Origin of the sequence: Natronospira bacteriovora (assembly GCF_030848495.1) — a bacterium.
Taxonomy (GTDB): Bacteria; Pseudomonadota; Gammaproteobacteria; order Natronospirales; family Natronospiraceae; genus Natronospira; species Natronospira bacteriovora.
This window is the reverse complement of sequence record NZ_JAVDDT010000009.1, coordinates 1-56,868: the sequence shown is the minus strand read 5'-3', so window position 1 is coordinate 56,868 and position 56,868 is coordinate 1. Positions and strand designations below refer to the sequence as shown.

50 protein-coding genes and 1 tRNA gene (1 of these 51 only partly in view) are annotated in these 56,868 nt (G+C 61.0%); 23 read left to right on the top strand and 28 right to left on the bottom strand.

Annotated elements, in window-relative coordinates; all coding sequences use genetic code 11:
* The 3 genes from serS to RBH19_RS12550 form a co-directional block, all read left to right on the top strand.
* Positions 1–939, top strand: the 3' portion of a protein-coding gene (gene serS / locus RBH19_RS12560) for a serine--tRNA ligase (RefSeq protein ID WP_306729202.1). 342 nt of this gene lie to the left of the window's left edge; only the last 939 of its 1,281 coding nucleotides appear in the window; its start codon lies beyond the left edge, outside the window; the stop codon is at positions 937–939.
* A gap of 96 nt (positions 940–1,035) precedes the next feature.
* Entirely contained in the window at positions 1,036–3,063 is a 2,028-nt protein-coding gene (locus tag RBH19_RS12555) for a S9 family peptidase (RefSeq protein WP_306729201.1), read from the top strand.
* Between the two features lie 197 nt (positions 3,064–3,260).
* Complete coding sequence (locus tag RBH19_RS12550) at positions 3,261–3,698, top strand: CBS domain-containing protein (RefSeq protein ID WP_306729200.1); 438 nt, start codon at positions 3,261–3,263, stop codon at positions 3,696–3,698.
* A gap of 80 nt (positions 3,699–3,778) precedes the next feature.
* On the opposite strand, the gene RBH19_RS12545 is transcribed toward RBH19_RS12550, so the two are convergent.
* The 3 genes from RBH19_RS12545 to RBH19_RS12535 form a co-directional block, all read right to left on the bottom strand.
* Positions 3,779–5,692: an ATP-binding cassette domain-containing protein gene (locus RBH19_RS12545; RefSeq protein ID WP_306729199.1), complete on the bottom strand. Its 1,914-nt coding sequence runs from the start codon at positions 5,690–5,692 to the stop codon at positions 3,779–3,781.
* 65 nt (positions 5,693–5,757) lie between these two features.
* The gene (locus tag RBH19_RS12540) at positions 5,758–6,645 is read right to left on the bottom strand and encodes a vitamin K epoxide reductase family protein (protein WP_306729198.1); all 888 of its coding nucleotides are present in this window, start codon (positions 6,643–6,645) and stop codon (positions 5,758–5,760) included.
* 129 nt (positions 6,646–6,774) lie between these two features.
* Positions 6,775–7,449, bottom strand: coding sequence for a Bax inhibitor-1/YccA family protein (locus RBH19_RS12535; RefSeq protein ID WP_306729197.1), 675 nt, complete (start codon positions 7,447–7,449; stop codon positions 6,775–6,777).
* Between the two features lie 282 nt (positions 7,450–7,731).
* On the opposite strand from RBH19_RS12535, the gene RBH19_RS12530 reads away from it, so the two are divergent.
* Positions 7,732–9,951, top strand: a complete 2,220-nt coding sequence (locus RBH19_RS12530) for a cyclic nucleotide-binding and patatin-like phospholipase domain-containing protein (protein ID WP_306729196.1) — start codon at positions 7,732–7,734, stop codon at positions 9,949–9,951.
* Positions 9,952–10,054: 103 nt separating this feature from the next.
* Positions 10,055–13,351, top strand: coding sequence for an EAL domain-containing protein (locus tag RBH19_RS12525; RefSeq protein ID WP_306729195.1), 3,297 nt, complete (start codon positions 10,055–10,057; stop codon positions 13,349–13,351).
* Between the two features lie 55 nt (positions 13,352–13,406).
* Here the strand turns inward: RBH19_RS12525 and RBH19_RS12520 are convergent, their stop codons facing one another.
* Together RBH19_RS12520 and RBH19_RS12515 are read right to left on the bottom strand one after the other, a co-directional pair.
* Positions 13,407–14,396, bottom strand: coding sequence for a sensor domain-containing diguanylate cyclase (locus RBH19_RS12520; RefSeq protein ID WP_306729194.1), 990 nt, complete (start codon positions 14,394–14,396; stop codon positions 13,407–13,409).
* Between the two features lie 549 nt (positions 14,397–14,945).
* Positions 14,946–15,035, bottom strand: a tRNA-Ser gene (locus tag RBH19_RS12515).
* A 116-nt stretch (positions 15,036–15,151) separates the two neighbouring features.
* Between RBH19_RS12515 and RBH19_RS12510 the strand changes: the two genes are divergently transcribed.
* Positions 15,152–16,705 carry an alpha/beta hydrolase-fold protein gene (locus RBH19_RS12510; protein WP_306729193.1) on the top strand — a complete coding sequence of 518 codons (1,554 nt, stop codon included), beginning with the start codon at positions 15,152–15,154 and terminating at the stop codon, positions 16,703–16,705.
* Positions 16,706–16,710: 5 nt separating this feature from the next.
* On the opposite strand, the gene RBH19_RS12505 is transcribed toward RBH19_RS12510, so the two are convergent.
* The 9 genes from RBH19_RS12505 to RBH19_RS12465 all read right to left on the bottom strand — a co-directional run bounded on the left by RBH19_RS12505 (position 16,711) and on the right by RBH19_RS12465 (position 25,800).
* Positions 16,711–18,402, bottom strand: coding sequence for a complex I subunit 5 family protein (locus RBH19_RS12505; protein ID WP_306729192.1), 1,692 nt, complete (start codon positions 18,400–18,402; stop codon positions 16,711–16,713).
* On the bottom strand, positions 18,399–19,880 hold the full coding sequence (locus RBH19_RS12500) for a proton-conducting transporter transmembrane domain-containing protein (protein WP_306729225.1): 1,482 nt from the start codon (positions 19,878–19,880) through the stop codon (positions 18,399–18,401). The genes RBH19_RS12505 and RBH19_RS12500 overlap by 4 nt, the downstream gene beginning before the upstream one ends.
* Positions 19,880–21,358 carry a complex I subunit 5 family protein gene (locus tag RBH19_RS12495; protein WP_306729191.1) on the bottom strand — a complete coding sequence of 493 codons (1,479 nt, stop codon included), beginning with the start codon at positions 21,356–21,358 and terminating at the stop codon, positions 19,880–19,882. Before RBH19_RS12495 ends, RBH19_RS12500 begins: the two co-directional genes overlap by 1 nt.
* Positions 21,358–21,645: a cation:proton antiporter subunit C gene (locus RBH19_RS12490; protein WP_306729190.1), complete on the bottom strand. Its 288-nt coding sequence runs from the start codon at positions 21,643–21,645 to the stop codon at positions 21,358–21,360. Before RBH19_RS12490 ends, RBH19_RS12495 begins: the two co-directional genes overlap by 1 nt.
* Entirely contained in the window at positions 21,642–22,604 is a 963-nt protein-coding gene (locus RBH19_RS12485) for an MnhB domain-containing protein (protein WP_306729189.1), read from the bottom strand. The genes RBH19_RS12490 and RBH19_RS12485 overlap by 4 nt, the downstream gene beginning before the upstream one ends.
* Positions 22,597–22,902, bottom strand: a complete 306-nt coding sequence (locus RBH19_RS12480; RefSeq protein WP_306729188.1) for a monovalent cation/H(+) antiporter subunit G — start codon at positions 22,900–22,902, stop codon at positions 22,597–22,599. The genes RBH19_RS12485 and RBH19_RS12480 overlap by 8 nt, the downstream gene beginning before the upstream one ends.
* Complete coding sequence (locus tag RBH19_RS12475) at positions 22,899–23,183, bottom strand: MrpF/PhaF family protein (RefSeq protein WP_306729187.1); 285 nt, start codon at positions 23,181–23,183, stop codon at positions 22,899–22,901. Before RBH19_RS12475 ends, RBH19_RS12480 begins: the two co-directional genes overlap by 4 nt.
* Positions 23,180–23,671, bottom strand: a complete 492-nt coding sequence (locus tag RBH19_RS12470) for a Na+/H+ antiporter subunit E (protein WP_306729186.1) — start codon at positions 23,669–23,671, stop codon at positions 23,180–23,182. The genes RBH19_RS12475 and RBH19_RS12470 overlap by 4 nt, the downstream gene beginning before the upstream one ends.
* A gap of 113 nt (positions 23,672–23,784) precedes the next feature.
* Complete coding sequence (locus RBH19_RS12465) at positions 23,785–25,800, bottom strand: AfsR/SARP family transcriptional regulator (RefSeq protein ID WP_306729185.1); 2,016 nt, start codon at positions 25,798–25,800, stop codon at positions 23,785–23,787.
* A 158-nt stretch (positions 25,801–25,958) separates the two neighbouring features.
* On the opposite strand from RBH19_RS12465, the gene RBH19_RS12460 reads away from it, so the two are divergent.
* Positions 25,959–26,252 carry a hypothetical protein gene (locus RBH19_RS12460; protein WP_306729184.1) on the top strand — a complete coding sequence of 98 codons (294 nt, stop codon included), beginning with the start codon at positions 25,959–25,961 and terminating at the stop codon, positions 26,250–26,252.
* A 43-nt stretch (positions 26,253–26,295) separates the two neighbouring features.
* The gene (locus tag RBH19_RS12455; protein WP_306729183.1) at positions 26,296–26,931 is read left to right on the top strand and encodes an inorganic pyrophosphatase; all 636 of its coding nucleotides are present in this window, start codon (positions 26,296–26,298) and stop codon (positions 26,929–26,931) included.
* Positions 26,932–27,054: 123 nt separating this feature from the next.
* On the opposite strand, the gene RBH19_RS12450 is transcribed toward RBH19_RS12455, so the two are convergent.
* From RBH19_RS12450 to RBH19_RS12415, 8 genes are read right to left on the bottom strand one after another with little or no spacing between them, the layout of a single operon-like run.
* Complete coding sequence (locus tag RBH19_RS12450) at positions 27,055–27,669, bottom strand: hypothetical protein (RefSeq protein ID WP_306729182.1); 615 nt, start codon at positions 27,667–27,669, stop codon at positions 27,055–27,057.
* Positions 27,670–28,218 carry a putative Fe-S cluster assembly protein SufT gene (gene sufT / locus RBH19_RS12445; protein ID WP_306729181.1) on the bottom strand — a complete coding sequence of 183 codons (549 nt, stop codon included), beginning with the start codon at positions 28,216–28,218 and terminating at the stop codon, positions 27,670–27,672.
* 30 nt (positions 28,219–28,248) lie between these two features.
* Positions 28,249–28,692: a Fe-S cluster assembly sulfur transfer protein SufU gene (sufU, locus tag RBH19_RS12440; protein ID WP_306729180.1), complete on the bottom strand. Its 444-nt coding sequence runs from the start codon at positions 28,690–28,692 to the stop codon at positions 28,249–28,251.
* 12 nt (positions 28,693–28,704) lie between these two features.
* The gene (locus RBH19_RS12435; RefSeq protein WP_306729179.1) at positions 28,705–29,955 is read right to left on the bottom strand and encodes an aminotransferase class V-fold PLP-dependent enzyme; all 1,251 of its coding nucleotides are present in this window, start codon (positions 29,953–29,955) and stop codon (positions 28,705–28,707) included.
* Entirely contained in the window at positions 29,952–31,304 is a 1,353-nt protein-coding gene (gene sufD, locus RBH19_RS12430) for a Fe-S cluster assembly protein SufD (protein WP_306729178.1), read from the bottom strand. Before sufD ends, RBH19_RS12435 begins: the two co-directional genes overlap by 4 nt.
* A complete protein-coding gene (sufC, locus tag RBH19_RS12425) occupies positions 31,301–32,056 on the bottom strand; it encodes a Fe-S cluster assembly ATPase SufC (protein ID WP_306729177.1) in 756 nt (251 codons plus the stop codon). Before sufC ends, sufD begins: the two co-directional genes overlap by 4 nt.
* 36 nt (positions 32,057–32,092) lie before the next feature.
* Positions 32,093–33,553, bottom strand: a complete 1,461-nt coding sequence (sufB, locus tag RBH19_RS12420) for a Fe-S cluster assembly protein SufB (protein ID WP_306729176.1) — start codon at positions 33,551–33,553, stop codon at positions 32,093–32,095.
* A gap of 44 nt (positions 33,554–33,597) precedes the next feature.
* Complete coding sequence (locus tag RBH19_RS12415) at positions 33,598–34,071, bottom strand: SUF system Fe-S cluster assembly regulator (protein ID WP_306729175.1); 474 nt, start codon at positions 34,069–34,071, stop codon at positions 33,598–33,600.
* Positions 34,072–34,217: 146 nt separating this feature from the next.
* On the opposite strand from RBH19_RS12415, the gene rarD reads away from it, so the two are divergent.
* Both rarD and RBH19_RS12405 read left to right on the top strand, forming a co-directional pair.
* Entirely contained in the window at positions 34,218–35,126 is a 909-nt protein-coding gene (gene rarD / locus RBH19_RS12410) for an EamA family transporter RarD (protein ID WP_306729174.1), read from the top strand.
* A 6-nt stretch (positions 35,127–35,132) separates the two neighbouring features.
* The gene (locus tag RBH19_RS12405) at positions 35,133–35,675 is read left to right on the top strand and encodes a nuclease-related domain-containing protein (protein ID WP_306729173.1); all 543 of its coding nucleotides are present in this window, start codon (positions 35,133–35,135) and stop codon (positions 35,673–35,675) included.
* A gap of 461 nt (positions 35,676–36,136) precedes the next feature.
* Here RBH19_RS12405 and RBH19_RS12400 read toward each other — a convergent pair whose 3' ends face one another.
* The 3 genes from RBH19_RS12400 to RBH19_RS12390 all read right to left on the bottom strand — a co-directional run bounded on the left by RBH19_RS12400 (position 36,137) and on the right by RBH19_RS12390 (position 39,534).
* Entirely contained in the window at positions 36,137–37,558 is a 1,422-nt protein-coding gene (locus RBH19_RS12400; protein WP_306729172.1) for a M20 family metallopeptidase, read from the bottom strand.
* Positions 37,559–37,832: 274 nt separating this feature from the next.
* On the bottom strand, positions 37,833–38,681 hold the full coding sequence (locus tag RBH19_RS12395) for a TatD family hydrolase (protein ID WP_306729171.1): 849 nt from the start codon (positions 38,679–38,681) through the stop codon (positions 37,833–37,835).
* 49 nt (positions 38,682–38,730) lie between these two features.
* Positions 38,731–39,534, bottom strand: a complete 804-nt coding sequence (locus RBH19_RS12390; RefSeq protein WP_306729170.1) for a M90 family metallopeptidase — start codon at positions 39,532–39,534, stop codon at positions 38,731–38,733.
* Positions 39,535–39,617: 83 nt separating this feature from the next.
* Here RBH19_RS12390 and RBH19_RS12385 point away from each other — a divergent pair, with 83 nt between their 5' ends.
* The gene (locus tag RBH19_RS12385; RefSeq protein ID WP_306729169.1) at positions 39,618–40,037 is read left to right on the top strand and encodes a DUF4389 domain-containing protein; all 420 of its coding nucleotides are present in this window, start codon (positions 39,618–39,620) and stop codon (positions 40,035–40,037) included.
* Positions 40,037–40,441, top strand: a complete 405-nt coding sequence (locus tag RBH19_RS12380; RefSeq protein ID WP_306729168.1) for an MAPEG family protein — start codon at positions 40,037–40,039, stop codon at positions 40,439–40,441. The genes RBH19_RS12385 and RBH19_RS12380 overlap by 1 nt, the downstream gene beginning before the upstream one ends.
* Positions 40,442–40,568: 127 nt before the next feature.
* Here the strand turns inward: RBH19_RS12380 and RBH19_RS12375 are convergent, their stop codons facing one another.
* On the bottom strand, positions 40,569–43,775 hold the full coding sequence (locus tag RBH19_RS12375; RefSeq protein WP_306729167.1) for an amidohydrolase family protein: 3,207 nt from the start codon (positions 43,773–43,775) through the stop codon (positions 40,569–40,571).
* A 160-nt stretch (positions 43,776–43,935) separates the two neighbouring features.
* Here RBH19_RS12375 and RBH19_RS12370 point away from each other — a divergent pair, with 160 nt between their 5' ends.
* From RBH19_RS12370 to RBH19_RS12360, 3 genes are read left to right on the top strand one after another with little or no spacing between them, the layout of a single operon-like run.
* Complete coding sequence (locus RBH19_RS12370) at positions 43,936–44,655, top strand: DUF4097 family beta strand repeat-containing protein (protein WP_306729166.1); 720 nt, start codon at positions 43,936–43,938, stop codon at positions 44,653–44,655.
* A 58-nt stretch (positions 44,656–44,713) separates the two neighbouring features.
* Positions 44,714–45,355: a M48 family metallopeptidase gene (locus RBH19_RS12365; RefSeq protein WP_306729165.1), complete on the top strand. Its 642-nt coding sequence runs from the start codon at positions 44,714–44,716 to the stop codon at positions 45,353–45,355.
* 9 nt (positions 45,356–45,364) lie between these two features.
* Positions 45,365–46,213: a sulfurtransferase gene (locus tag RBH19_RS12360; protein WP_306729164.1), complete on the top strand. Its 849-nt coding sequence runs from the start codon at positions 45,365–45,367 to the stop codon at positions 46,211–46,213.
* Between the two features lie 31 nt (positions 46,214–46,244).
* On the opposite strand, the gene RBH19_RS12355 is transcribed toward RBH19_RS12360, so the two are convergent.
* The gene (locus tag RBH19_RS12355; RefSeq protein WP_306729163.1) at positions 46,245–46,970 is read right to left on the bottom strand and encodes an SIR2 family NAD-dependent protein deacylase; all 726 of its coding nucleotides are present in this window, start codon (positions 46,968–46,970) and stop codon (positions 46,245–46,247) included.
* Between the two features lie 225 nt (positions 46,971–47,195).
* Positions 47,196–49,955 carry an aconitate hydratase AcnA gene (acnA, locus tag RBH19_RS12350; RefSeq protein WP_306729162.1) on the bottom strand — a complete coding sequence of 920 codons (2,760 nt, stop codon included), beginning with the start codon at positions 49,953–49,955 and terminating at the stop codon, positions 47,196–47,198.
* A 597-nt stretch (positions 49,956–50,552) separates the two neighbouring features.
* Between acnA and RBH19_RS12345 the strand changes: the two genes are divergently transcribed.
* The 8 genes from RBH19_RS12345 (at position 50,553) to blaOXA (ending at position 56,838) form a co-directional block, all read left to right on the top strand.
* On the top strand, positions 50,553–51,185 hold the full coding sequence (locus RBH19_RS12345) for a hypothetical protein (protein ID WP_306729161.1): 633 nt from the start codon (positions 50,553–50,555) through the stop codon (positions 51,183–51,185).
* The gene (locus RBH19_RS12340; protein ID WP_306729160.1) at positions 51,185–51,871 is read left to right on the top strand and encodes a hypothetical protein; all 687 of its coding nucleotides are present in this window, start codon (positions 51,185–51,187) and stop codon (positions 51,869–51,871) included. Before RBH19_RS12345 ends, RBH19_RS12340 begins: the two co-directional genes overlap by 1 nt.
* A 76-nt stretch (positions 51,872–51,947) precedes the next feature.
* Positions 51,948–52,343 (top strand): hypothetical protein, encoded by a 396-nt coding sequence (locus tag RBH19_RS12335; RefSeq protein WP_306729159.1) that lies wholly within the window; start codon positions 51,948–51,950, stop codon positions 52,341–52,343.
* A gap of 70 nt (positions 52,344–52,413) precedes the next feature.
* Positions 52,414–53,823, top strand: coding sequence for an amidohydrolase family protein (locus RBH19_RS12330; RefSeq protein WP_306729158.1), 1,410 nt, complete (start codon positions 52,414–52,416; stop codon positions 53,821–53,823).
* A 70-nt stretch (positions 53,824–53,893) separates the two neighbouring features.
* Positions 53,894–54,067, top strand: a complete 174-nt coding sequence (locus RBH19_RS12325) for a hypothetical protein (RefSeq protein ID WP_306729157.1) — start codon at positions 53,894–53,896, stop codon at positions 54,065–54,067.
* Positions 54,068–54,548: 481 nt separating this feature from the next.
* Positions 54,549–55,460, top strand: coding sequence for a restriction endonuclease (locus RBH19_RS12320; RefSeq protein WP_306729156.1), 912 nt, complete (start codon positions 54,549–54,551; stop codon positions 55,458–55,460).
* A 78-nt stretch (positions 55,461–55,538) separates the two neighbouring features.
* The gene (locus tag RBH19_RS12315) at positions 55,539–55,946 is read left to right on the top strand and encodes a hypothetical protein (RefSeq protein WP_306729155.1); all 408 of its coding nucleotides are present in this window, start codon (positions 55,539–55,541) and stop codon (positions 55,944–55,946) included.
* A 109-nt stretch (positions 55,947–56,055) separates the two neighbouring features.
* Positions 56,056–56,838 (top strand): class D beta-lactamase, encoded by a 783-nt coding sequence (gene blaOXA, locus RBH19_RS12310; protein ID WP_306729154.1) that lies wholly within the window; start codon positions 56,056–56,058, stop codon positions 56,836–56,838.
* Positions 56,839–56,868 lie beyond the last annotated feature (30 nt).

Genomic DNA, 56,868 nt, shown 5'->3' with positions numbered 1-56,868 from the left:
CGTGACGAAGACGATAACGAGGAAATCCGCCGCTGGGGGGAACCTCGGGTGCTGGATTTCGAGGCCAGGGATCATGTGGATCTTGGCGAAGGACTTGGCGGCCTGGATTTTGAAGCGGCGGCCCGCCTGACCGGTGCCCGCTTCGCCGTCATGACCGGCGGCGTCGCCCGTCTGCACCGGGCACTGACCCAGTTCATGCTGGATCTGCACGTCAACGAGCATGGCTATGAAGAGGCCTATGTCCCCTACATCGTCAACCGGGACAGCCTCACCGGCACCGGTCAGCTGCCCAAGTTCGGCGAAGACCTCTTTCATCTGGACGATGACCGTGACTGGCATCTGATCCCCACCGCCGAAGTGCCGCTTACCAATCTGGCCCGGGAGGGCATTCTCGAGGCCGATCAACTGCCCCGGCGATATGTTGCCCACACCCCCTGTTTCCGTTCGGAAGCCGGTTCCTATGGCAAGGACACCCGAGGCATGATTCGCCAGCACCAGTTCGACAAGGTGGAGCTGGTGCATATGGTTCGCCCGGAGGAGTCCTGGCAGGCTCTGGAAGACCTCACCAGCCATGCCGAGAAGGTGCTGCAGCGCCTTGAACTGCCGTATCGCGTGGTCAATCTATGCAGTGGTGACATCGGCTTCGGCGCCAGCAAGACGTACGATCTGGAAGTCTGGCTGCCTGGCCAGCAGCGCTACCGGGAGATCTCCTCCTGTTCCAATTGTCAGGCGTTCCAGGCCCGGCGCATGAAGGCCCGCTGGCGCAATCCGGAGACCGGCAAACCCGAACCCATCCACACCCTGAATGGCTCCGGCCTGGCCACCGGCCGCGCCCTGGTGGCGGTGCTGGAAAATTACCAGCAGGCGGATGGCTCTGTGGTGGTGCCGGAAGTGCTGCGGCCCTATATGGGCGGCATTGAGATGCTGCGGGCTGGCTGAAGCCGATAAAGTGTTATATTGTAACGACTCTTTGACCGCTCATCGAGCTGGTTTTCGGGGGAAGGGGAGGGGCTGAATCCCTTTACGGAGAGAGATATGAAGAGAGTGGCTTTGCTGTTTCTGCTGACCCTGCTGTTTGCCGGGTGCGCCACGGCAGGCGATTACCGCCCCCTGTCCAAGGAGGTGCTCTGGGATCTGGACCGTCTGGGCTCGCCCCTGATTTCACCCAATGGCGAGCATATCGTGGTGCCGCGCACCCGTTTTGATGTGGACACGGATGAATCCGAAACCCGTCTCTGGCTGCTGGACCGGGAAGAGGGCGTCAAGCGTCCCCTGACCAAGGCCGGCAATTCCGTCAGCCAGGCCGTGTTCAGCCCGGACAGTCGCAAGCTGGCCTTCATCAGCGCCCGTGACGACGACAAGGCCGGCCAGATCTATATCCTGCCCATGGACGGCCCCGGCGAGGCGACCCGCCTGACCGATATCCCCACCGGGGTTTCCGCCCCCAAGTGGGTCGGTGATCACCTCTACTTCATCACCCGCATCTGGCCGGGCAAGGGCTGGGACGAGATGAAGGAGAAGATCGAGGAAGAGCGCCAGTCCCATGTTTCCGCCCACGAGTGGACCGAGCTGCCCTACAGCCACTTCGATCACTGGCTGGATGAAAGCCGACAGGCCCATCTTTATCGCATTCCGGCCGAGGGTGGCGATGTCGAAGCCATCACCTACAAGGCCGGCATTGAACTGCCCCGGTCAACTCAGGGCACCGGCACCTACGATGTGGCGCCCGATGAAAGCCTGGTGGCCTTTGTCTCCGACAGTATTCAGGATGGTGTGGCGCCCAAGAACGACATCTTCCTGATCGAGCCCGGCTCCGACCGCGCCCGCAACATCACCGAGGGCAACCGCGCCCCGGATGGCAACCCCCTGTTCAGCCCGGATGGCCGCACTCTGGCCTTCACGCAGCAGCGTATCCTCGGTTTCTACGCCGACACCCGCCGTCTGGTTCTGCACGACCTGGAAAGCGGCGAGCAGACCGTGGTCACCGAGGACTGGGATCGCTCCGCCGATGGCCTGGTCTGGGCGCCCGATGCCAGCGGCCTCTATGGCGCCATCGACGATGCCGGCACCCGCCGCGTGTGGTTCATTCCCGTCAACGGTGACGCGCCGCGACCGATCACCGGCGAGACCAGCTTCAGTGGCTTGAGTATTGCCGAGGACGGCAGCCTGGTGGCCGCCAACGAGAGCTTCCTGCATCCGGCGCAGATCGTGCTGGTGGACACCGAGACGGGCGAGACCCGTCGCCTGGAAGACATCAACGACGATATCCTTGCCGAAGTGGATCTGGGCACCTATGAGTCGGTGACCTACGAAGGCTACGACGGCCAGGAAATCCAGATGTGGGTGCACTATCCGCCCGGCTTCGATCGCAGCAGGGAATACCCGCTCTTCCTGCTGATCCACGGCGGCCCCCACAGTGGCATCACCGACGGCTTCCACTTCCGCTGGAACGCCCAGACCTTTGCCTCCTGGGGCTATGTCACCGCCTGGCACAATTTCCATGGCTCCTCCGGCTTCGGGCAGGAATTCACCGATTCCATCAACCCGGACTGGATCACCCGGCCCTACACCGACACCATCAAGGCAGCCGAGTGGTTCAAGGAACAGCCCTGGATCGACAGTGATCGCATGGCCGCCGGTGGCGGCAGCTACGGTGGTTATCTGTCCAGCATCCTGCTGGGCCGTGATCACCCCTTCAACGCCCTGGTGATCCATGCGGCGGTGTACAACCTGTATTCCCAGATGTCGGCCGACTTCGCCGTGCATTCGGTCCGCTTCGGCGACTACTGGGATGACCCGAGCATCTATCGCGAGCTCTCGCCCCATTACTACGCCGAGAGCTTCGATACTCCCTCGCTGGTCATCCACGGCCAGCTCGACTACCGCGTGCCGGTGGGGCAGGGTTTCGAACTCTTCCGTACTCTGCAACACCGCGGTGTGGATTCGAAGATGGTCTATTACCCGGATGAGAACCACTGGATACTCAAGCCCAACAATTCCATCCACTGGTATGAATCGGTGCGTGACTGGATCAGCCGCTACGCCGAGCCTGGCGCCCGCTGATTGCGGTTTTCTGCCGCCGCCATCCAGCCTCGCCCCTTCCAGGGGCGGGGCTTTTTTGATTCATCGACGAAACCGCCGGGAGTGAGGGTTGTGATCACCGGGGAGGCATTTCAGCTGCTGATACTATGGGCTATGATTGGTGAAGGGGCATCGACAGACGGCGACATCCATTGAACCGCGGGGAGCTTGTTATGGACATGACATTGAGATCGGTTCTGTCGGGAAAAGCGGCCAAGCTGGTGGTGGTCGGCCCGAATGACACGGTTCGCGAGGCGGTTCGCACCATGGTGAGTGGCAACGTGGGTTGTGTGCTCGTGATGGATGAAGGCGGCCTGCGTGGTTTGTTCACCGAGCGTGATCTCATGCGAAAGGTGGTCGCCGAAAACCGTGATCCTGCCAGTTTGCCGGTCTCCCAGGTCATGACCACAGAAGTCATGGCTGTTGGTCCGGACGTGACCGTAGGTGAGGCCATGAGTCTGTGCACTGAGCGTCGGATTCGGCACTTGCCTATTTTCGATGGCGAGGAGCTGGTGGGTCTGGTGTCCGCGGGGGACTTGACGAAAGCGGTGGTACGCGACAAGCAGCACACCATCGATGATCTGATCAGCTATATCTACGGCGGGGAGACGATCTAGGCAAGCACTGAATGGTGCCGGCCGGGTATTCCGGAACCTCTGCTCAAATTGTTCTGTTGACGGCTGGCAGGGCCTTGAGGTCAGCGGCCTGCTTCCCTGCGCTCTTCCAGCTCCAGCCAGCGCTCGGTCTTTCGTTCCAGTTCCATCTCGGTGTCTTCCATGGCTTTCAGCTGTTCCCGCACCACAGGCTGTTCCTGCTGGTAGAAGGCCGGGTCGGAAACCGCTTTCTGCAGCTCCGCCAGGCGGCTTTCAAGCGCCTCGATTTCCGCCGGCAGGGCATCCAGCTCCCGTTGCAGCTTGTAGCTGAGTTTTCCGGGTTTCTTCTGCGAGGTCTGCTGCCGGGGCGGGGTCGTGTCATCAGCCACCGTTCGCGTGCCACCGGCCTGCTGCGCCTGCAACCATGTTTCCATTGAGCCACCCTGGTCACGCCAATCGCTGTAGCCACCCACGTACTCACGCACTTCGCCCGGCCCTTCGAAGGCCAGGACACTGGTGGCCACCTGGTCGATGAAATCACGGTCATGGCTCACCACCAGCAGGGTGCCCTGGTAGGAGACCAGTCGGTCTTCCAGCAATTCCAGGGTTTCAAGATCCAGATCATTGGTAGGTTCGTCCAGAACCAGCAGATTGGCAGGCTGGCTGAAAAGGCGTGCCAGCATCAAGCGGTTTGATTCGCCGCCAGAGAGTTTATCGATGGGGGCTCGCGCCTGATCCGGAGCGAAGAGGAAATCCTCCAGATAACTGATGACATGCCGTGACTGGCCATTGATGCTGATGAAATCCCGGCCTTCACCGACAAAATCGATGGGCGTCATGCCGGGCTTGAGTGCTGCCCGCTGCTGGTCGAAATAGGCGACTTCAAGGTTGGTGCCCAATCGGACAGCTCCCTGTTCGGGTGCGATGTCGCCGAGCAAGAGACGCAGCAGAGTGGTCTTGCCGCAACCATTGGGTCCGACCAGCGCAAGCTTGTCACCCCGCATGACCCGAAGATCGAGCGGTTTGAGCGCCCACTGCCCCTGGCGGTGAGCCAGTTCGCGAGCCTCAATCACCAGCTTGCCAGATCGTTCCGCATCCTGAACATCGAAACGTGCCTTGCCCTGAAGCTCCCGGCGCTGGCGGCGTTCTTCCCGCATGGCTTTCAGGGCGCGAACACGCCCTTCATTGCGAGTTCTTCTGGCCTTGATGCCCTGCCGAATCCAGGTCTCTTCCTGAGCCAGTTTGCGGTCGAACTCCGCTTGATGGCGTGCTTCAACTTCAAGGCGGTGTTCGCGCTCACGCTCATACTGCTCGTAATCACCCGGCCACAGGGTCAGGTGGCCCCTGTCGAGTTCCAGGATATCGGTGGCCAGATTCCTCAGAAACGCCCGATCGTGGGTTACGAACAACAGGGTTCCGGGAAATGCTTTCAGGAAGCCTTCAAGCCATTCAATGGAAAGAATGTCCAGATGGTTGGTGGGCTCGTCCAGCAGCAAGACATCTGGATCGCTGACCAGTGCACGGGCGAGGGAGGCACGCCGGCGCCAGCCACCGGAGAGGGATTGCATGGACGCCTCACCGTTCAGGTCGAGGCGGGTCAATGTCTGCTCGATACGCTGCTGGATCGCCCAGCCATTGCTGGCCTCCAGCTCCTGCTGGACATGCGCCAGTTCATTCAATGCCTGCTCGCTACCGTCCTGGGCCAACTGATGATAGCGCTTCAGCAGTTCGGCCTCCTTGCCCAGTCCGCCGGCAACATACTCCGTAACGGACAATGATTCGGCTTCCGGCAGGGGCTGTTCCAGATAGGCCAGACGCAGGCCCGGGCGGCACCAGAGGGAACCGTCGTCAGGATTGAGTTGCCCGGCAATCACTCGCATCAGGGTGGATTTGCCGGCACCATTGCGGCCCAGAAGCGCCACTCGACGTCCTTCCTGCAGCGTCAGGTCGGCGTGATCCAGGAGAATCTGAGGGCCATAGGCGAGAGACAGCTTGTCGAGCTGGAGCAGTGGTTGCATGAGCTGGGTATCAGTTTATCCCGGTGTGGCCGGGCAGGTAATTGCCTGCCCGGCCCAGGAAGTATTCAGTCCTGGGTTGTTGCCCAGCGAAAGCCAGAGAGACGGGCCAGGCGTTCCGGTTCCAGCACGCCCTCATGCCGCTGCCCGTTGATGACCCAGGTCGGGTAGGACTCGATGCCGGCTGTTACGCAAACGCTGGCCATCAGGCCGCCACGTCCCCGTGGTGAGCATTCCACATAGGGCAGTTCCTCGGAAGCCGCGCCAAAGAGATCCTTCTGCTGCTGGCAGGCCGGACACCAGGAGGCACCGAAGAAACGGGCATCCTGCTCGGCGAGGTGGGTGGCCAGGGCCTGCAGCTGGGGATCCGCCCGGCCGAACCCGGGGCTCAGCAGATTGCTGTAGTGCAGTTGCATCACGCCCACGACGACCAGGGCGGCGGCACCGGTATTGATCAGCCAGTCCTTCCAGGGGCGGCCGGGGGCGGCTTCGGGGCGCCGCACGGTGAGCCAGATGAAGATGGCGGTGATGACTGCCAGGGAGGCCAGACACCACAGGCAGACCGCCTGAAGATGATATAGCCCCAGGGCGGTGAGATAGAGGCTAACGGTCAGGCCAATCAGGCTCACCGCCCACTGCCAGCGCCAGCGGCGCAGGGTGGGTTTCATCTCGAAGCTGACAAAGGCAATCAGGCCGTAGGTGAGAAAGCCGAACAGCGCCACCGGAATACCGAACAGAGTGGACCAGCGGCTGCCCTGGATGATGTCACAGGCAGAGCCTTCGGCGCACAGGGGCAGACCGGCGCTGGTGGAGGCGGTTACTGTCAGGTAGAGGGTGATGAGCATGCCCAGCAGGGCAAGGCCCAGTACCGGCCGGTCGGGCTGGCGTTTTCTGCGCTGGGCGGATTTGGCGGTCGAGCCGCCGCGTTTGCCGTGTTGTCCTTTTCGCTTTGCCATGATGCCGCTTTATTTTTGGTGTCGAAATGAATGGGAATGAACCGAGTTTACCAGCTGATTTCCCGCCTGGGACAAAAAAGCCGGCCCTCGATAAGGGCCGGCCGGGTTTCGTGCGCCTGGCCTTGCGGCTCAGTCGTTGGCAAAGCCGAGCAGGTGAAGCAGACTCAGGAACAGGTTGTAGATGCTCACGAACAGCGTGACGGTGGCCCGAATGTAGTTGGTTTCACCGCCATGGATGATACGGCTGGTTTCGAAAAGGATCAGGCCGGACATCAACAGGACGAACATGGCCGAAACCGCTAGCGACAGGCCGGGCATGGAGAAAGCCCAAGCCGCAATACCCGCCAGGAAGGCGGTCAGGATGCCGACGAACAGGAATCCGCCCATGAAGCTGAAGTCCTTGCGGCTGCTCAGGGCATAGGCGGACAGGCCCAGGAAGATCGCACCGGTACCGCCCAGCGCCATGGCCACCACCTGACCCCCATTGGGCAGGAACTGCATGTAGGCGCTGACGATCGGGCCCAGGGTGTACCCCAGGAAGCCCGTGAACAGGAACACGGAGACCAGGCCAAAGGCGCTGTCCGCGGTCTTGTGGGTCAGGAACAGCAGGCCGAAGAAGCCGGCCAGGGTAATCAGCATGCCGGGGTGGGGCAGATTCAGCATCATGGCCACACCCGCCACCATGGCGGCCCAGAGCAGCGTCATGGAGAGCAGGGCATAGGTATTCCGGAGCACCTTGTTGCTTGCCAGGGCGGATTCCTGGCGACTGATGGCTTCGTACGGGTTCTCACGGGTCGTGCGCATGATTTTTGATCTCCGATCTTCGGATGATGGGTTGCTGGCAAACGGTCAGCCCAGCCGTGTGAGGCTGGTTTACCGTCAAATCCTACCACAGACACGGTAGCCGGCGGGGTCATTGGATGCCGAATCCGGGGGATGGTTCCGGAGTTGATTTGATATTAATCAAATCAAGCACTTGCCGAACATCTGATAACATTATGCGCGAAATGGGGGGCTCCACACGGGCCGTTGTGCCCCCCAGGGCTTGCCCGCTAGATTAAGCACAGATATCACGGAGTTCACTGGATGCACCGAAGCCCTGTCACTGACGCCTTTCTGAGATCCTCCCTGTTTGCCTCCGTGGATGGGCAGGATCTGGAACAATTGGCGGAACTGGCCACCACCAGGCAGCTTGCTGCCGGTGAAACCCTGTTTCGTCAGGGGGAGCCGGCCGACGCCGTCTACGTGGTCCTGGATGGGCAGCTACAGGCCGTGGCCGAGGACGGCGATCGAGGCGATGTCCTGCTTGGCATGATCGACCCGGGTGACCCGGTGGGGGAATTGGCCCTTTTGCTCGGTGGGCAGCGCAGCGCCACCATCCGTGCAACCTCGCCGGCAACCCTCGCAAAAATACCGGCACAGAGCCTGCGTCCATGGCTGGAGCGATCGCCGGCGCTCCAGGATGCCCTGGAAGGCCTGGCGAGGGAGCGCCTGCAACGCAATCAACTCGCGGCCATAGTGCTGCGTTATTTCGGGGTTCTGGACGATGGCGCTCAGCGCGATCTGGCCGAGAACCTGGAGTGGCTGACGGTGGCGCCCGGCGAAATCCTCTTTCGCAAGGGAGATCCGGGAGACAGCCTGTACATCGTGGTCAATGGCCAGTTGTGGGCGGTCGGGGAGGATGAAGCGGGCAACGAGGTGCCGATTGCCACCCTGCGGGAACAGGATGTGGTGGGCGAGATGGGCCTGCTGTCCAATGAAGATCGGAATGCCGCTGTGGTCGCCGCGCAGCAGAGTACTCTGGTGCGGCTCTCACGAACCACCTTTGAAGCATTGGCGGCGGATCACCCGGAACTGATGCTGACCATCACCCGGGAGTTGATCGGCAAGCTGCGAAAGACCCAGCGGAGCCGTCGCGCTTCCCGTGGTGGCTCCCGCGAGATCGCCGTGGTGGCGGCCGATCCTGGAATGGACACGGATTCACTGATTCGCCAGCTTGCCCTGAAACTGCAGGCATCAGCAGCCGTGATCGGTCGGCCGGATATCAAACGCCAGCTGGGGCGCGCCGACCTGGCCGATGCCCGTGCGGGGGAGCCAGGTCACGTGGGGCTGGGCGTATGGCTGGAAGAGCAAGCCTGCGTATTCGACATGATCTTCTACCTGACCGAGCCTCTCCAGGGCGATGGTCAGGCAACACAGTGGACACGACATTGCCTCAGCCGAGCTGACGAAGTGCTCATTGTGGCCGATGCCGGGGGGCATGACGAACCGGTCAATCTGGAGCGGGCGCTGTATCGTGAACGTCAGGCAGCCACGGGTTTGCGCAAGCTCCCGCACACCCGCCTCATTCTCCTGCATGAAGGGGAGGTGCCCCTGCCGGAGCGGACGGATCGCTGGCTGCGTCAACGCTCTCCCGAAGGGTATTACCACTTGCGTCGAAAGTCGCAGAGCGACCTGGAACGGATCGCACGGATTCTGGAAAACCGCGCCGTGGGCCTGTTGCTGGGCGGTCAGGGCCCGGGCAGCATCGCCCACCTGGGCGCATTGCAGGCACTCGAGGAACAGGGTGTGGTGATTGATTATCTGGCCGGTAGCGGCACAGCTACTCTGGTGGCCGCCCTGCGCGCCAGTGGCCGATCCGTGGATGAAATGAAAACCGCTCTCGATTGGCAGCGACTGGATGATCGGCAGAAAATCCCTGCGCTCTGCCGTGATCTGTTCGCTGACATGCGTATCGAGGATCTCTGGCAACCATTCAGTTGTGCCAGTACCAATCTCTCCCGCCAGGCAGTCCAGATTCATCGTCAGGGAATGCTTGAGCAGGCCGTCATGGCCGCCATGGCCGTTCCAGGGGTGCACAAGCCGGTTGCCATGGGCAATGAGCTGCACGTCAACAGCGGTAACCTGCTTTCAGGTCCGGATGAGTTCCTGAGACGCCATTCACGCCATTGCATTTCCATCGACAGCATCTCGTCAACCGGTGTAATGCCTGAGGACCTTGCCCGCCCCGACGGGTCGGGATCTGCGGAACAGTCACTGTGGTCCCGTTTCTTCGGTCGCCGTGATGAGGCCGGTCAGCGGAAGAAGGAGCATGCCAGGCTGATCGAAACCGTCATGGCCGGTGGAAGCCGGGCAATCCAACAGCTTCGCGGCAACATGGATCTGAGCATAGTGCTTTCGGTCGCGTCCGGAAAAGGGGAGGCCGTCGTGGACACCGATGCCCTGATCACACAGGGCTATCGACAGACCATGTCCCGCATTGGTGACCTGGATCTCCTCCCGGGTACCGGCCGTGCATTGAGCTGACACGGCCTGTCACATTCGTTGGCGATCGCTTCATGGGGCCCGGGCCACCCGCCATTCCATATTCCGGTCACGGGTGCATGCTGATAGAGTCTGGAGGTGCCTGATGGCAGGTTTCTGGCAGGGGGGCGGGGCATTGCCGGACAAGTGGACATTTTCTGTGGACCGAATTCTGCTGTTGCTGGTTGCACCTGCCTATGTCCTGTTGGCGTGGCTCTCCCTTCAGGTGCCAGGGCCGGTGGAGGGGCTTGCTCCAGCCTACCTTGCTTCTGGTCTCGCCCTGTGTGCGGTTCTCGTCCTCGGCGCCAGAGCGCTACCCGCGGTATTCGCCGGCGCGCTGCTGGTTGTCACTCTGATTCCCGAAGGCATTCAGGTGGTCGGTGCGGTACGGGTATTGCTGGTGACTGCCGGCATTACCATGCAGGCGTGGATGGGTGCCTGGCTTGCTCGCCGACTTCTGCGATTTCCGCATCCCCTGGACAGTGCCGGCAGCATCCTGGTTTTTCTGCTTTTGGTCATTCCATTATCCTCATTGGTGAGCGCCAGCATTGCCGTCACCGTTCTGAATGAATTCAATTCGATCCAGTCCTTCCCCGTCTGGGCGGTCTGGCTGCAATGGAGTCTTGGTGACGCCCTCGGAATGCTGATCATGAGTCCGATCCTGCTGGTACTGTTCGGGAAGCCCGGCCACGTCTGGCGACCAAGATGGCCAATGGTTGCCATACCGATGCTTGCCGCGGCAATACTTACTCTGTTGTTGTTCCGACAGATCGACGTGACGGAAAACAGTCGCCTGGCAACGAGCTTTGAGCGTGAAGTGGATACACTGACGTTTCAGCTCGAGCGTCGCCTGGAAGCGCAGGTCGAGATTCTTATGGCGCTGGAGCGCTTTGTCGCCCTTGATCCGGAATTGAGTGCGGACAGATTTCGACAGTTCAGCACGCTGTTTCTCGAGCGCCATCCTGGCTCACAGAACCTGACCTTCAATCCTCGTGTCCTTGCAGCGGAACGGGAAGCCTTTGAACACATGGCAAGCGCGATCCATGGAGATGACTTCACCATTCTTGCGCGGGATGAAACAAGTCCGGATCGGACTCGGTCGGCCGACACGGCCAGAGAGCATTTCCCGATTCTTTTCGTCGAACCGGTGCGCGACAACCGATCGGTGATCGGCCTTGATCCATTGACCATCCCGGCACCTCGGGCAGCGATCGAGGCAAGTCGTCGTCAACGGCTTCCCCAGGCAAGTGAAGCATTCACCCTTACCCAGGAGCCCGGTGAGCAGAGGGGCGTGGTTGTCTATTACGCGATTCATTCAAATGATCCGTCGCAGGCGGGGCAGGATGAATCCGTGCTGGGTCTGGTGACGGGCGCGTTTCGCATGGGCGATGTCATCAGTACAGTGCTTGATGACCTTGCTTCAGCCGGAATGGGCTTCTGTCTGCTTGATCGTGATGCGCTTCCCGGTAATCGTCGCCTTGTGGGGCCTGCTCAATGCGACCAGGCCAGTTGGAACAATGTCAATCGTCATGCCAGTCGCGAGCTGACGTTTGCCGGTCGCCGATGGCGAGCTGTTTTCATGGATCATGAAGGTTTCTACTCTCGCTCCAGCCAATGGCCGTTCTGGACTACCGGGTTGTTGAGCCTGCTGGTGATCAGCAGCCTGGGTGGTTTTCTCTTGATGGTGAGTGGACAGACCAGGCGAGTGGAAAACCTGGTTGGTCGGCGAACCCGGGAGTTGGCCTCGGTGACCCATGCCTTGTCGCAAGCGCAACGCATCGCACAAATGGGCAGCTGGGAACTGGATCTGTCCAGCAATGAACTTCAGTACTCAGACAGCCTCCCGGCCGTGTTGGCACTGGACACTTCGAGCAAGGCGACTCTCGAAGACCTTGTTCTGGCCTTGCACCCGGATGATCGGCCCCATCTGCGCGAAGTCCTGCACGAAGTCCAGCTATCACCGGCGTCAAGACAGCTGGAATGCCGTCTCTCCAGGGATCATTCACGTTATATCCGTTTGATCATGGAGTGCGACTGGTCCGGTGATCGGCCCTATCGACTTCGCGGAACAGCGCAGGATGTGAGTGAGTCACGGGAGCATGCAAGAGAAATCGAACGCCTGGCTCACTACGATTCACTCACGGAGCTTCCCAATCGCTTCCTGTGGATGGTTTGCGCCGAATCCGCACTCAAGTCGGCTTCCCGTTACGGGCATCAGATGGCGGTTTTGTTCATGGATCTGGATCAATTCAAGACCATCAATGACTCTCTCGGTCATGCGGTGGGCGACGAACTGCTGATAAAGCTGTCCACTCGGTTCACTGCCTGCCTCCGGGAGGAGGATGTGCTGGCCCGAATGGGTGGGGACGAATTCGTTGTCCTTCTTCCGCGAATCCGCAATGGCACGGATGCCGCCGTTGTGGCTGAGAAATTATTGAACTCTCTGGATCGGCCTGTTGATGTCAGCGGCCACGAGCTGAAGCTCTCTGTCAGTATTGGCATTGCCCGTTACCCCGACGATGGGAGTGACGTGGCGACGCTGATCCAGCATGCGGATACCGCCATGTATCAGGCCAAGGAGGCAGGCCGCGATAACCTGAAGTTCTTCGAATCGCGCATGAACGAGGAGGCGCGGGAACGTCTTTATCTGGAAAGCGGTATTCGGAGGGCTCTTGATAGGCGTGAATTCATTCTGCACTACCAGCCGCAGGTTGACGTACGGTCGGGGCGCGTTGTCGGTGCGGAAGCACTGGTGCGCTGGAATCATCCGGACAAGGGGTTGCTGATGCCGGGAACTTTCATTCCCGCCGCCGAGCGATCCGGACTTGTGGTGCCGTTGGGCAAACAGGTCTTTCGTTCGGCCTGCATTCAGCAGGTGCGCTGGCACGAGGCTGGGTGGCAGGATCTCGATGTTTCCATAAACATTTCAGCACTACAGTTCGAGCGGCCCGATTTTCTGGGTTTCATTCGTGAGATCCTGCTGGAAACAGGGACTGACCCCACCCATTTGAAGCTGGAGCTGACGGAAAGTGCGTTGATGGAGCTGTCCGAAGAGTTGGTGGATCGTCTCAGAACCATTCGTGATCTGGGCCTGACCCTGTCGCTGGATGATTTCGGCACCGGCTATTCCAGCCTCTCCTATCTGAAGCGCCTGCCAATCACGCAGATCAAGCTGGACCGCTCATTCGTGATGGATCTGCCGGACGATCCGGAAGACGCCGCCATCGCGGAGACGGCCATCAACATGGCCGGCAATCTTGGCCTGGATGTTATTGCCGAAGGCGTAGAAACCGAAGCGCAAAAAGAGTTCCTGCTCGAGCGAGGTTGCCATTACATGCAGGGCTTTCTGTTTCATCGACCAGCCCCTGCAGAGGCGCTGATGATACTGCAAGAACTGGACTGATGATTTCCCCGTTCAGGTCGTCGGGTTGGGAATATCCGACTACTCCAGCGCCATCTCAAGGTGATTTCTTTCTGCTCTCCTTGACAGACATCAGGTCCCGATCGGCCCGTTCGATGATCGACTCGAGCTTGCCATCACTGGGTTTCAATTGGGCGAGACCAATACTGATAGTCTGACCGCATTGTTTCCGAACAGTGTCCTGAAGACGGCCTGAAATCACCCTGGCGCCGGTGATGTCGGTCTCCGGCATGAGAACCAGGAATTCATCGCCACCATACCGCCCCAGTATGTCCGGACGTCTCATGGCCTTGCGAAGGCAGGTGGCCAGGGCTCTTAGGGTCCGGTCACCCTCATTGTGACCATGCTGATCATTGATCGCCTTGAACTTGTCAATATCAATGAGTGCGAGCGTGAAGGGCATGTCATAACGTCGGGCCCTTTCCATTTCCAGACGGGCAATCTCTGTAAGATGGCGTCGATTGTAGCAATCCGTGAGGAAGTCCCTGGTTGCTTGATGTTTGAGTTCGGCATTGGCCTTTTCCAGTTCCCGGGTTCGCTCGGCCACCCGTTCTTCCAGAATGCGATTTTGCGCTTCCACTTCCTGGCGGGCGCGAATCACTTCCGTAATATTTTTCGAGATGCCAAACAGATGGTGGACGCGGCCATTCATGTCGCTGATCGGAACCAGGAGAGTTAGCCAATGGCCCTCCTGTCTCATGCCTTGTTCATCCACGAAGTAGCCACATTCCTCATAGCGGTAAGGTTCGCCAGTGGCGACACAATGGCGGTAGCGCTGGATGACGGGTTCCGCCGCATCTCTGGGAAGAATGGCGTCGATTCTCTGGCCGGTGATATCGGTGGATTTTCCGAGCGTTTTCTCGTGGGCCGGGTTGATGGCTTCGACAATGAACTCATCCGGGCCGTCCACCCGGATGATGAACATGTGTTCGGGAAAGTTATCCCAGAGGCTGAGGAGCAGACGCAGTCCGTCGCGGCCTCGGAGCAGGCCGATGCCCTTGTCATCAGTGCGTTGCGACTGTTCCATCCGCGCATCGCCTGGCCATTGGCCTTGATTTCAATATCGTACAGTTTAACCCTGCTTTCCAGTTTCACACTGTGGATGGTGGCAGATTGGGGACGAGTGGTCGAACTGAGAGAACGCGGGTTCGAATGGGGCTTCGAAATGACGAAGGGGCCACCTGATGCCAGGCGGCCCCTTCGATATATGGCGGAGAGGGTGGGATTGTTCGGCGCATCCCTGCGCCTCATCCTCCACTGCGTTCCGGACTCGGGACTTTGTCCCTCGCGATGGATTGCTCCCGGCAATCCATTGTCCGGCGCATCCCTGCGCCTCATCCTCCACTGCGTTCCGGGCTCGGGACTTTGTCCCTCGCGATGGATTGCTCCCGGCAATCCATTGTCCGGCGCATCCCTGCGCCTCATCCTCCACTACGTTCCGGACTCGGAACTTTGTCCCTCGCGATGGATTGCTCCCGGCAATCCGTTCAAACCCGATTGTTGATGGACCGTGGGTTCGAATACGACTTCGAAGAAAAAACGGGGCCGTCTTTTTGTGACGGCCCCGATCCAGATATGGCGGAGAGGGTGGGATTCGAACCCACGGTCCCCGTGAAGGGACGCCGGTTTTCAAGACCGGTGCATTCAACCGCTCTGCCACCTCTCCAAATGGTGTGGTCTCGCCAAGTCGGATTTTCTGGCCGGCGTCTGGGCAGACGCGGGTTGAAAGGATAACATGATCCGCTGTCGATTTTGCAGCACTGACTTCAGGGAGATGTAGGCATGAAGGCAAGGCAGTTGTGGTGGTTGCTGGTGTTGGTCGCCCTTTTGGGCTTGACCGCTTGTGAACGGGAGGCGCCACCGGAGGCCTGGGCCACGGTTCACGGGCCGGATCGGCTGCCCGAGGATTTTGCCCGGGAAGGCCGGCTCTTCGTGGTTTTCGCGCCGGAGGGCGCGGAGGTGCCGCATGTCCACATGGGGTTCCCGCCGTGGTCCGATTCGGATCCCTTCTTTGCCATGGATGTGGATGGCTGGCGTGGTGAACAGCCCCTCCGGCTGATGCCCGGCATGACAGGCTTTCCGCGTGAAAGCCTGGACGGGGTGCCACCCGGCCGCTACCAGCTGCAGGCAATCTACAAGACCGACTTCTTCTTTCACCAGCCGGTTGCCGAGGGCAGCTGGGTGTCGGAACCGCTCGAGGTGGAGTGGCCGGAGGATCGCGGGAAAATTGAACTGCGACTGGGCGAGTTGCTTCCGGATGAATTGCCGGCCGATCGCCCGAATCTGCGTTTCGTTCGCATTCGAAGTGAATTGTTGAGTGAGTTCTGGGGTGAGGATATTCACCTCCGGGCTGCGGTAATCCTCCCGAGTGATTGGGAAGACAGCGATGCCCGCTACCCGGTTCGCTACAATATCGGCGGTTACGGCTCCCGCTATACCCGGGCACTGGGGCTGATGGAAGCGGGCAGCGATTTTCGCAATGACTGGTACGACCCCGCCAATCCGAAATTTCTGATGGTATTGCTGGATGGAACCGGCCCTTTCGGTGATCCCTACCAGATCAATTCCCGCAACAGCGGGCCCTGGGGTGACGCGGTGGTTGAGGAACTCATTCCCCACATCGAATCCAAGTTCCGTGCCATTGCCGAGCCCGAGGCGCGTTTCCTGGATGGTGGTTCCACCGGTGGCTGGGCATCGCTCGCCATGCAGATCTTCTACCCGGAAACCTTCAACGGTGCGTGGTCCTTCTGTGCCGATAGCCCGGATTTTCGCCGTTTCCAGCTCATTGATCTGTATGAAGACGACAATGCCTATTACAACCGCCACGGCTATCTGATTCCATCCAAGCGATCCATTGAAGGGGACCCGGAGTTCTCCATCAAGGCTGAAATTGCCATGGAGCGGGTCATGGGCCGGGGTGACACCTTCCTGACCGGTGGTGAGCAATGGGGAGCCTGGCATGCCCTGTACGGGCCCCGCGGTGACGATGGTCTGCCGGTTCCCGCCTGGGATGAGCACACCGGTGAGATTGACCCGGAGGTGGTGGCGTACTGGAAGGACTATGACCTCAGGCTGTACCTGAAGGAGAACTGGCCTGAGATCGGAGAGGATCTCGTTGGCAAGCTCAATATCTGGATGGGGGATATGGACGACTACTACCTGAACCCGGGTATGTATCGTTTCGCCGAATTGATGGCTGAATTATCCGACCCCGATCCGGAAGCCCGCTTTACCTGGGGGCGCTTGCAAGGCCACTGCTGGATTCCCCTTAGCCACGCGGAAATCTTCCGTCAGATGGCCGAGCGCCTGGAGGCTTCCGGGGCCGGCGGTGATTGATCGCCCTAAAGGGTGACCGCCAGAAGCAGAAGGCCAAGCCCGGACATCAGGACCAGGAGACTGGTGGCCATTCGGGACAGGGCCTGTTCCGAATGGCCCATCATCCGCTCCCACGTCTCCAGCAGTGGTGACAAGCCGTCTTTAAGGCTTCCGAAGCCGGGCAGCAAACCGGGTGCTCGCGACCATGACAGCCGTATGTTGATGAGATCCCCGGGCGGGATGTTCGGTCGCCAGCGTTCACCGTTCAGCCTCCAGGCCGCTGTCGCCAGCATCAGGCCGGCCACCACCGGCAGCAATGTCTCAAGCAGGTAGTCCGGACGAAACGGCGCGGTCGTGGAAAGAGGGGCAAGGCCAGCAAAGCCATGGGTGGCAACCCACGGCACTGTCAGACCAGCGAGCAGAAGGAGCAACCAGGGTATGGCCGCCGGCACGCCGTCCCTGTCACTGGCCGCTTCATTGCCTGATTGCCAGAGCAGCACAAGAAAACGGGTCAGCAGCAGTGTCGTGGCAACAGAGCTGATCAGCAGCAGAGGCTCCAGGCCGGTGAGGAAGTCCGGCCAGTGTGATTTCAGATTGACCTTGGCCAGTGCGCCACTGCTGAGCGGGGCGCCTGCCAGAGCGATGGCGGGCAGCCAGACCAGTCGTCGGGCGAGAACAGGCCTTTCAGTGGCCATGTCCACACTCAGAAAGAGCGCGGTCTTGGCCAGGCCGTGATGGAGGGCGAAAAGGGTCACGGCCGCCAGCAATGCCGGCGCAATCGCAGGATCCATCAGCGCTGCGCCGATACCTGCGGAAATCAGGCCCATCTGGCTGATGCTTGAGTAGGCCAGTACCGTCTTCATGCGGGTCTGGGTCAAGCCAATCACCACGCCGAAAAAGGCACTTACCAGGCCGATTGCCAGCAGGGATGCGCCCAGCAGGGCAAATCCATCGACCTCAAACGGCAGAAAGCGTATACAACCCATCAGCCCGGCCTTGAGAATGACACCGCTCAGCACTGCACTGGCCGGAACGGGGGCCTGCGGATGGGCCAGTGGCAGCCACATATGCAGTGGCACCATACCCATCTTCACGGCGAAACCGGCTGCAAACAGGCCGGCCACCAGCAAGGGCTGTTGCAGTTGTGCGATGGCATCGGGTTGCTGGTCGAAAGCGATGTTGCCCATGCTGCTGCCGAGCAGAAACAGGCCGGCAAGTATGAAGGCTTCACCCAGAAGTGCCATGGCCAGATAGATGCGGCCCGCTCGGTAGTCGTCGGGCCGACGGTAGAAGATGATCAGGCCGTAGGCGGAGACACTCATCATGGCGTAGGCGGCATAGAAACTGGCGGCGTCCAGGGTGATGAACACACAGAGATTGCCGGTCCACGTCAGGAGCCAGAACAGAAAGAAACGCGGCTGATCCTTGTCGGGGATGCGTGAACGGGCATGCAGGCCGGCCAGCGTCCAGGCAAGGCTAGCCAGAATCAGCAAGGGGGCGGCAAGGTCGTCAACACCCACCCTTGCGCCCAGCAGCAACCAGGGGAACTCTACAACCTCGCCGTAAAGGAAGAGCAGGGCCAGGCCGCTGAGAGGAATCCAGGCGGAAAGACGGCAAGCTCGAGCCTGAAGGGGCCGAACATACAATGCCGCCGCGACCGCCAATGGCAGGCACGGAAGCAGCAGGGCAAACAGTTGTGTGACTGACGGGAGCATCATCCGTAGAACCTGTCCACAATGAGTGTGGTCCACTGCAGTGGACTCAAGGGCATGCCGGCGAGTATCCCGGAACCAAGCGCGAGTGCCGCAGTGAACAGGGCAGGCCAAAGCAGGCCGGGACTGGCCTCGGCAATTCCCGTGCCCCGTTGCGCCGGATCCGGCTCGTCAAACCACGCCCGTTTGAGTACCGGCAGAAAGTAGGCGGCATTCAGCAAAGTGCTGGCGACCAATACCGGAATGACCCAGTACTGCCCGGCAGCAATGCCACCCAGACCCAGATACCATTTGCTGAGGAAACCGGCGATGGGCGGGATGCCGATCATCCCCAGGGCCGCCACGGTAAAGGCGAGCATGGTCCACGGCATTCGTCGGCCAATGCCGTTCATGTCCGCGACCGTCTTCACTCCGTGAGTCTCGGCCACGTTTCCGGCACAGAAGAACAGCGTGATCTTCATCAGGCCCTGATGAACAAGGTGCACCAGTCCGCCAATGGTTGCCAGCGGGCCACCGATACCGACGCCCAGGACGATGTAGGAAACCTGGCTCACCGTGGAATAGGCCAGTCGTCGCTTGAGGTCCTGCTGGCGCAGAGCCTGGATTGAGCCATAGAGAATGGTGAAGGCGGCGAGCCCGGCGATGAGATGATTCAGGCCGAGCAGGGCGGTGAGGTCCAGGCCGTACACGTCATAAACCAGCCGCACGATACCGAATGCACCCGCTTTCACGACCGCCACCGCATGCAACAGGGCACTGACCGGCGCCGGTGCAACCATGGCCCGCGGCAACCAGATATGCAGTGGCACAATGGCCGCCTTCACCGCGAAGCCGCTGAAAAGCAGGATGAATACACCCGTCAGTATTGCCGGAGGTGTGTCGAGGGTGTGGAGAAAGCCACCTGGCTGGAACACCGTGGTTCCAGCCAGGGACTGAACGGCGATGATGCCGAGCAGAAGAAGGCCGCCGCCACCCAGGGTGAACAGCAAATATAGGGCACCTGAGCGAAGCGCATCACGAGTGCCGCGGTGAACGACCAGTGGCCAGGTGGCGAGCGTCAGTAATTCGTAGAAAAGGAAGAAGGTGAACAGGTTGCCGGCAGTCGCCACGCCCATGGTGGCGGCGACACAGAGACTGAAGAAACCGAAAAAGCGGGCATGATTGGGAGAGCCCTTGAGATAGGCAATGGCATAGATTGTGGTCACCAGCCAGAGGATTGCCGACAATGTGCTCAGCAGCATGGTCAGGGCATCGGCATGCAGCTGTAACTCGACGCCGGGCAGCAACGTGAGATGAAAGGAAAACACATCCCCGCGCGCCACTCCCCAGAGCATGATCGACACCAGTACGATCTTGACCCCCGCTGCCAGCAGATTGATCACGATTCGGCTTCGGTACCATGGCTCACCAAGCACCAGGATGATAACGGCGGCAAGCAGGGAGCTCAGCACCACCCACAGGGGCATGGCGGCGTAGACATCCATCATGGCTGCCCTCCCAGTGGAGAACCGGCCTCGATGAACGGCGCCAGCAGGTTACCCGTCACGCCGAGGGCAATGGCGGCCAGGGCCAGCAGAACGGGTGGCCACACCAGCCATCGGGAAAGCGTTGTGCCGGCATGGTGACGCGGCGTATGGGAATAGGGATCTTGCGCGTGGAAGGCATGGGCCAGAATGCGGAAAATATAGAGTGCTGCCATGAGGCCGCCGGTGGAAATGACCGCCGCCCACCACCATTGACCGCTTTGCAGCGCACTCTGGATCATCCACCATTTGGCGATGAAACCACCGCTGGGCGGCAAGCCGGCAATGGCCACCCCGGCCAGTCCGATGGCCATGATGTTCTTGGACAATATGCGGTCACATCCGGCCAGGGATTCCAGGCGATCGTTTCCGATGGCCATGATCAGGTTGCCAGCTGCCAGAAACAGGGCAGCCTTGGCCAGGCCATGACTCAATGCATGATAGATCACGCCATTCCAGGCCATGAGTGTCGCCAGTGGAATCAGCAGGAGCAGATAGCCAAGCTGTGCCACGGTGGAATAGGCGATCACGAGCTTGAGACGGGTTTGCCGCAGGGCCTGGAAGGAAGCGAAGAAAATCCCGGCAGCCCCCACAGCACCCATGGCCTGAGCCATTGGCAGGTTCCACGCCTGCTCAAACGGGCCCATCCAGAGTCGAATGAGCAGATAGGCCCCGGCCTTGGCGACGATGGCGGAGAGCAGCGCGCTGGCCGGTGATGGGGCCGTGGAATGAGCCCTGGGCAGCCAGCCATGGACAGGGAAGAGCGCGGCCTTCATTGCCGTGCCGGCGGTCATCAACAAAAGAGCGGCGGTGGCGACCGATCCGTTGATGGATCGCGCGCTGATTTCAGGCAGGGACAGAAAGCCGCTGTATGCGTAAGTCAGCGCGACACCCAGGAGAAACAGGATCGAGCCGACCAGGGCATACAGGAGGTAGCGCATGGCCGCCTCCATGGCCTGCCGCCCTCGACTGAGTATGACCAGGGGTACGGCGGCCAGTGTGGTGATCTCGAGGGTGACATAGAGATTGAAGAGGTCACCGGACAGAAACAGGGCATTGAGCCCTGACCACAGAAAGAACCAGAGCCAGCGAAACTCGATGTCGGCGGACAGGCTGTTGCTTCGCAGCCAGCCGGCGGAATAGACCTGAATTGAAAGGGAGAGAATGGCCGTTAACCAGAGCATGGCCAGGGTGAGTCCGTCCACGTACAGTGGAATACCCAGTCCCCCGCCATGGCCCCCGAGATCAATGTGCAGATGCCCCTGTTCCAGCACGGTGCCGCTGAGCGGAACAAGCAGCAGGAGCAAGCCCAGACTGAGCGCGATCCCCAAGGCGTCCGCCAGCCCCCGAGCGCCTAGCGCGAAGGCCAGCATGCCTGTCAGCAGTGGCGCGAATACCAGCAACGTGAGAATCAGCGTCTGCAGGCCCTCACCGTCCATCAGTGATCCTCTCCATCATTGCTGGATGCATGAAAGTAGCGAATGAGAGCCAGGGCAAAGGCCGTCAGACTCACCGAGATCACGATTCCGGTCAGCACCATCGCTTGTGGAATCGGGTCAACCCCGCCGGGATTGCTCGCCGAGATCAGAATTAGAAACAGAAATACCGCTGTGGCCATGATGTTTGCCGACAGCAGCCGGTGAATCAGGCTCGTTCGTGTCAGCACGCCGTAGAAGCCAAGAGAAAAGAGTGATGCCGCAGTGAAGACAAATAGCGTGGTGTTCATTGGCGCCGCTCCAGTGTCATCCCCGGGCTGGCGGAAAACATCAGAATCAGTGTGGTGGCAATGGAAACGGTCAGCGCAAATTCGATGGCGAGAACGATTTCATAGGCCAGCACGTCCGGATACGTCAGCGGGGCATCCGACCAGAACAGCGCGAGTACGGCAAACAGGCTGAACAGACCCAGGCCGATGATGAGCATGAATCGCAGTATCGGAGCAGTGTCATTGCAGGGCTGCAGCCGCCCCGTGAGGCGGTACATGACACCCAGGGCTGCCAGCAGTGCACCGGCCTGGAAGGCACCACCGGGTGAGTGGCTGCCGGCCCAGAACAGGTACAGCCCGGTTGCCAGCATCAAGGGTGTGACGGCCCGAAGAAGTGGCGCCACCATGGGCGGATCCTGCTCTCTTGGTGGATGCAGGGGCGGGAGCGTCATCTGATGCAGCAGAATACGCGCACCAATGATTGCCAGAAGCAGGACCACCATCTCCAGCAGGGTGTCATAGGCACGGTAATCCAGTAGAACCGACGTCACTGGATTGCCAAGAAAATGATCCGGCTGAACCTGTGTCACGGTATCCGGAACCGGGCCGGCCCGCCCCGGCAAATCGTGCATCAGCCAGGTCAGGGTCAGGGCCAGCGTGCCGCAGAAGATCGCCGCCATGACGCGAAATAGCTTGCCGACCGGGCCTTCCTGGTCCAGCTCAATGCTTTGACGGCGCTGGGAGTAGGCGGCCTTGCAGGCATTGAGCAGCAGGGCACCGGTCAGGCCTGCGCCAATGGCGGCTTCCGCCAATGCCAGGTCCGGTGATTCCAGCCGTGCCCAGGCGGCCGCCATCAACAGGCCGAAGATCATGAACATGACGGTGGCGCGAAACTGGCCGCTTGAGGTGACGGCACTCCAGCCCAGACCAAGAAGGCCCAGGCAAAGCAGTGTATCGAAGAGAAGGCCGGCATCAATCATGCCCGGCCTCCGGATACTCCTTTCGGGCATGATGACGCCGGGCGATGAGGAAGGCCGACAGGGTCGAGGACAGCACGGCCATCATCCAGATGAAAAGCAGCAGAACAATGCCGGCCAGCGTGGCGTCATGAATGGCCAGACCCAGACAGATCAGCCCAAGACCCAGGTTGTCAGCCTTGGTGAGTGCGTGCAGACGGCTGAGTGTGTCGGGGAACCGCAGTAGCCCGACCGTGCCGGCCAGAAAGAAAAAGCAGCCCAGCAGCAGAATGGCGATTGCCAGTAGCTCGTCAAGATTCACGGTTTCTCGTTCCTGTTCGTGGGCTTGAGTCGCGGTGGGAGTTGTACGAATGCGATGCTGCCGATGGTGGCCAACATCACGAAGACCAGGGCCACGATCACCAGTGCCGGCATGGCCTGGGCATAGGCCAGCAGCAACATGGTGGCAACGGTGGTGGTGCCGAACAGCAGCATGGAAAGCATGCGATCAGCCGGTGTTGGCCCCAGATGGACGCGTAGCAGACCTACCACCAGGTTGGCCATCAGGAACACTGCCATGCCGGTGAGGAGGTTCTGCATCATCTGGCTTCACTGCCCTTGTGTACATGTTCCGGCCGAAAAATGTCGATCGCTAGCGCTTCCAGCGACTCCACCTGCCCGTGAACATCGCCAGCGATGCTGTGTACGGTCAGGTGATCATCTTCCACGGCGACGGAAAGCGTTCCGGGCATCAGGCTCAAGGCACCGATGACGACGGTTCTTGCCGAGGGGTTCGCGGTCTTGAAGCGGTGGGTAAAGAGGGCATTGTCGATGTTTTTGCCGGGTGACAGGGCGCGCCAGGCGACATCCAGTCCCCCAAGAAAGGATCGCGAGACAAACCAGGCCGAAAAGCGGAGCAGGCCGGCAAGGGAAAGCCGCTCCGGATCCTGATGCAATAGCCTGTTAGTGACGAGCAACGCGCACAGAACGGCCGCGGTGCCGAACAGCCAGCCCTGATTGCCACTCAGGCCGAACCAGAGCAGCATGAGCACGGCTGCGAGAGGGATGTTGGCCGCAATGCGATCGAACATCATCGGTCCCTGTCTCTGGAGAAAGGCTACCCGCCGGTCACCGGGTCGGATACTACATGGTAACCAGCCAGCTCGACCGATCCAAGCAGGCAGCGTTCAAGGTAATCGCTTTATCAATCGTAGCCGGGGGCCGGGACAACTTCGTGCCAGGGTTTCTCCGCTGCCCAGCTTTCACGTGCCAGGTTGACGATCTCCGCAATGTCTTCGGCGGGAATGGCATTGATGTCACCAATCTCACGCTCATTGAAATGGTAGACATACAATCGTGAGGCGAACTGTCGAAAGGGCAGTGAGGATTCACCCGGAATTTCACCATGCCCCTCGGTTGAGGTCACCACACCCATGCCCCAGTCCTGGCGACTCTCATTATTCGGGTTGAAGAAATAGACGCGCATTTCACCCTGCTGATCCATTGCCACGCGCTGGATGGCAATGGCGTGCCAGCCGATGAAGCTGCCAAAGGAATCCGTGGCAACGATTCCGGCGGGTTGCGGATAGATCAATTCCGCTCCGCCATTGAACAGGGGGTGATAGGTGGCGTGGAATTGCCGAATGAAGCCTTCAAAGTCGATCACTGCGCCAGTGCTGTACTGGATGCAGCTGGCAAAGCCGCGATGAACCCACCAGCCGTGGAACTCGGGATTGATCCAGCGGTGACCATCTTCACCCCGCCCCATGATGCGGCGCCCCATCTCCCAGTAAATCTTGTCCAGGTGGGGCACCAGCAGCAGGGAGACCATGTCCAGCTCGGTGTGCAAGTCCTCGATCAGGCCTTCGGTCAGTTCGCTGGATCGGATAAGCGCGCCTTCGAAATGCATGTCGATTTCCCCGTCACGGGCGGCCCACATGATGAGTTCCAGGAGATAACCGGGGTCACATTGGGCCCAGAGACTGATGGCGCGGGCGGACTGGCAGGTGGGGTTGTTGCCCTGTCCGAGGCCCAGTGGCTGCCCCAGCACGCTGATGACACCGGCCATCAGCAGGCTGTGGCCGGAGATGCTGCTGTCGGCACCGGATTCACGGTGCAGGGTGGCCGAGATCTCCTCGCTGGGATCCAGGCGAGTCAGACGCCACAGGGCCGGCGCGATGGGCGGGAAGAAGAGTATGCCCCGGTTAAGCAGGCAATGCAGGCCATACACCGCCTGACTGGTCTGGCCGCCAATGGCATCCGCGATCAGACGTCGGCAGAGATCTTCATAGGCATCCAGGCTGTCACGGCCCACATTGTCCAGCCAGAGCAGGGTAGCGAGCTCGTCCAGAGGCGCACCGGCCATCTGCCGAAGCAGTTCACCGTGCGCCGGGCACGCCAGACCACTGCTGGCAAGGCTGGTGCCCAGACGCTCCAGATTCGCCAGACGCTCGTCCGATGCCGCGGACAGGACGGATTCCGCCCAGGAAGCGGCATCGCGTCGCGCCAGCTCATCCGGCCCACGCCAGGCATCCACCATGCGCTGCGCACGCCGTCGCAGGCCTTCATCGCCAATTTCGCCGAGTCGTGCTTCGATCCGCTCGAGCATGTGGCGGACCGGGCCCACGTCGATGGGACGTTGCTTGAGAATCTTCTCGCATTCGTCCACCAGGGTGGCCATGACACCGGCATCACCCAGTCGTTGCATGAGAAAATTAATATGGGCGCTGGCGGCCTCCCTTTGACTGTCCTGCCGTTCCCTGGACGCCTCGGAAAAATCCGAAAGCGTCAACTGGATGTTCAAGGCGAGAACACGTTCGAGAAAGGCGCGTGCGGTGTCCGGCTCCAGTCCCGGCATGTCGTGGGTATGTTCTGCCACAGCGAGCAGTCTGAGTTCACTGAGGCATTCCAGGGCGATGGTGCGCATTGGCCCGGTGAGGGAGCCTCGCACCAGTTCGGCCTGCAGGCGCTCCGGATACTGCCAGTCGGTACCATAAAAGACCCCGGCCTCATGGAAGCGGGGTGCCAGCTCATGGAGGATATCCAGGCCACCGGGCTGTCTGATCAAGCGAGCGGCGGCATCCAGAACCTGAATCTGATGATTGGCCTTGGCAAAATCCCGGGCGGCGGCCAGGCGTTCCAGTGCCGATGTGAAGCGTTCCCGTGCCCGGTTCAGCAGCTCGGTATCGATGTCAGCGGGGCCCTTCTGCTGTCTGTGCATGGCCGCGCCCTCCTGTCGCCAGCTCGGCGGAATGCTGCGTGAGGCCTTACGATAACCCAGAGCGACCGCATCAGCCAGTCAGTGTCGCCGTGGTGAAAGACTCGCCCGCCCGGGCCCGCTCAGGTAGAATGGGCGTCCGACAAGAGCTGGGGGCCGCCATGCGGCAGCCGATGCATCAGAATCCGTTGCTCCGCGTCCTCGCTGCGGCGGGCGCCGTCCTGCTGGCGGTCCTGGCCGTTCTTGTGGGTGCAATCACCTTGATGGCCTTTCTCGGCCTGGCTGTGATGGCGTTTATCGTCTTCCAGCTCCGGCTGTGGTGGATTCGTCGCCGAATTGCCCGGACACAACGTCAAAGGCGCCGGGCGGGGCAGGCATCCGGCTCCCGGAAGCGGGCTTCAGGTTCTAACGGCCGCGTGATCGAAGGCGAATACCGCCACCACGACGACAAATAGCTCACAGCGTTTTCAGATCCATTCGTTTTCAGGGGTTTTTAAAATGTCTGCAAAGAAATTTTCGCAGTTCCGCGCCCATCCCTGGCACGGAATCGAAGCCGGGCCGGATCTTCCGGGCACGGTCAATGTGTTCATCGAAATTACGCCCAACGATCCCATCAAGTATGAGATCGACAAGGACACGGGATACCTGGTGGTTGACCGTGTTCAGAGAACGTCCTCCCTGCCGCCGGCGGTCTACGGCCTGGTGCCCCGTACCTATTGCGGCAGTCGTGTGGCGGCCCTGACCGGTGACGGCCTGGAAGGGGACGGTGATCCGCTGGATGTGGTGATCTTCAGCGAGCGCCCCATCGGCCAGGCGGATGTACTGGCGGAAGCCAAGGTGGTCGGCGGCCTCTGCACCGTGGACAAGGGCGAAGCCGACGACAAGATCGTGGCCGTGCTGCCCAGTGACCGGGTATATGGCGGGATTGCCGATATTTCCGAATTGCCGGAAGTGTTCGTCGAGCGTCTGCGCCATTATTTCGAGACCTACAAGTGGCTGCCCGGCATGGACAAGTCGCCCTGCGTGGTGAACAGTGTCTATGGCCGTGAACAGGCGCTCAAGGTCGTGGAAGCGGCGATTGCCGATTACGAAGAGCTGGTGGGCGGAAGCGAAGTGAAAGCCGCTAATCAGTAGATCGACGCCGGCTCGACGAAGCATTGAAAAAGCCCGGGGATTACCCGGGCTTTTTTGGTTGTTCGCGGAAAAACGGGGGGCGGCAAGCGGTTTGGGGGTGCCCGCTTGGTGGGCCCTTTACCTTCAGCCTTCGCAGAGCAGGCGTGAGGACTCGTAGGCCCTGGAGATCTTTGCGGTGTCGAAGATGACGTAGTCACGGGAGTCACGGTCCTGGAGGCGCAGTGAATCACCTTCCCGCAAGACCTTGTCCAGTGTGGGCTTGACCAGTGGAGAAGTGGTCAGGTCACTGGCCGGGCGGAGGAAAAAACCGTCCGCGAAGAGACCCAGGAATTCACCTTCCAGTGTCCGGCCGCTGAGCCGATCCCATTTCAGCTGGCCGTCGTTGCCGGGTCTGAAGGCCATCTCGATTTCAACGCCATTCTTCCGGAACGAGGCGCGCCCATGCAGGGTGCCGCCACTTTCCTCAATGACGATGAAACCATGAGGGGAGGGGATGGAGCGAAAGGCAGGATTTCGAAAGGCTCGGGGATCCAGCTCACGGACGGCTGCCGGCAGAGCCATGGACTCGTCAGCCATGGTCGTTTCATTGAAGAGCATGCCATCCACATAGGTCTTGTCCGAACAGACCGTAATGACGTGCAGGGGCTGCTTCAGCTCCAGCGCGATCGCCGAATCGAGAAAAAACAGTGGCGATAGCAGGGCCGTCAGCCACAATCGGATGGGTCGTTTCGCCTTCATTCAGAGCATGCCGGTCTGGAGTTTCGCCTCATCGGTCATCATGTCCCGATGCCACGGCGGGTCAAATGTCAGGTCCACACGCGCCTGATCCACCTGGGGGATGCGTTCAAGCTTGATCTTCACGTCCTGTGCAATGACGTCGCCCATCCCGCAACCCGGTGCGGTCAGCGTCATCAGAACGTCCACATGATAACGCTTGTTGCCGATGGGCGTCAGATTGCATTCATAGACCAGGCCGAGATCAACGATATTGATCGGGATCTCCGGGTCGAAACAGCTCTTCATCCGCTCCCAGCAATAAGCCTCCACTTCCTCTTCGGAGGCATCATCGTCCATGTCCGGCTCCGGCTCGGGTTCAATGCCGAGTGCATCGGCGTCAAACCCCTCGATGCGAGCCATGTTGCCGGAGACATAGACCGTATAACTGCCGCCCAGCGCCTGAGCGATCACCACTTCCGTGTGCTCGGGAATGACCACCCGGCTTCCCGAGGGAATGAGCGTTGCCTCGCAGTCGCGTGTCAGCGCTATCGGGTCTCCGCGTGTATACATAAGCCGCCTCTCCGTCCTGTCCGCGCTTGTCTATTCCGTGGTGGCGATATCTTCGCCATGCAGGGCTGCGTGAAGTGTATGCCAGCTCAATGTGGCGCATTTCACCCGGGAGGGGTACTCCTTCACACCTTCCAGGGCCGCCAGCTTCCCGAGTTTTTCGGTATCGGCACCCTCACCCTTGCCAGTGAGCAGATCGTGCATCTGCCCGAAGAGATCTTCCGCTTCGGCCGCCGGCTTGCCCTTGAGGCGTTCGGTCAGGAGTGATGCCGAAGCCATGGAGATGGCGCAGCCGGAACCTTCGAAAGCCACATCCTGGATGATGCCATCCTCGATCACCACGTACAGTTTCAGTTTGTCGCCGCACAGCGGGTTATAGCCCTCGCTGACCCGGGTCGGGTTCTCGATGCGCCGAAAGTTCCGGGGCCGTCGATTATGGTCAACGATGATTTCGTGATACAGGTCTTTGAGATCCATTGATTGACTGCCTCAACCCAGAATATTCTTTGCCTTCTGCAGCGCAGTGGCCAGAGTGTCGATTTCTTCCTTTGTGTTGTAGAAGGCCATGGAGGCTCGGGCCGTTGCCACCAGGCCCAGCTTTTCCATCAGTGGCATGGCGCAGTGATGCCCGGCACGGATAGCCACGCCTTCACTGTCCAGGATCGTACCCAGATCGTGAGGGTGCACACCCTCGACCACGAAGGACACAACGGCCGCCTTTTTCTCCGACGTGCCGATGATGCGGATGCCGCCAAGGTCATTCAGTGCCTCTGTGGCGTGTGAAAGAAGTTCATCCTCACGGGCGGCAATGGCCTCGATGCCGACCGATTCGATGTAATCGGCCGCCGCCGCGAGGCCGATCGCGCCGGCAATGTTGGGAGTGCCGGCCTCGAACTTGTGGGGCACGTCGTTCCAGATGCTGCGATCAATGCTCACCATTTTGATCATCTCGCCACCGCCCTGCCACGGCGGCATTTCCTCCAGCAGCTCACGGCGTGCCCAGAGGGCACCGATGCCGGTGGGGCCGTACATCTTGTGGCCGGAGAAGGCGTAGAAATCACAGCCCAGGGCCTGCACATCCACGGCCAGATGGGGAGTGGCCTGGGCACCGTCCACCAGAACCGGCACGCCATGGGCGTGTGCCCGTTGAATCAGGTGAGACAAGGGGTTGATGGTGCCAAGGGCGTTGGAAACATGTCCCACGGCAAACAGTCGTGGCCGACGGGCAATGGCCGCCTCGAAGCTGTCCAGGTCCAGCTCACCGGCCTCGTTGACTTCGACAGCCCGCAGGGTGGCACCGGTTTGCTCGCAGACCAGCTGCCAGGGCACGATGTTTGAATGATGTTCAAGCTCGGTGATGAGCACTTCATCGCCAGGCTGCAGACGCGGCCGTGCCCAGCTCTGGGCCACCAGATTGATGGCCTCGGTCGTGCCCCGCAGGAAGACGACTTCCTCGTTGTGGGCCGCATTCAGGAAGCCGGCGATGCGCTCACGGGCCGATTCGTAGGCTGCGGTGGCCCGTTCTGCCAGGGTATGTACACCCCGGTGGATGTTGGCATTGTCCTGGCGATAGTAGCGCTCGACTGCCTCGATGACCGCACGGGGTTTCTGCGAGGTGGCGGCGTTGTCCAGATAGCACAGGGGCTTGTCGCCCACCGTCTGATGCAGGATCGGGAAATCCCGACGCAATGCCGCCACATCCAGCGACAATGCCTTCAGCTTGTTTGCGGCCGTGTTCATTCTTCCAGTGCCTCCAGATCCGCCAGACGACCTTCGCCGGAGACGCGATTGACGATCAGGCCACTCAGCCAGTCACGGATCTCGGCGATGTCCATGCGCTCCACCACCGACTCGGCAAAGGCATAGGTCAGCAGATCTCGCGCCTTGTCGGCATCGATGCCGCGGGAGCGCAGGTAGAAGAGGGCATGTTCATCAAGTTGCCCGATGGTGGCACCGTGACTGCAGGCCACGTCATCCGCGTAGATCTCCAGTTCCGGCTTGGTATCCACTTCCGCCAGCTTGCTCAGCAGCAGATTGTCGTTCTTCTGGCCGGCATCGATCTTCTGGGCATGCTTGTGCACGACGACACGGCCGTTGAAAACGGCCCGGCCACGACCATCGAGAACGCCCTTGTAGGTTTCGTCGCTGTTGGTGTGGGGTGCGGCGTGATCCACGCAGGTGTGATTGTCCACATGCTGCCGATCGGAAACCAGATAAAGGCCATTCAGAATGGCCTCCGCGCCCTGTTCGGCCAGGCGGGCATTGATGTCATGCCGCACCAGCGCGCCACCCAGGTTGACGTTGTGGCTGACATAGCGGCTGTCCCGCGCCTGATGGACGTGAATGCCGCCGATATGAAAGCCGGCGCTGGATTCCCGTTGCAGCAGGTAGTGATCCAGGCGTGCCTGGGCAGAAAGGGCGACTTCACTGACCACGTTGTTGAAGTTGGCCGCACCGTCCAGACCCACATGGTGTTCCAGTACGGTGGCTTCGCTGCCCTGGGCCATCTGGATCAGGATCCGGGGATGGAAGACGAAGGCCTCGTCGCCGGGAACGGACAGAAACAGCAGTTCAATGGGCGTCTTGCACTGCACGTTCGCGGCAATCTCCAGAACCGCACCGTCGGCCACGAAGGCATTGTTCAGCGCGGTAAACGGGGTGTAGTCCAGGCCCGATTGCCGGCTCAGGCGGGTCGCCAGCGCTTCACTGTCGTTCTCCATGACTTCCGCCAGGGAACGCAGGCTCACCCCATCAGGCAAGCCGTCGAGATCGGACAGTTCACTCTGGTAGCGACCGTTGACGAAGACCAGGCGAGCGGCATCCAGGCCCGGGACCCGGGACTGTTCCATCACCTCCCGGCTCACGGCGGGGGCCGGGTGGGTGGTCCCCAGGGCAAATTGACCCTCGGTGATCGGTCTTACACTGGTGTACTTCCAGTCCTCATCCTTCTGGGTGGGCAGGCCCTGTTCACGGAAACGCTCGAGGGCATCCCGACGCAGGGTCGACAGCCAGCCCTGACCGGGCAGGGTGCCCACCGCCCGGTCGAACTGGGTCAGGAAGTTATAGCGTGCGGTGTCCTCGCCACTCATGCCGATGCCGCCTCCTTCTGGATGCCTTCGTAACCGTCCCGCTCCAGTTCCAGCGCCAGGTTCTTGTCGCCGGTCTTGATGATGCGTCCACCGGAAAGCACGTGCACCTTGTCGGGTTCCACATAGTTCAGCAGGCGCTGATAGTGGGTCACCATCACGAAAGCCCGCTTGGGATCCCGCATCTGGTTGATGCCTTCGGCCACCACCTTGAGGGCATCGATGTCCAGGCCGGAATCGGTTTCATCCAGAATGGCCAGGGTGGGTTCGAGTACCTGCATCTGGAAGATCTCATTGCGCTTCTTTTCACCGCCGGAGAAGCCTTCATTGACGCTGCGGCGAATGAAGCTTTCGTCCATGCCCATGCGCTTCATCTTTTCCTTCACTAGCATCAGGAAATCCGCCGAATCGATCGGCTCTTCCCCGCGATGCTCGCGAATGGCATTGAGAGCGGCCTTGAGCAGATAGACGTTGTTCACGCCCGGGATTTCCACCGGGTACTGAAAGGCCAGGAACACCCCCTCATGGGCCCGTTCCTCCGGCTCCATCTCCAGCAGGTCCTTGCCGTTCCAGGTAGCGCTGCCTTCGATGACTTCATAATCACCCCGGCCGGCGAGAATGTGGGCCAGGGTGCTCTTGCCCGAGCCGTTGGGCCCCATGATGGCGTGCACTTCCCCCGGCTTCACTTCCAGGTTCAGCCCGCGCAGGATTTCCTTGCCTTCCACATTGACCTTGAGGTTTTCAATCTTGAGCATGATTCGTTACCTGTCTTTGAATTCGTAGTCCGTTGATCAGCCGACGGCGCCTTCCAGCGTGATGCCCAGCAGGGCCTCCGCTTCCACGGCAAACTCCATGGGCAGTTCCTTGAAGACTTCCTTGCAGAAGCCGTTGACGATCATGTTGACCGCATCTTCCTCGGAAATGCCGCGCTGCCGGCAGTAGAAAAGCTGATCCTCGCTCACCCGCGAAGTGGTGGCTTCGTGTTCCACCTGGGCACTGGGGTTGCGTGCTTCGATATAGGGAAAGGTGTGTGCGCCACAGCGATCACCGATCAGCAGGGAGTCACACTGGGTGTAGTTGCGCGCACCATCGGCCTTGGGCGTAATGCGCACCAGACCGCGATAACTCTGGTCACCCTGCATGGCGGAAATGCCCTTGGAGATGATGGTGCTGCGGGTGTTCTTGCCGATGTGAATCATCTTGGTGCCGGTGTCGGCCTGTTGATGATTGCTGGTCACCGCAACCGAGTAGAACTCGCCCACGGAGTCATCACCGCGCAGAATGCAGCTGGGGTACTTCCAGGTGATGGCCGAGCCAGTCTCCACCTGGGTCCAGGTGATCTTGGAGCGGTCACCCCGGCAGTCACCGCGCTTGGTGACGAAGTTGTAGATGCCGCCCACGCCATTCTCGTCGCCCGGGTACCAGTTCTGCACCGTGGAGTATTTGATGGTGGCATCGTCCAGGGCCACCAGTTCCACCACGGCGGCATGCAGCTGGTTTTCGTCGCGCTGCGGCGCTGTGCAGCCTTCCAGGTAGGACACGCTGGCGCCTTCCTCGGCCACGATCAGGGTGCGCTCGAACTGGCCCGTGTTGGAGGCATTGATGCGGAAGTAGGTGGACAGCTCCATGGGACACTTCACGCCCTTGGGCACGAAGACAAAGGAACCGTCGGTAAATACCGCCGAATTCAGCGCCGCAAAGAAGTTGTCCCGGTGCGGCACCACGGTGCCCAGATACTTCTGTACCAGCTCCGGATAGTCTTTCACCGCTTCCGAAAAGGAACAGAAAATGACGCCGGCTTCCTTGAGCTTGCTTTTGAAGGTGGTCGCCACGGAGACACTGTCAAAGACCGCATCCACGGCCACGCCGGCCAGCTTCTCCTGCTCGTGCAGGGGAATGCCGAGCTTCTCGTAGGTTTCCAGCAGCTTGGGGTCCACCTCGTCCAGGCTCTTGGGGGCCTCGGCCTCGATCTGCTCCTTGCTCTTGGGCGCGGAGTAGTAGGAGATGGACTGGTAATCGATGGGCGGATGCTTGACCTTGGCCCAGCTCGGGTGCTTCATCTCCAGCCAGGCACGATAGGCCTTGAGTCGCCATTCCAGCAGCCATTCCGGCTCGCCTTTCTTGGCGGAGATGTGGCGAATCACGTCCTCGTCCAGCCCCGGGGGCAGGGTGTCCTGTTCGATATCCGTCACCCAGCCGTGCTTGTATTCACGGCTGACGAGTTCGTCCATTTCCTTCTGATTGGTGGCCATGGGTCTTCTCCCGTCGCGATCCACGTCGCTTCGTTGATTCCGGATCAGGCCTTGCGTTCCGGACCTGCATCGGCCGCCGGATTGAACGAGCCCTTTGGGAACCACTGCAGCGGCGTGGCCGGTCGCAGCAATTCGTCAAGGGTGATCTGTTCCAGCGTGCCTCGAATGAGTCGATTGATTCTCTGCCAGCCCTGACCGACACCGCATACGGCTTCCAGGCTGCAATCGCCGTCTTCATGGCTGCATTCAGTCACCGCCACCGGGCCTTCAATGGCGTCGATGATGTCGGCCGCGGTGATTTCCCGCGCCGTGCGGGAAAGGGCGTATCCGCCGGTGGCGCCGCGTGTGCTGCTGACCAGACCGTCCCGCGCCAGGGCCTTGAGCACCTTGCTCACGGTGGGCCCGGCCAGGCCCGTCCGTTCCGCGACTTCCGCGGCCGAATGGCGGCGCTGGGGCTGGCTGGCCAGGTGGGCCAGGACCAGGGTCGCGTAGTCTGTCAGTCGGCTCAGTTTCAGCATTCTGGACGGTCTCCGAAGAATCGGGACTATTTTAGTCCGAATTGAGTTCGCGGGCAAGACGGGCCGGTCCCGCGACTGGCCGAAACCGCCGCCAGGCGTTAGTATCCCCGGCCCGACGACCGTCCCAGCCCGGGGAAACCGTTTCCATGTTTCGAGACCAGCAAGAGCGCAGCGGGGTCATCTACGCCACCGCGACTTTCTGCTTCTATGGCCTGACGCCCCTGTATTTCAAGGCGGTTCAGCACGTGAGTGCGCTGGAGGTGCTGGGGCACCGAATCGTCTGGTCCGTGCTCTTCCTGATCCTGCTCATGGCCTGGTGGGGCGGGCTCGGGCGCGGTCTGAGCGGGCTGTGGCGGCGTGACGTGTTGCCCTGGTTGCTGCTCAGCGGCGCCATCATCGGCTTCAATTGGGGCGTGTTCATCTGGACGGTGCATGCGGATCGGGTCCTTGAGGCCAGCCTGGGCTATTACATCAACCCGCTGGTCAACATTCTTCTGGGGCTCATCTTTCTGGGTGAGCGACTGCGTCCGGTTCAGTGGGTCGCCGTGGGTCTGGCGGCCACCGGCACCCTGACACTGGTGCTTGCCCAGGGGATCGTCCCCTGGGCCGGCCTGGCCCTGGCATTCAGCTTCGGTTTCTATGGCCTGGTTCGTAAACGCGTGGCCGTGCGCGCCGCCAGTGGTCTGCTGGTGGAGACGGCGCTTCTGTTGCCAGCCGTCATCCTGGCCGGGCTGTGGGCCTGGCAAGCCGGGCAACTGGTCTTTCTCAATCTGAACCTGCGGACGGATCTGTTGCTGCTGGCAGCCGGGGTGATCACCACCTTGCCCCTGATCTGGTTTGCCAACGCCGCACGACGCCTGCCCCTGTCCGTGATCGGCTTCTTCCAGTACATCGCACCGACCGTGACCCTGTGCCTTGCCGTCTTCCTCTTCGGTGAGACCTTTACCACCGCCCACGGCGTCACCTTTGGCCTGATCTGGCTGGCCCTTGCGCTATTGATGGCTGATACAATCCGCAATCGCCGTCGCCCCAGGATTCATCCTCAGAGAGACTGACACCGCATGGAATCGGAAGAAATCGCCCTGTTGCTGGTCATCGCTTTGCCCATCGCCCTGGTTCTGCTGGCTGCCCTGGTCTGGTACCTGCGCCGCCGGCGAGCCACGCTCAAGCATGCGCTCAAGGGGCGGACGTGGGGGCAGGCAAAAGATGTGGTCATCCCGGACGGCATGGACGCCCATGTGCACCTGGATTGCGTGATCCTGACCCGCCGCGGCCTGGTGGTTCTGGATATCAAGCGCCTCAACGGGGCGGTGTTCGGCAGCGAACGCATGGAAGAATGGGTGATGCTCGACCGGGGCAAGCGCTTCGGCTTTCGCAACCCTCTGGGCGCGCTGGATGAGCGGGTCAGCGCCCTGGCCAATTTTGTTGGCGGTATTCGCGTGGAGGGCTACATTCTCGTCAGCGGCAATGTTGAGTTCCCCAAGGGCCGCCCGGCCCGCACCCTGGTCGCTGATGATCTCATCGACAAACTCGAGCCCGTGGAAGGCGGCATCCCGGATGGCTGGAAGGCGATGTGGGGCAAGGTGGCAGGGCATGCGGAGTGATTAGTGCTGAGTTCTGAGTTCTGAGTGCTGAGCGGGCAGTGCCCTCGTTGTCGTAATCGTAGTCGTAGTCGTAATCGGCATTTCGAGTGAATAGTGAAACGTGAAACGGAAGGGGGCCTCAGAATTGCCGGGGCGCTCATTGTTGAACGGCCTCGAATGTGAGGCGTAAGGCGTGAGGCGTGAGGTGAAAGGCGGGGCGCCTGCGGCGCCCGACGGCCGGCCTATGGCCGGCCTGATTCGCGCGAAGCGCGGAAGCCGAAGGCTTCGGGTCGTCCCCTCACACCTCACGCCTCACCCCTCACTTTCGAGGCCGCAACACTCCCAGTGCCCCGGCAACTTCTAACGCCGCCTTCCGATTCACGATTCACGAGGTGCCAACCGAAAGCCCCGGCCCTCCGATCCACCCCGGCCCCTCCGACCGGCACCCACTCAGCACTCAGAACTCAGCACTTTCCATTAAATCACTCAGCACTTCGAACCTCGGCATGCCTTGCCAGTACTTCCGCCACACAGGCCGTCAGCTTCTTGCCCTTTTCGATATGCAGAAACTCGTTGGGGCCGTGGGCGTTGGACTTGGGGCCGAGTACGCCGGTGACCAGGAACTGGGATTCGGGGAATTTCTCCGCCAGCAGGCCCATGAAGGGAATGCTGCCGCCCATGCCCATGCAGACCGCATCCTTGCCGAAGTATTTCTCCGAGGCCTTCTGCATGGCGTCGGTGAGCCAGTCGGCGAACTCGGGGGCGTTCCAGCCACCCTGGGGTGAATCCAGGCTGAACGTGACCTTCGCGCCATAGGGCGGGTCAGTCTCGACGATCTTCTTGACTGCTTCGCCGGCCTTTCTGGCATCACAGGTGGGGGGCAGGCGGAAACTCAGTTTCAGTGCCGTGTAGGGACGCAGCACATTGCCGGCATCGGAAAAGGCCGGGATGCCGTCAACGCCGGTGACCGAAAGGGTAGGGCGCCAGCTGTTATTGAGCAGCAGTTCCAGAGGGTCCTCGGAAACGGTGGTCATGTCCTCCGCGGCCAGGGGATACTTGTGGCGGATGCTGTCACCCAGCACATCGGCCGCCTGCTGCGCCTGTTCCAGTCGGTCACGGGGGATGTCCACATTCATTTCCGGCACCTTGATCTCGCCGGTGGCCGGATCCTCGATACGGGCCATCACTTCCCGCAGCACGCGGAAACTGGAGGGCACGATGCCGCTGGCACTGCCCGAGTGAACGCCTTCGGTCAGCACATCCACGCGCAGGGTGCCCACCAGGTTGCCCCGCAGGGAGGTGGTGGTCCAGAGCTGCTCGTAGTTGCCACATTCGGCATCCAGGCAGACCACCATGTCGGGGCTGCCGATGCGATCCTTGAGATGATCGATATAGGGCGGCAGGTCATAACTGCCAGATTCCTCGCAGGTCTCGATCAGTACCACGCAGCGGGCGTGGGGAATGCCCTGCTGCTGGAGGGCAGCAATGGCGGTGAGTGAGCCATACACCGCGTAACCATCGTCAGCGCCACCACGGCCGTAGAGCTTTCCGTCACGAATCACCGGCTTCCAGGGCCCCAGATCCTCTTCCCAGCCGGTGAACTCCGGCTGCTTGTCCAGGTGTCCATAGAGCACCACCGTGCCCGGCTTCTGGCCCTCGATTTCCACCAGCAGCAGTGGCGTCCGGCCTTCCAGCTTCACCACTTCCACCGACATGCCCTTGACGGGCTGCCGGCGGCACCAGGCTTCGGCCTGCTCAATGGCCTGATCGATGTAGCCGTGCTTCTCCCAGTCGGGATCGAAATGGGGTGACTTGGCCGGAATCCGGATGTACTCCACCAGCTCCGGAATGATTTCATCATCCCACTTCCCATCCACAAATTCCCTAAGCACCTTGCTGTCCATGACACAGACCTCTCTGGTTAAAACCTGTTAAAAGCGCCGCGAGATGGACGCAAAATAAACGCGAAATATTAATTAACCACAGATGAACACAGATGGACACAGATGTTTTGGCTGGATGCCAATCCGAGATGAGCGTGCCATTCGCAGAAAGGCCTTCCCAGCCAGCATGGCATGAGAAGCGGTATCAGTAGTTTGGGGTGTTCGCCCCGGTCTGCTTTTATCTGTGTGCATCTGTGTCCATCTGTGGCTGGTTTTCTTTTGCATTATTTAGCGTTCATTTTGCGTGCATTTCGCGGCGCATTTGATTTTCCTCACCAAGTCGAAAAAAGCGTTCGGCGTTGGCGGTTGTCTGGCGGGCCAGGGTCTCGTGGGAGACGCCACGGCATTCGGCCACCCGGAATAGCACATGGGGCAGCCACTTGGGTTCGTTGCGCCGGGTTGATGGTTTTGGTTTCAGGTCCCGGGGCAGGAGATAGGGCGCGTCCGTTTCCACCATGATGCGGTCGTCGGGTATGCGATCGACGATGTCCCGCAGGTGCGTGCCGCGGCGTTCATCGCAGATCCAGCCGGTGATCCCGACGTAGAGATCCCGCTCGATGTAGTGATCCAGCTCCTCGCCACTGCCGGTAAAGCAATGCACCACGGCATGGGGCAGCCTGGGCAGATACTCATCCAGTATCGCCAGGAAATCCTCGTGCGCGTCGCGTTGATGCAGAAAGACCGGGTAGTTGAGGTCGCAGGCGATCTCCAGCTGCGCCCGGAAGGCTCGCTGCTGATCGTCCGGTTCGGAGAAGTTGCGGAAGTAGTCCAGGCCGCATTCGCCCACGGCGACGCATTTCTCCGAGGCCAGAAAGCCCCGCAGGATGTCATTGGTCTCGTCCACATAGTGCCTGGCCATGTGGGGGTGCACGCCGGCCGTGCTCCAGAAGCGTTGCGGCCACTGCTCGGCGAGGGCCAGGGCCTGGCGGCTGCCCTTGACGCTGGCGCCGGTCAGGATCATCCGGCTCACACCGACGGCCTCGGCGTCCTGGATGACCTGTTCGCGGTCATGGTCGAAGCTGTCGTGGGTCAGGTTGGCGCCGATGTCGATCAGCGGATGGGGCGACGTTTCGAGTGCCGTCATGGTTGCTCGCTGTCAGGTGAAAGGCTGGAAACGAAAGGCCGGTATTCTATCAGGCCTCAAGGGCGCCATGAATGGCGTGGGATGCGGGGGCCTCGGCCAGTGGGTCCTGGCGGTAGAAGGCGCAGAGCTGCGCATAGACCGCTGGCCAGAGCTGCTTGAGATGGGCCGGTGTCTCGAAGAAGACCTCGCAGACCACCGAGAAGAATTCACCCGGGTTCTCCAGGGCATAGGGGTCAATGGGCCATTCTTCCTCGCCGGCCTCGTCCAGGGCTTCAAGCGCTTGCCAGGCCTCCGTGAAGGCACGACGCCAGGCTTCCGGATCCATGCCGCGATGCAGGGGCGGGGAGCCGTTGGGCCCATCGTGAAGCATGTCCAGCTTATGGGCCATTTCATGGATGACCACGTTGTACCCCGGTTCCCGGCCGCTCTTGAGAACATCCTCCCAGGACAGGATGACAGGCCCCTGTTGCCAGGCCTCACCGCTGAGTGGGTGACGATCACGATGTATCACCCCGAAATCGTCCTCGTATTCATGCTCGGGGATGAACTCGGCCGGGTAGAGAATCACGGAATAGAAGTTGTCGTACCAGTCCAGCCCGAGGTTGAGGATCGGCACCGCGGCCATGGTCGCGACCCGTAGCTGCATGTGATTGCTCAGTTCCAGCTGCCCGCCGGACTCGAAACGCTTTCGCACAAGAAAACGCAGGGCCAGCCTGCACAAACGCTCCCGATCCGCGCCCTGGTAGCGCCGGGCCACAGACCAGTCCGCCACGGCGTTCTCCCATTCGGCCCTGGTGACGGGCAGGCGGGCCAGGCGGCGGTTCTCGCGCCAGTGTCTGAATAGGCTGAACATGCGCGCTCACAGTGTCGAAAAAACTTGCTCATGTTAGGGCCTGTGTTAGTCTTTTGGCAAAAGACAACCACCCGGGAGGTTCCATGAAGGCTGACGAGTTCGACCCTGATGAAATCAGGGAGCATGTGAAGTCACGCGCCACCTGGTTGCGCCTGGTCTACATGATCATCTTCCTGTTCTTTGCCTGGGTTGCCACCTTTGTCTTCGGTGTGGTGATTCTCGTGTTGTTCCTGTGGCAGCTTTTTGCGGGCCAGCCCAACGCGCAATTGCGGGCATTCGGTGACAACCTCAGTACCTGGGGTTATCAGGTGCTGCGTTTCCTGAGTTTCAACTCGGAAGATCTGCCGTTTCCCTTTGATGCCTGGCCCAGTGGGTCGGTCAAAACGGGCGGTGGCACTTCGCGGTCCCGCAAAAAGGCGAGCAAGAAGAAAAAGACTGCTTCGTCCACTTCCGGGGCGGCCTCTGGCAGCCGCTCGACGCCGTCCGGCGGAGACGATCGCTGATGTGGGAAGCCTGGGGCCTGGTCGGGGCGAGCCTGCTGTTCGCCCTGGCCTGGTTCCCCGCCTCCGTTGCCAAGCAACAGACCTACGGCACCGGCTGGCTGGCCTCCAATCGCGATCAACAGGATCTGCCGCCAATGCCCCGGTGGGGCGAGCGTGCCATCCGAGCTCATGAGAACCTGAAGGAAAACTTTCCCGCCTGGGCGGCCCTTGTGCTGCTGGTGATTGCCCTGGACTGGCAGAACGCCGCCACCGCCTGGGCCGCCGTGCTGTTCCCCCTGGCACGGCTGGGGCATATGGCCAGCTACATTGGCGGCTGGTTCTGGCCGCGGTTCCTCTTTTACTGTGTTGGAATCGCCTGCACCCTGATTCTGGTCGTGGTTTGTCTGCTCCAATTGTTGAGTTAGTTGGGCGGTGAATTTGGGCCATTGCGCGGATGAATGCGCGCCTGCAGGGGGTGGTAGGAAACACGCAGTAAGATCAAATAAAAACGGCGGCCCGAGGGCCGCCGTTTTTCGTTTTGCCGGAAGGAGCTCAGTCGCGTTCCCACCAGAACAGCCCGCGCTCGCGGGGGTGATTGCCGATCTGGTTCATGGTGCGGGCATCGAAGAGACGGCCGTTGACCATTACGTAATCCACGAACTCCGTATTGCGGATGTTCTCCAGGGGATTGCGCTCAAGGACGATCACGTCAGCCAGCTTGCCTTCCTCCAGGCTGCCCAGATGCTCATCCATGCCCAGGTAGGCGGCCGGATTGACGGTGGCGGTCTTGAGGGCCTCCATGGGTGACATGCCACCCTGGGCGAACATCCAGATCTCCCAGTGGGCCGCCAGGCCTTCCCGCTGACCGTGAGCACCGATGTTCACCAGAACACCCCGGTCCATGAGCTGACGGGAGTGGTTGGCGATGTCGAAATGCACGTACTCCTCAGCTTCCACCTTGGCGCGGCGACGAGCCACCGGATCGATGATTTCCCGGGGCACGAAGCCAAGCAGGCGCTCATGTTCGAACACATTGGTGTGCTGATACCAGAAGTTTTCACCACGGAAACCGCCATAGCCGACACCCATGGTGGGGGTGTAGGCCACATCCGTCTGCCCCCAGAACTGCAGCACGTCCTCATAGGTATGGGGCAGACTGAGAGAATGCTCGATCCCGGTGTGTCCGTCCTGAATCATGTTCATGTTGTGCTGGAACAGGGCGCCACCTTCCGGGTGCACATGCATGCCCAGCTCACGGGCGGCCTCCATGACCTGCTGGCGCTGGTCACGTCGCGGCTGGTTGTAGCTCTTGACGCTGAAGGCACCGGCCTTCTGCAGACGTTCCAGGTGCATGCGGGCATCGTCCAGACTGTCCACTTCCACCGTGAAATCGGTGGTGGCGCCGTACAGGATGCGCCCGGTGGAGAAGATGCGCGGAGCGGTGATCTTGCCTGCCCGGCCCATTTCGTGCGCCGCGAACACCGTGTGGGTGTCATTGGAGGGGTCGTGGTAGGTGGTCACGCCAAAGGTGAGGCTGGCGTGGTTGACCCAGTTCTCCTGCGGGATGATCTGATTGCTGCCCTGGGAACCATGCCAGTGGGCATCGATCAGGCCGGGCATGACCGTCTTGCCGGAGACATCGCGCACATGGGCACCGGAGGGAATTGCCACCTCATCCCGCGGACCCACCGCCACGATGCGGTTGCGCTCGACGACCACGGTGCCGTCATCGATGACGTCCAGGTTCTCGTTCATGGTGATGATGCGGCCGCCCACCAGGGCCACGGCACCCTCGGGGATGTCCGCCGGGGTGCTGTAAGCGATGTGACGGCCATCGGCCACGGGCATCTCCGCCTGGTCACGGTCTCCATTGAGGAAATCGAAGACCTTGCCCATGCCCGCGGTGTAGAGTTCGGGGCCGGTGGACCAGTGCAGGGTCGATTCATCCGACCAGTGGATATAGTCCCCGGCCTCGCGGGAGACCCGCTGCAGGGGCAGGGCGCGGGTGTTGGGCCCAAGCTGGATGGTCCGACCACTCACCGCAAAGGGCGCCACGTAGGCGTTGTAACGCTCCTGGAAGGCCACCCATTTCTGGTCCGGTGACACCCGGAAGTTGGTCGCCCAGGTCGTGGTGAAGTGGGTGCGTTCCTCGGCACCGTCCAGGTTCACGCTGACCAGGTTGCGGGTGTCATAGCCCTGGTAGCGCAGCAGGAAGACCCGGTCGTTGTCCTTGCCGAAATGGGGGTTCTGGCCGGCGTCGGTGATCTTTTCCATGTCGCCGCCACGGGCGGAGGCACGGAAGACGCCGGTGGTCTCGCCCCACCAGGGCGAACGCTGCATGTTGCCGGACAGCTTGCGGAACACCACGGTGTCGCCATCGGGGGAGAATGTGGGCTCCACATAATGGCCCGGCTCCTCGGTGATGACGCGACCTTCCCGTCCTCCACGGGCGCGAATCACCCGCACGGCACCGTGATCGGAATCGCTCCAGCTCACATAGGCAATGTGCCGGCCGTCACGGGAAAAGGTCGGGTAGAACTCGAAATGGTCGTTCTGACGAGTCAGGCGGCTGGGCTCGCCGTTCGGCAGGCTGCGGGTGTAGAGATGCCCGCGCGATTCATACACCACCTGATCACCCGTGGGGGAGACAGTGACCCAGCGTAGCATGCGGGCCTCGACCTCATCCGGGGCCGGGTTGATGGGCGGGCGCTGGGCGGTTCGGATCTCCCGCTCGTCCTGTACCCGGAAGGCAATCTGATCCGTCTCGCCGCTGGCCACATCCACTTCGTGGATCTTGCCGCCGGCCCAGTAGATCAGGCGCTCGCTGTCCGGAGTCCAGGCCATGTTGGCGTAGACGCCATGGATGGCCCAGATTTCCTGCATGTCCCGTTCCAGGTTATCCACCACCATGCGTTCGCGGCCGGAACGGATGTCCTTGACGAAAATGGCCGTGTTGGCGCCCACGCGGCGAATGAAGGCAATGGATTCGCCATCCGGAGCAGGGCGCGGATGGATGGCCCCACCGGTGCCGCTGATGTAGGTGCTCAGTTCACCGGTTTCACGGTCCAGGCGACGGATGTCGTAAATACCGGGATGCGGATCCTTATCGTACTGGAACAGGTCACCGGCGGTGGCGTCCTGGCTGAAATAGAGGTAGCGGCCATCGGGCGAGAAGGCCGGTTCATTCAGATCCTGCTGGTCATTGGGGCGCTCGATCATCTGCATGCCGGCGCTGGTGCCGGAGCGATGGTAGAGCCAGATCTCGCCGGCCCCGAGGGAGCGGGTACCGGTGAAATGCTTGCGGGCGGCAATGTATTCGCCGTCCGGGGTCCAGGTGGGGTTGTTGAGCAGACGGAAGCTCTCGTCCGTGATCTGGCGTGCATCCGAGCCATCGGCGCGCATGATCCAGATATTGTCACCGCCGCTGCGGTCGCTGGTGAAGGCGATCCATTTCCCATCCGGGCTGAAGCGCGGCTGCATGTTCCAGGCCATGCCGGAGGTCAGGGCTTCGGCGTCCCCACCGGAATGCGACATGCGGTAGATGTCGCCCAGCAGATCGAAGACGATGGTTTCACCGTCCGGGCTGACGTCCAGGTTCATCCAGGTTCCCTCGGTGACATCCAGTCGGATGGTTTCCGAAGGGCCCGGCGGGTTGTTGACGTCCCAGCCCTCGTTCTCGTCGGCTGAAGCGCTTGCGGCACTCAGCGCCGTCGCCAGGCCAAAACCGGCGGCCAGCGTCAAAGCCTTGCAATATCGCATGGATCACTCCTTGGCGGGTTCAGAAGAAACAGGGGAGGGCGGCCACCGTGCCTGGCGGCGCTCAGCCCAGGCAGAGAGACTATCGCATCCGGACAAAGGATTCTAAACTGTGACCGAGTGGAGCCCGTCGGGTTCCGAATGACTCCAGGGGGAGCGACGCATGAACAACAGGACGTCTCGGATTATGCAGGGAACGGCCATCATGGCCGGCCTGATTCTGCTTGGCCTTCTCGCGGGTTGTGGTGGATCGGTCAATCAATCCCATGAAGTGGGTGCCGGTCAGCACCACGACGGGAATCTGTCGTCGGTGAACGGAACCATCACCCTGCGCGAGGGCGCCACGGTCAACGGCAACCTCTCCACCGTCAATGGTGGTATCCGCATTGAATCCGGCGCCAGCGCCGGTACGGCGGACACCGTCAACGGCAGCATTCGTGTGGGTGACAACGCCGAACTGGGTGCGCTGACCACGGTGAACGGAAGCGTGCGTGTGGGCAGCGATGTGCTGGTGAGCGGCAAGGTCACCGCGGTCAACGGTGCCATCGGTTTCGGCAACGGCACAGTGGTTGCCGGCACGGTGAGCAACATCAATGGCGCCATTACCGTGGATGCCGCGCGCATCGAAGGCGATCTGCTCACCACCACGGGCGATGTTCGCCTGATCAACGCCGCCCATCTTGCCGGCGACCTGCAGGTGGGGCCGGTTCGCCGGGGTGGCCATGACCGCATTCCGCGTATCGTGATCGGCCGTGATGCCGTGGTGGAAGGGGAGGTTCGCATGGAACGGGAGGTCGATCTCTACGTGCATGAATCGGCCACGGTCGGCGAGATCAAGGGAGCGGAGCCTCGGCGCTTCACCGGGGACGAGCCCGATTCCTGATCGCAGCCACAAACCCCTGCCCGAAGTCCGCTGGCGTCGCAGCCCCCGGGCCCGGCGCATGAAGATTGCGCTATGCCCGTGGCGCGGGGTGGAGCTGGTACTGCCCCGCGGCGTCAGCGATGCGGCCGGACGGGCGTTTCTGGACAGCCGGCGTGAGTGGATGGAGCAGGCCTGGGCCCGTCTGCGCCAGCGTGTGCCCGAGGCCTTCGAATGCACCGCACCACGGACGCTGTCACTGCCAGCGCTGGGTTGTTCCTGGCAACTGCACTATGAGCCCGGGCGTCAGCGCCTGCGCGAGCAGGATGCGGCGCTTTTCCTGCCCGGCCCGGCGGAAGCCGGAGTGGCGCGGCGCATCCTCAAGCCCTGGCTCATGGACCGGGCCCGGCACCATCTGCCGGAGCAGCTTGCCCGGCTTTCCGAGGTGACCGGGCTGGCGTACGCCCGCTTGCAAGTGCGGGATCAGCGCAGCCGATGGGGCAGTTGTTCGCAGCGTGGCACCATCAGTCTCAATTTTCGCATCCTGTTTCATCGTCCGGCGGTTCGTGATTATCTGATCCTGCATGAGCTTGCCCATACACGTCACATGAATCACGGCCCAGGCTTTCGCGCATTGATGAGCCGGCTCGAACCACAGTGGCAGGCATTGGATCGTGAACTCAGTCAGCCAGCGGGTGGCATCCCGGGCTGGCTGGGCTGGTAGGGAGCAAAAATGAGCGTGAGCCCACTGGTCAGCGTCGAAGCGCTTCAGCAAAACTCCGGTGACGGTGAAGACATCCGCTTCATTGATTGTCAGGCCAGTCTGGCCGATCACCTTCAGGGCCGGCGCGACTGGCTCAGCGGCCATTTGCCGGGCGCGGTTCACCTGGATCTGGAGCAGGACCTCAGCGGCACGATCACGGCCGAGACCGGCCGTCACCCGCTGCCACGCCCGGAGGACCTGGAAATGGCCCTGGGCCGGAGTGGCATTCATCCCGCTCAGCCCCTGGTCGCCTATGACAACGATGGCGGTATCTTTGCGGTGCGCTGCTGGTGGTTGCTGCGATGGCTGGGCCACCAGAATGTCCGGGTTCTGGATGGAGGCCTTGAGGCCTGGCGTGTCGCCGGCGGCGTGGTCGAGACGGGTCCTGTCCGTACCGAGCCCACCACCTATCGCGGCCAGCGTGAGGCCATGCCCTCGCTGAGCACGGAATCACTGCAGCGAGGCCTGGGGCAACAGGCGCTATTGCTGCTGGATGCCCGTTCCGGTGAGCGCTTCCGGGGTGAGAAGGAAGCGATCGACCCGGTTGCCGGACACATCCCGGGCGCCATCAATCATCCCTTTGCACACAATCTTGATGAACAGGGCCGCTGGCGAACACCCGCCGAGCTCAAGACCCTCTACCAGACATTGATCGGTGACTGGCCGGTCAACACCGTGGTTCACATGTGCGGCTCGGGCGTGACCGCCTGCCATAATCTGTTCGCCATGGAATATGCCGGCCTCGGTGGTTCTGCCCTGTACGCCGGTTCCTGGAGCGAATGGATCCGTGATCCCGCGCGTCCGGTGGCCAGGGATTGAGCCTCGGATCCCGTGGCAGAAATCCCGGGGTTCAACCTTCCTCCAGCAGGGCCGGCAGCACCTGGGCGGCGCGGGCTCGGATGCTGATGTCCAACGCGGCCATTTGCGTGGCTTCCGGGTTGATCTCGGCAATCGTGGCACCGTTTCCGCGTGCCAGATCGGCCAGCCCGGCCGCCGGATAGACCGTGGCCGAGGTGCCGATGGCAATGAACAGATCGGCCTGCCGGGCCGCGCCAACGGCCCGTTCCAGGGCCGGTTCCGGGATGGTCTCACCAAACCACACCACAGAAGGCCGCGCCAGGCTTTCGCACAGGGGGCAACGCGGCGGTTTCTCGGGGTGCCCCTTGATCCGTACTTCATGGCCGTTGTCGAAGCAGTGGTTGCGATGAATGTTGCCGTGGAACTCGATCACCTCGCGATGCCCGGCCCGTTGATGAAGGCCATCCACGTTCTGTGTGACCAGAGTCAGTGAGGGGTGTACTTCCGCCAGCCGGGCCAGCGCCCGGTGGCCGGCATTCGGCTCCACCGACAGCACGCGCTTGCGCCGCCACTGATACCACTGCCAGACGAAGTCGGGATCATGCAGAAAGGCATCCGGCGTGGCCAGATCCTGTGGCTGGAACTTCGCCCACAGGCCTTCCTGGGGATCACGGAAGGTGGGCACACCACTGTCGGCGGAAATGCCGGAGCCGGTCAGTACCACCACGCGCGGGGATCGCTGTATGGCTTCGGCCAGTTGCTGGATGGCTGATTGCATGGTGGAGATTCTATCAGGCCCTATAGGGAAACATTGAAAACATTGGAACCACCGAACACACCGAAAAAAGCATTCCATTGCATGGAAGAACGGTTGTGGGAGCGGCGTCCGCCGCGATTGATTACTTGATAATTCGGTGTTTTCGGCGTGTTCGGTGGTTCCAGTGTTTCAAACAAAAAAGCCCCGCCGAAGCGGGGCTTTTTGTCTTGCCAGTCAACGCCAGGCTCAGGCCGTGGCGGTTTCCTGCTTGCTGATCAGCTGGCGCAGGACGTAATGCAGGATACCGCCATGGCGGAAGTAGTCCCGCTCCTTGGGGGTATCCAGGCGCACCACCGCCTTGAAGCTGATCGGGTCACCGCTTTCCGGCGTGGCCTTCACGTTCACTTCGCTGGCCTCGGCGTTATCAAGGCCAGTGATTTCGAAGGTTTCCTTGCCGGTCAGGCCCAGGCTTTCCGCGCTGTCACCGTCCCGGAACTGCAGCGGCAGCACGCCCATGCCGATGAGGTTTGAGCGGTGAATACGCTCGTAGCTCTCGGTGATGACGGCCTTCACGCCCAGCAGGCGGGTGCCCTTGGCCGCCCAGTCGCGGGAAGAACCGGTGCCGTATTCCTTGCCGGCAATGACCACCAGCGGCACATCGTTCTGCTGGTACTTCATCGAGGCATCATAGATGCTCATCTCTTCATCATTCGGCTGATAGCGGGTCCAGCCACCCTCGGTGCCGGGGGCCAGCAGGTTGCGCAGGCGGATGTTGCCGAAGGTGCCACGCATCATCACCTCGTGGTTGCCGCGGCGGGAACCAAAGGAGTTGAATTGGGTCGGCTCGACCCCGTTATCCATCAGGTACTGGCCCGCCGGGCTGTTCTTCGGAATGGCACCCGCCGGAGAGATGTGGTCAGTGGTGACCGAATCACCCAGCAGTGCCAGGCAGCGGGCACCCTTGATGTCTTCAACCTTGCCCGGTTCCATGCCCATGCCGTCGAAGTAGGGCGGGTTCTTCACGTAGGTGGAGTCATCGGACCAGGCAAAGAGGTCACCTTCCGGCACGTCCAGACTATTCCAGTTATCGTCACCGGCGAAGACACCGGCATAGCTGGAGTGGAACATTCCGGAATCGATGGTGCTGGTGACCAGCTCCTGAATCTCCTGGCTGTCCGGCCACAGATCCTTGAAGTAGACCGGCTTGCCGTCCTTGTCTTCGGCCAGCGGATCATTCATCAGGTCAATATCCATGGTGCCGGCAATGGCGTAGGCCACCACCAGCGGCGGCGAGGCCAGGAAGTTCATCTTGATGTCGGGATGAATGCGGCCTTCGAAGTTGCGGTTGCCGGACAGCACCGAGGTGGCCACCAGGTCATTGTCGTGCACCGCCTTGGAAATCTCCGGGCGCAGGGGGCCGGAGTTGCCGATGCAGGTGGTGCAGCCATAGCCCACCAGGTGGAAGTTCAGCGCTTCCAGATCCTTGAGCAGGTCGGTCTTCTTGAGGTAGTCGGTGACCACCTTGGAGCCGGGGGCCAGACTGGTCTTCACCCAGGGCTTGACCGTGACGCCGCGCTCGCGGGCCTTGCGGGCCAGCAGGCCGGCACCGATCATCACCGCCGGGTTGGAGGTGTTGGTGCAGGAAGTGATGGCGGCAATCAGTACGTCACCGTCCTTGACCGTGAACTTCTCACCGTCCATTTCCACCTCGCCGGCGCCATTCTTGTGGCTGCCGGGGCTGCCGACGCCGGTGGAACCGCCTTCGCCTTCAAAGGCTGCTTCACCGTTGGACTTCTGCGCACGCTCTTCCAGCAGCGGTTCAAGATGCTTGTGGAAAGCCTGCTTGGCGGCCTTCACCGCGATCCGGTCCTGCGGGCGCTTGGGGCCGGCGATGGAGGGCTCCACCGTACCCATGTCCAGTTCCAGCACATCCGTGTATTCCGGATCCGGATCACCGTCTTCACGCCACATGCCCTGTTCGCGGGCATAGGCTTCCACCAGCTCGATCTGCTCTTCGGGGCGGCCGGTGAGTTCCAGGTAGCGGATGGTTTCCTTGTCCACCGGGAAGATGCCCACGGTGGAACCGAATTCCGGGGCCATGTTGCCCAGGGTGGCGCGGTCGGCCAGGGGCATGTTGGAAAGGCCGTCGCCGAAGAATTCGACGAACTTGCCCACCACACCCTTCTTGCGCAGCATCTCGGTCACGGTCAGCACCAGGTCGGTGGCCGTGGCGCCTTCCGGCAGCTTGCCTTTCAGCTTGAAGCCGATGACTTGCGGCACCAGCATGGTGACCGGCTGGCCCAGCATGGCGGCCTCGGCCTCGATACCGCCCACGCCCCAGCCGAGCACGCCCAGGCCGTTGACCATGGTGGTGTGAGAATCGGTACCCACCAGGGTATCCGGGTAGGCCTGCAGCACGCCGTCATTCTTCTTGCCGAAGACCACGCGAGCCAGGTGCTCGATGTTCACCTGATGCACGATGCCGGTGTTGGGCGGCACGACCTTGAAGTTGTCCAGTGCCTTCTGGCCCCAGCGCAGGAAGGCGTAGCGCTCCTTGTTGCGCTCGAATTCGATTTCGTTGTTCTGGGCCAGCGACTGGGCGGTACCGTAATTGTCCACCTGCACGGAGTGGTCGATCACCAGCTCGGCAGGGGAAAGCGGGTTGATGCTGGCGGCATCGCCACCCAGGTTCTTCACCGCATCGCGCATGGCGGCCAGATCCACCACCGCCGGCACACCGGTGAAGTCCTGCAGAATCACGCGGGCCGGGGTAAAGGCAATCTCATCGCTGGGCTTGGCCTTGGGATCCCACTTGGCCACGGCCTCGATGTCCTTGGCGGACACGCTCACACCATCTTCATGGCGCAGCTGGTTTTCCAGGAGAACCTTGATGGAGTAGGGCAGACGGGACAGATCCGTCACGTCCTTCAGCGAATCCAGGCGATAAATCTCGTATTCCTTGTCGCCCACCTTGAGGGTGGAACGGGCATTGAAGGTGTCGCTCATGGGGCCTCCCGGGGTTGAACTCTGAATGTGGCATCTAAAAAAACAGCGTCAGCAGGCGGTTTCGACGAACGGCCTGTTGATGGTCACGGTCCTGTCTGCAAAGGACGCTGCCACCGGCATTCCCGACAGGAAGCGGTGGTCACTGCGAGCATCGGACTGACGGGGCGGCGGGAACCGGGGGCTCCCGCCGGGAAAACGGGCTCATTATACAGAATCCAGAGGCCTGACTTCACGTTTGTCGCCCGAAACAGTGCCGTTTGCCGGAAGACCGTCCAATCCGGTGGACGGTAGCGGCGGGCCGACGGGCGTTTGTCAGCCTCTGCCGGCCAGTGCTAACAGGCCGGGCGGCAACAAGCCGGTATCGGTGGCCAAGGTTCTGAAATCTAAGGGATAAGCGAGGCGGGGAGGGAAAACGCCCGCGATCGGGGCGTCGAGACAGCAAGACTTCCATTATTAGCACGCATTTCACCGCGTGTGAAGAGAGCCGCCCGCAGCGCCCGAACCGGCATTTGCAGATCCTGCGCGGACAGCCGAAATAATGAATGCGCGGGCAATGCTTGCCCGCCGTCAGAACACAGCGTTCAGCGGAGGTACACGATGAGCGGCCACGAACAGGACAGCGATCTTCTCACCGTCAACGACCTGGAGAGCTGGTTCCGGGGCTCCGTGAGGGAAGCCCTGAGCCGCAACGACATCCAGGCCGAACAGCAGACCGGCAACTATCTCGCCGGCGTGCTCCTGCAGTACGCCCGCAGCGACAGCCTCTATGAAATCACCGAGGAAGGCCGCAACCTCAAACCGCTGGCCTTCCTCTATCGTGATGCCATGGAATCTCCCTCCGAAGGACTGCGGCGCCAGCAGCTGCAACGCCTGGGCGATGTGGCCCTGTTCATTGCCGGCTACTTTGCCGAAAGCCTCAGCCGCAAGGCGGTGGACGTGGACTATTACGCCGGCATGGGTGGTGCGGCCTACAACAGCCTGGCCGCAAGCCCGCCACGCAGCTTCGAGCAGCTGGAAGTGAATGAAGTCTTCCGGGAGTTGGCCGAGAAATTCACCGCCTTCATGGACGTGCTGGCCGAAGTCGGGCGCATGGCCCACGGCAATTCCGAGCAGAACATCCTGCGTCTCTACGAGACCTGGATGCGCACCGGCAGCCCGCGCGCCCGGCGCAAGCTGGAAGCCATGGGCATCACCCCCGACGACAACGCCGTCAGCCGCCGGAGCCACTGATGGCGGCCTCCGCTCATGCCGAAGGGAGTGGCGAGCGCCTGTCCGCCTGGCAGGCCATGCTGGAACGCCTCTACGAGGTCGACATCGGCGTGGACGTCAGTCAGTTCCTGCTCACCGACCGTCGTTTCGTGCAGATGATGGAAGGCCGCCGCTACCGTCCCACCCGGGAAAAGCTCCTGGTGTACGAGATTGACGGCGAACTCAACGTCTCTCTGTATCTCGACGCCGAACTGCTGGCCCGCCTGGATCGGTCGCCGCCGGAGCAATCCCTGCACGCCGGCAATCTGGCCGACTTCTGGCTCGCCCTGGAAGGCGTCAGTCATTTCGTCTACCTGGGCCACAACGCCCGCTACGACCGCCCCGTGAGCCGCCTGGAGATGGAACTGCAGGCCGAGGTGGACAAGTTCGTCCTCGCCAACCTCTTCCTAGCCCGACAACAGGGCCATACTCCCGGCGAGCGCCTGCACCGGGCGTTGTTCCACCACCCCCGTTTCGACGGCCACCTGAGCCACGAGGAAGGGCAGCGCTACGCCCGGGCCAGCCGCTACGCCGGGCGCTACTGCCAGCGCCTGCTGCAGCGCATGCGCCGCCGCGCCGGCGGCGCCCTCAACCGCGAACTGCGCCGCTTCTATCGCCTCAACCGCCACCGCAAGATCGAGTTCATCGAAACAGCGACAGTGGCATGAACCAGTTTCTTCTGGCGGGTCGGATAGCTGCCGGGTAGAGTAACCATGTGCCCAAGCGGTGAAGGGGATGTGACTCGTGACCAATCCAGCGTCTGCACGATGGATCCAGGCCTGGTTCCTGGCGACGCCCCTCTTTCTGGTACTGGATGTGTTGTTTGGTGTGGAGTTTCGTGCCGCCTTCCTGGATCAGAGCGCCGGCCGCATGGCTTGGTACGGCCTCTGCTTTGGCCTGGGTCTGCTCGCCTGGCGCTGGCCGGCAGCCGGCCCGCTGCTGGCGCTACTGGAAAGCGCCAGCAATCTTCTCTTCCTTTGCCTCTCCGTCATGCTGCCGATTTTCGCGGCAGGCAGCGCCATTGGCGATTCCGGTCCGGTGGGTCTTTCCGGCCAGCGCTTGCTGGCTTTCGTGTTGATCAGCGTGATCTGTCTGGTCAGCTTCTATTCCGCCAAGGCCCAGCTTGGCCGCCAGCACTAGCCCCGTTGGCAATCCACCCCATTTGCGTCAGCATGAAGGCCCATTTCCCGACCATCGCCTAGAGGTCTGAATGCGCCATTACGTCCTGCCGTCACTCATTGCCCTGTTGCTGCTGGTCCCTGGCCCGATCAATGCCAGGACAACACTCATTACCGGTGGCCACCTCTTCGATGGCCGCAGTGAGCTGCGCGTCGAGAACCCCGGGATACTCATTCAGCGTGGCCGCATTCTGGCCGTGGGGCAGGGCAGTGATCGCATCGAGAATGCCAAACGCATCCGGCTTGAGTACGATCAGACCATCCTCCCGGGCTTCATCGACCTGCACGCCCACTACCATGTTGATCTCTTCCAGGCCGGGCGGGTGGATGAAACCGAAGCCTACCCGCTGATGTTTCTCGGCAATGGCGTCACCACCACCTTTCCCGGTGGCGAAAAGCAGCCGGAGAAAATGCGCGCGCTGCGCCTGGCCATCAACCGCGGGGAACGCATCGGCCCGCGCATCCTCAACTCCGGGCCGTACTTCGGCAGCGCCCGCCCCGGCTGGGAGGCCGACCGCAGCGCCGGGTCCATCCACCAGGAAGTCCACCAGCTGGCCGAGCAGGGCACCGCCGGCTTCAAGGCCAAGAACCCCACCCGCGATGAACTGGCGGCCCTGATCGACGCCGCCCATCAACAGGGCCTCACCGTCACTGGCCACCTCAATTCCGGGGTCGGCGACAGCGTCAACCCCAAAGACGCCATCCTCATGGGCATCGACCGGGTCGAGCACTTCCTCGGTGGCGACACCCTCAAGGAAGACCGCCATGCCTATCTCAGCTGGAAGCATGTGGACACTGACAGCAAGGCCTTCCGTGACATCGTCGATCTCTATATCGACCACGGTGTGTATTTCAGCGCCACCCTGGCCGCCTTCGGTGCCTTCGGCCAGACCGATTCCCCCGTGTTCGAGGATTTCGCCGACGAGCAGCGCTTCCTCACCGACTACGCCCGCGAACACCACCAGCCCCGTGAAGCCGATGACTTCACCGAGCTGGCCGACATCCTCTACTGGGTCAAGAAAGACACCCTCAAGGCCTTTTACGACGCCGGGGGAGGGCACCTCATCACCCTGTCCACCGACCATCCCTTCTGGGGTGAATACACCTCACCCTTCTACATCCACCGGGAAATGCAGGCCATGGTTCGCGCCGGCCTCCCAGAGCACGCCGTCCTGCGCATCGCCACCCTCAACAGCGCCCGCGCCATCGGCATGGGCGACCAGCTCGGCAGCATCGAACCCGGCAAATGGGCCGACCTGGTCATCGTGGACGGCAACCCCCTGGAAGACATCACTCACACCCGCAATGTCCGCCACGTCATGAAAGCCGGCCAATGGCACAACGCCGAGGACCTCATCCGGCAAGCCGAAGGCCGCATCGGGCCGAGGTCAGAAGAGGGCAGGAGCTACTGGATGCCCAGGGCCAATGAAGCAGAAGAGTAGGGAACAGCGGCTTCAACGCGACAAGACAATGTCCACACGCCTGGCGACCGATAAGTCGGGGGCGCGAACCATGAGCAGTGAGGTGGAAATAGTCGGGTGGCAAAGCTCGCCCTACAGCAAGCTGCCATTCCGCAACCCCATGAACCTGCCCGCGATGCCGAGCCTGAAGGCTTTCGAAGCTGACTTCGGCACCCGAGCCTCGGCCCAGGCCACCCCCTGCCGCTTCGACAAGCCGCCGGAGTAGCCGCAGGAAAAACCGGATAAATTGAGCTAGAGTGGGTACAAGCCAAAGGGAAAGGGCGAATTCCCATGACAAGCAGCTCCGCACAAGCAGCCTCACCAGACCCCACCCCAACCCGGCGGGCAGCTGCCTCCCCAAAAACCCTGGCTCAGCATCCGAGCAATCCGTCACCAGCCATCTCAGAAGGCGTCGCACACCTATCACCTTCCGAGTATGAACCGGCTGCCGCAGCTGCCGATTCCGCCCGGCCCCATCGCGCGCCCTCTTTCTACGAAAACTGTATGGGCATACAGTGTTATTGAAAAGGGAAAATGCGACTGTCGAGGTATCCCCACACCCGAAATGGAAGAATTGCGCTATGTTTCTGATAAACAGGCAAAAACGCCGGCAGCCCGACGATCTGCCGCCGGACTTATCTAGCCGGCGCGTTATCCCCAATAATCGCGCCAGCCATACAATCAGCTGTTAAGTTCTTGGGAGTTCCGTGAAGATTCGATACATAAAACTAGGCGACGGCGGGAAGTGGGAACGCTACTGCATCGAAGAACAGCAGACGCTTAGACTCGGGTACGAAAGCCCACACCATCAGGCATCGTTAAGTGGTGACTGGGATACTGTTCGCAATTTTTGGCTTTCTGCTAGAAATGGAAATCAAGGCGCGGCGAGCCGCGACTTGAATCAGATTCGTGATTTTTATGAGCTTTCAGAATCGGATATCTGGATTACGTTTTACCAGAGAAGGCTGTACTGGTGCCATGCTCATAAAGAAGTTCACGAACTCGTAGATGCCAGTAGAATCAGAAACGTCATAGGCTCCTGGAGTTGTTACGATAAGGAAGGAAGCCCCCTTTCCATCGAGAACATCGATGGCAGAATTACGAAAGTTCAGGGGTATCGTGGCACTATTTGCGGGGTCGAGCTTCCAGAATATCTGCTAAGAAAAATTAACGGCGAAGTTCAGCCTGAAATTCAGTCAACGAAAGAAGCTTTGGCAGCCTTGAAGGTAAATATTGAAAACCTTATCAAAGGGCTGTGGTGGAATGACTTTGAACTGCTCATTGACTTGATTTTTTCCCAGTCCGGTTGGCAGCGGATATCAGTGCTAGGAAAGACAGAAAAGGATATCGATCTTGACGTCTTTTCTCCTGTTACGCAGAAGCGCGCGTTCGTCCAGGTAAAGTCCACCACAACAGCGAATCAAATCCAAAGCTACCGTGAAATATTCAACCAACACCATCAGTATGACGAGATGTATTTTGTCTTTCACACATTTTCAGGGAATCTTGAGAACCTGAACATAGATGATCCAAGGATCGCTGTGTGGGATATTTCAAGAGTGGCCGACTTGGTAATAAACGCAGGTTTGATAGGTTGGCTGCTTGCGAAGAGAACTTAACAATCGGCTGCACAGCGACCGGTTTTCCGCCGCTGCGCAGCTCCAAACCGGCGCGTGAGCCGGGCGTTAAGGATCAGCATGAAGCTTCGACGAATTGACTATTCTGAGCTGACCGCCAAGCAGAAAGAGATCTACAATTTTCAAAAAGTGGCGTCTGAGCTGGCGGACTTCGGCTTCAACTGCATAAAGCTTTCAGATGACTGGCAGGGGGCGGATTTCCTTGCCTATCACAAGGATGGAAAGGAAACCCTGAAGGTCCAACTGAAGAGCCGTGTTTCCGTGTACCAGAAATATTTGGGTAAGGAACTCTACCTGGCCTTCCCGGTGGATGATACCTGGTACTTGATCGAACATGACAAGTTGGTGGAGCTTGTCAGAGAGAATACGAATTGGCTAGAGACGGAATCTTGGTGTGAAAGGGGCGGCTACAGTGCCGCGAGGCCAAATAGAGCGCTTTTCGATGCGTTGCAGGAGTCGCGTTTATGATCCTTAACCAGTCGCTCGAGTTCGCTCCGGCCCTGGTCGGGCCTGCGCCGGACGGGCTTTCCGCTCCGCTCCAAGCCCGCCGCTCAGCTTTGCGTTAGGCTCAATAACCATGAAGAAACTACTTGTCGCCCTGATCTTTTCTATTGGACTTTCTGCCTGTGCCTCAGGCTGGAAGGAAAGCGCTGAAATTGAAGGCTTGTTTCGAGACGCTGAGGCCACGGGCACCTTTGTCCTGCTGGATGCCGGTACTGGCAAGCTCACGGGTTATAACCGGTCCAGAGCCAAAACACGATTTGTCCCCGCCTCCACTTTCAAGATTCCAAATAGTCTTATCGGGCTTTCGGCTGGCGCGGTCAAAAGTGTGGATGAGGTGTTGCCGTACGGTGGTCAGACACAAGTCATCAAGGCATGGGAAATGGATATGGGGCTGAGAGAGGCCATCACGATGTCCAATGTACCTGTGTATCAGGAGCTGGCCCGACGCATCGGCGTCGATTCAATGCGCGACAATCTCGCCAACTTGAATTTCGGCAACAACGACATTGGTGCGCGTGTTGATAGGTTCTGGCTGGATGGCCCCCTCCAGATCAGCGCCATCGAACAAGCCAGTTTCTTGTCGCGCCTGGCTCGAAACCAGTTGCCCGTCTCTGCAGAGGTTCAATCAGCCGTTCGTGAAATTGTGCTGCTAGAGCAGGGGGAGGGTTGGAGACTCTACGGCAAGACAGGCTGGGAAAACGCCCCCGAGCCAGGAGTCGGGTGGTGGGTTGGCTGGGTCGAGAAAGAGGATAACTTGTTCCCCTTTGCAATGAACATGGATATTCATCAAGCATCTGACGCTGGCAAACGTGTTGAACTGGGCATGGCGAGCCTGAAGGCGTTGGGTGTGCTGTGAGCCAGCGCGAGCCTAACAAGTCCATCAACC

What these genes read in the sequence shown, in the direction of transcription:
- RBH19_RS12555 (WP_306729201.1), top strand. Translation starts at nt 1,036, where the DNA reads ATGAAGAGAGTGGCTTTGCTGTTTCTGCTGACCCTGCTGTTTGCCGGG.
- RBH19_RS12550 (WP_306729200.1), top strand. Translation starts at nt 3,261, where the DNA reads ATGACATTGAGATCGGTTCTGTCGGGAAAAGCGGCCAAGCTGGTGGTG.
- RBH19_RS12545 (WP_306729199.1), bottom strand. Translation starts at nt 5,692, where the DNA reads ATGCAACCACTGCTCCAGCTCGACAAGCTGTCTCTCGCCTATGGCCCT.
- RBH19_RS12540 (WP_306729198.1), bottom strand. Translation starts at nt 6,645, where the DNA reads ATGGCAAAGCGAAAAGGACAACACGGCAAACGCGGCGGCTCGACCGCC.
- RBH19_RS12535 (WP_306729197.1), bottom strand. Translation starts at nt 7,449, where the DNA reads ATGCGCACGACCCGTGAGAACCCGTACGAAGCCATCAGTCGCCAGGAA.
- RBH19_RS12530 (WP_306729196.1), top strand. Translation starts at nt 7,732, where the DNA reads ATGCACCGAAGCCCTGTCACTGACGCCTTTCTGAGATCCTCCCTGTTT.
- RBH19_RS12525 (WP_306729195.1), top strand. Translation starts at nt 10,055, where the DNA reads ATGGCAGGTTTCTGGCAGGGGGGCGGGGCATTGCCGGACAAGTGGACA.
- RBH19_RS12520 (WP_306729194.1), bottom strand. Translation starts at nt 14,396, where the DNA reads ATGGAACAGTCGCAACGCACTGATGACAAGGGCATCGGCCTGCTCCGA.
- RBH19_RS12510 (WP_306729193.1), top strand. Translation starts at nt 15,152, where the DNA reads ATGAAGGCAAGGCAGTTGTGGTGGTTGCTGGTGTTGGTCGCCCTTTTG.
- RBH19_RS12505 (WP_306729192.1), bottom strand. Translation starts at nt 18,402, where the DNA reads ATGATGCTCCCGTCAGTCACACAACTGTTTGCCCTGCTGCTTCCGTGC.
- RBH19_RS12500 (WP_306729225.1), bottom strand. Translation starts at nt 19,880, where the DNA reads ATGGATGTCTACGCCGCCATGCCCCTGTGGGTGGTGCTGAGCTCCCTG.
- RBH19_RS12495 (WP_306729191.1), bottom strand. Translation starts at nt 21,358, where the DNA reads ATGGACGGTGAGGGCCTGCAGACGCTGATTCTCACGTTGCTGGTATTC.
- RBH19_RS12490 (WP_306729190.1), bottom strand. Translation starts at nt 21,645, where the DNA reads ATGAACACCACGCTATTTGTCTTCACTGCGGCATCACTCTTTTCTCTT.
- RBH19_RS12485 (WP_306729189.1), bottom strand. Translation starts at nt 22,604, where the DNA reads ATGATTGATGCCGGCCTTCTCTTCGATACACTGCTTTGCCTGGGCCTT.
- RBH19_RS12475 (WP_306729187.1), bottom strand. Translation starts at nt 23,183, where the DNA reads ATGATGCAGAACCTCCTCACCGGCATGGCAGTGTTCCTGATGGCCAAC.
- RBH19_RS12470 (WP_306729186.1), bottom strand. Translation starts at nt 23,671, where the DNA reads ATGTTCGATCGCATTGCGGCCAACATCCCTCTCGCAGCCGTGCTCATG.
- RBH19_RS12465 (WP_306729185.1), bottom strand. Translation starts at nt 25,800, where the DNA reads ATGCACAGACAGCAGAAGGGCCCCGCTGACATCGATACCGAGCTGCTG.
- RBH19_RS12460 (WP_306729184.1), top strand. Translation starts at nt 25,959, where the DNA reads ATGCGGCAGCCGATGCATCAGAATCCGTTGCTCCGCGTCCTCGCTGCG.
- RBH19_RS12455 (WP_306729183.1), top strand. Translation starts at nt 26,296, where the DNA reads ATGTCTGCAAAGAAATTTTCGCAGTTCCGCGCCCATCCCTGGCACGGA.
- RBH19_RS12450 (WP_306729182.1), bottom strand. Translation starts at nt 27,669, where the DNA reads ATGAAGGCGAAACGACCCATCCGATTGTGGCTGACGGCCCTGCTATCG.
- sufT (WP_306729181.1), bottom strand. Translation starts at nt 28,218, where the DNA reads ATGTATACACGCGGAGACCCGATAGCGCTGACACGCGACTGCGAGGCA.
- sufU (WP_306729180.1), bottom strand. Translation starts at nt 28,692, where the DNA reads ATGGATCTCAAAGACCTGTATCACGAAATCATCGTTGACCATAATCGA.
- RBH19_RS12435 (WP_306729179.1), bottom strand. Translation starts at nt 29,955, where the DNA reads ATGAACACGGCCGCAAACAAGCTGAAGGCATTGTCGCTGGATGTGGCG.
- sufD (WP_306729178.1), bottom strand. Translation starts at nt 31,304, where the DNA reads ATGAGTGGCGAGGACACCGCACGCTATAACTTCCTGACCCAGTTCGAC.
- sufC (WP_306729177.1), bottom strand. Translation starts at nt 32,056, where the DNA reads ATGCTCAAGATTGAAAACCTCAAGGTCAATGTGGAAGGCAAGGAAATC.
- sufB (WP_306729176.1), bottom strand. Translation starts at nt 33,553, where the DNA reads ATGGCCACCAATCAGAAGGAAATGGACGAACTCGTCAGCCGTGAATAC.
- RBH19_RS12415 (WP_306729175.1), bottom strand. Translation starts at nt 34,071, where the DNA reads ATGCTGAAACTGAGCCGACTGACAGACTACGCGACCCTGGTCCTGGCC.
- rarD (WP_306729174.1), top strand. Translation starts at nt 34,218, where the DNA reads ATGTTTCGAGACCAGCAAGAGCGCAGCGGGGTCATCTACGCCACCGCG.
- RBH19_RS12405 (WP_306729173.1), top strand. Translation starts at nt 35,133, where the DNA reads ATGGAATCGGAAGAAATCGCCCTGTTGCTGGTCATCGCTTTGCCCATC.
- RBH19_RS12400 (WP_306729172.1), bottom strand. Translation starts at nt 37,558, where the DNA reads ATGGACAGCAAGGTGCTTAGGGAATTTGTGGATGGGAAGTGGGATGAT.
- RBH19_RS12395 (WP_306729171.1), bottom strand. Translation starts at nt 38,681, where the DNA reads ATGACGGCACTCGAAACGTCGCCCCATCCGCTGATCGACATCGGCGCC.
- RBH19_RS12390 (WP_306729170.1), bottom strand. Translation starts at nt 39,534, where the DNA reads ATGTTCAGCCTATTCAGACACTGGCGCGAGAACCGCCGCCTGGCCCGC.
- RBH19_RS12385 (WP_306729169.1), top strand. Translation starts at nt 39,618, where the DNA reads ATGAAGGCTGACGAGTTCGACCCTGATGAAATCAGGGAGCATGTGAAG.
- RBH19_RS12380 (WP_306729168.1), top strand. Translation starts at nt 40,037, where the DNA reads ATGTGGGAAGCCTGGGGCCTGGTCGGGGCGAGCCTGCTGTTCGCCCTG.
- RBH19_RS12375 (WP_306729167.1), bottom strand. Translation starts at nt 43,775, where the DNA reads ATGCGATATTGCAAGGCTTTGACGCTGGCCGCCGGTTTTGGCCTGGCG.
- RBH19_RS12370 (WP_306729166.1), top strand. Translation starts at nt 43,936, where the DNA reads ATGAACAACAGGACGTCTCGGATTATGCAGGGAACGGCCATCATGGCC.
- RBH19_RS12365 (WP_306729165.1), top strand. Translation starts at nt 44,714, where the DNA reads ATGAAGATTGCGCTATGCCCGTGGCGCGGGGTGGAGCTGGTACTGCCC.
- RBH19_RS12360 (WP_306729164.1), top strand. Translation starts at nt 45,365, where the DNA reads ATGAGCGTGAGCCCACTGGTCAGCGTCGAAGCGCTTCAGCAAAACTCC.
- RBH19_RS12355 (WP_306729163.1), bottom strand. Translation starts at nt 46,970, where the DNA reads ATGCAATCAGCCATCCAGCAACTGGCCGAAGCCATACAGCGATCCCCG.
- acnA (WP_306729162.1), bottom strand. Translation starts at nt 49,955, where the DNA reads ATGAGCGACACCTTCAATGCCCGTTCCACCCTCAAGGTGGGCGACAAG.
- RBH19_RS12345 (WP_306729161.1), top strand. Translation starts at nt 50,553, where the DNA reads ATGAGCGGCCACGAACAGGACAGCGATCTTCTCACCGTCAACGACCTG.
- RBH19_RS12340 (WP_306729160.1), top strand. Translation starts at nt 51,185, where the DNA reads ATGGCGGCCTCCGCTCATGCCGAAGGGAGTGGCGAGCGCCTGTCCGCC.
- RBH19_RS12330 (WP_306729158.1), top strand. Translation starts at nt 52,414, where the DNA reads ATGCGCCATTACGTCCTGCCGTCACTCATTGCCCTGTTGCTGCTGGTC.
- RBH19_RS12325 (WP_306729157.1), top strand. Translation starts at nt 53,894, where the DNA reads ATGAGCAGTGAGGTGGAAATAGTCGGGTGGCAAAGCTCGCCCTACAGC.
- RBH19_RS12315 (WP_306729155.1), top strand. Translation starts at nt 55,539, where the DNA reads ATGAAGCTTCGACGAATTGACTATTCTGAGCTGACCGCCAAGCAGAAA.
- blaOXA (WP_306729154.1), top strand. Translation starts at nt 56,056, where the DNA reads ATGAAGAAACTACTTGTCGCCCTGATCTTTTCTATTGGACTTTCTGCC.